This is a genomic window from Providencia sp. PROV189 (genome assembly GCF_028480065.1).
Classification (GTDB): domain Bacteria; phylum Pseudomonadota; class Gammaproteobacteria; order Enterobacterales; family Enterobacteriaceae; genus Providencia; species Providencia stuartii.
Genome location: NZ_JAMPOG010000011.1, coordinates 57,672 through 115,342, shown reverse-complemented (window position 1 = coordinate 115,342; position 57,671 = coordinate 57,672). Strand labels below are relative to the sequence as shown.

General features: G+C 41.0%; 49 protein-coding genes (1 of these 49 only partly in view). 34 read left to right on the top strand and 15 right to left on the bottom strand.

The window, feature by feature from the left end:
- The first annotated feature begins 29 nt into the window (after nucleotides 1–29).
- From PR833_RS09475 to arnT, 3 genes are all read left to right on the top strand, one after another.
- A complete protein-coding gene (locus PR833_RS09475) occupies nucleotides 30–1,277 on the top strand; it encodes an aromatic amino acid transport family protein (protein ID WP_004925994.1) in 1,248 nt (415 codons plus the stop codon).
- 609 nt (nucleotides 1,278–1,886) lie between these two features.
- A complete protein-coding gene (locus tag PR833_RS09470; RefSeq protein WP_004925996.1) occupies nucleotides 1,887–3,161 on the top strand; it encodes a bifunctional O-acetylhomoserine aminocarboxypropyltransferase/cysteine synthase in 1,275 nt (424 codons plus the stop codon).
- A 480-nt stretch (nucleotides 3,162–3,641) separates the two neighbouring features.
- Nucleotides 3,642–5,291, top strand: a complete 1,650-nt coding sequence (gene arnT, locus PR833_RS09465; RefSeq protein WP_004925999.1) for a lipid IV(A) 4-amino-4-deoxy-L-arabinosyltransferase — start codon at nucleotides 3,642–3,644, stop codon at nucleotides 5,289–5,291.
- Nucleotides 5,292–5,347: 56 nt separating this feature from the next.
- Here the strand turns inward: arnT and PR833_RS09460 are convergent, their stop codons facing one another.
- From PR833_RS09460 to PR833_RS09445, 4 genes are read right to left on the bottom strand one after another with little or no spacing between them, the layout of a single operon-like run.
- Nucleotides 5,348–5,524 (bottom strand): hypothetical protein, encoded by a 177-nt coding sequence (locus PR833_RS09460; RefSeq protein ID WP_004926002.1) that lies wholly within the window; start codon nucleotides 5,522–5,524, stop codon nucleotides 5,348–5,350.
- Nucleotides 5,521–8,625: a MexW/MexI family multidrug efflux RND transporter permease subunit gene (locus PR833_RS09455; RefSeq protein WP_004926005.1), complete on the bottom strand. Its 3,105-nt coding sequence runs from the start codon at nucleotides 8,623–8,625 to the stop codon at nucleotides 5,521–5,523. Before PR833_RS09455 ends, PR833_RS09460 begins: the two co-directional genes overlap by 4 nt.
- A 10-nt stretch (nucleotides 8,626–8,635) precedes the next feature.
- Nucleotides 8,636–9,745: an efflux RND transporter periplasmic adaptor subunit gene (locus PR833_RS09450; RefSeq protein WP_141173204.1), complete on the bottom strand. Its 1,110-nt coding sequence runs from the start codon at nucleotides 9,743–9,745 to the stop codon at nucleotides 8,636–8,638.
- A gap of 12 nt (nucleotides 9,746–9,757) precedes the next feature.
- Nucleotides 9,758–10,186 carry a DoxX family protein gene (locus tag PR833_RS09445; protein WP_061064654.1) on the bottom strand — a complete coding sequence of 143 codons (429 nt, stop codon included), beginning with the start codon at nucleotides 10,184–10,186 and terminating at the stop codon, nucleotides 9,758–9,760.
- Between the two features lie 159 nt (nucleotides 10,187–10,345).
- On the opposite strand from PR833_RS09445, the gene soxR reads away from it, so the two are divergent.
- The 12 genes from soxR to PR833_RS09385 all read left to right on the top strand — a co-directional run bounded on the left by soxR (nucleotide 10,346) and on the right by PR833_RS09385 (nucleotide 22,452).
- Complete coding sequence (gene soxR / locus PR833_RS09440; RefSeq protein ID WP_004926014.1) at nucleotides 10,346–10,843, top strand: redox-sensitive transcriptional activator SoxR; 498 nt, start codon at nucleotides 10,346–10,348, stop codon at nucleotides 10,841–10,843.
- 555 nt (nucleotides 10,844–11,398) lie between these two features.
- Nucleotides 11,399–13,045: a Na+/H+ antiporter gene (locus tag PR833_RS09435; protein WP_004926020.1), complete on the top strand. Its 1,647-nt coding sequence runs from the start codon at nucleotides 11,399–11,401 to the stop codon at nucleotides 13,043–13,045.
- A gap of 65 nt (nucleotides 13,046–13,110) precedes the next feature.
- Nucleotides 13,111–13,785 carry a hypothetical protein gene (locus PR833_RS09430; RefSeq protein ID WP_088498925.1) on the top strand — a complete coding sequence of 225 codons (675 nt, stop codon included), beginning with the start codon at nucleotides 13,111–13,113 and terminating at the stop codon, nucleotides 13,783–13,785.
- A gap of 1,034 nt (nucleotides 13,786–14,819) precedes the next feature.
- Nucleotides 14,820–15,089: a helix-turn-helix domain-containing protein gene (locus tag PR833_RS09425; RefSeq protein ID WP_004926025.1), complete on the top strand. Its 270-nt coding sequence runs from the start codon at nucleotides 14,820–14,822 to the stop codon at nucleotides 15,087–15,089.
- A 197-nt stretch (nucleotides 15,090–15,286) separates the two neighbouring features.
- A complete protein-coding gene (locus tag PR833_RS09420; protein WP_014656906.1) occupies nucleotides 15,287–15,838 on the top strand; it encodes a fimbrial protein in 552 nt (183 codons plus the stop codon).
- Nucleotides 15,839–15,898: 60 nt separating this feature from the next.
- Complete coding sequence (locus tag PR833_RS09415; protein ID WP_223854619.1) at nucleotides 15,899–16,480, top strand: fimbrial protein; 582 nt, start codon at nucleotides 15,899–15,901, stop codon at nucleotides 16,478–16,480.
- Between the two features lie 58 nt (nucleotides 16,481–16,538).
- A complete protein-coding gene (locus PR833_RS09410; RefSeq protein WP_272526052.1) occupies nucleotides 16,539–19,055 on the top strand; it encodes a fimbria/pilus outer membrane usher protein in 2,517 nt (838 codons plus the stop codon).
- Between the two features lie 53 nt (nucleotides 19,056–19,108).
- A complete protein-coding gene (locus tag PR833_RS09405; protein WP_036942049.1) occupies nucleotides 19,109–19,846 on the top strand; it encodes a fimbrial biogenesis chaperone in 738 nt (245 codons plus the stop codon).
- 39 nt (nucleotides 19,847–19,885) lie between these two features.
- A complete protein-coding gene (locus PR833_RS09400; RefSeq protein WP_004926032.1) occupies nucleotides 19,886–20,293 on the top strand; it encodes a hypothetical protein in 408 nt (135 codons plus the stop codon).
- A complete protein-coding gene (locus PR833_RS09395; RefSeq protein WP_053110144.1) occupies nucleotides 20,286–20,813 on the top strand; it encodes a fimbrial protein in 528 nt (175 codons plus the stop codon). The genes PR833_RS09400 and PR833_RS09395 overlap by 8 nt, the downstream gene beginning before the upstream one ends.
- Nucleotides 20,813–21,334 (top strand): fimbrial protein, encoded by a 522-nt coding sequence (locus PR833_RS09390; RefSeq protein WP_004926037.1) that lies wholly within the window; start codon nucleotides 20,813–20,815, stop codon nucleotides 21,332–21,334. The genes PR833_RS09395 and PR833_RS09390 overlap by 1 nt, the downstream gene beginning before the upstream one ends.
- Before the next feature lie 14 nt (nucleotides 21,335–21,348).
- The gene (locus PR833_RS09385) at nucleotides 21,349–22,452 is read left to right on the top strand and encodes a hypothetical protein (protein ID WP_004926039.1); all 1,104 of its coding nucleotides are present in this window, start codon (nucleotides 21,349–21,351) and stop codon (nucleotides 22,450–22,452) included.
- Nucleotides 22,453–22,963: 511 nt separating this feature from the next.
- Here the strand turns inward: PR833_RS09385 and chiP are convergent.
- The gene (chiP, locus tag PR833_RS09380) at nucleotides 22,964–24,349 is read right to left on the bottom strand and encodes a chitoporin ChiP (protein WP_169342291.1); all 1,386 of its coding nucleotides are present in this window, start codon (nucleotides 24,347–24,349) and stop codon (nucleotides 22,964–22,966) included.
- A 435-nt stretch (nucleotides 24,350–24,784) separates the two neighbouring features.
- Here chiP and PR833_RS09375 point away from each other — a divergent pair, with 435 nt between their 5' ends.
- The 6 genes from PR833_RS09375 (at nucleotide 24,785) to PR833_RS09350 (ending at nucleotide 32,562) form a co-directional block, all read left to right on the top strand.
- The gene (locus PR833_RS09375) at nucleotides 24,785–25,981 is read left to right on the top strand and encodes an MFS transporter (protein ID WP_014656899.1); all 1,197 of its coding nucleotides are present in this window, start codon (nucleotides 24,785–24,787) and stop codon (nucleotides 25,979–25,981) included.
- Nucleotides 25,982–25,983: 2 nt separating this feature from the next.
- Nucleotides 25,984–27,756, top strand: a complete 1,773-nt coding sequence (locus PR833_RS09370; protein WP_272526051.1) for an SDR family NAD(P)-dependent oxidoreductase — start codon at nucleotides 25,984–25,986, stop codon at nucleotides 27,754–27,756.
- A 10-nt stretch (nucleotides 27,757–27,766) separates the two neighbouring features.
- Entirely contained in the window at nucleotides 27,767–29,437 is a 1,671-nt protein-coding gene (locus PR833_RS09365) for an amidohydrolase (RefSeq protein WP_151207882.1), read from the top strand.
- Nucleotides 29,438–29,500: 63 nt separating this feature from the next.
- Nucleotides 29,501–30,640: a class II histone deacetylase gene (locus PR833_RS09360; RefSeq protein WP_014656896.1), complete on the top strand. Its 1,140-nt coding sequence runs from the start codon at nucleotides 29,501–29,503 to the stop codon at nucleotides 30,638–30,640.
- Between the two features lie 60 nt (nucleotides 30,641–30,700).
- Nucleotides 30,701–31,753, top strand: a complete 1,053-nt coding sequence (locus PR833_RS09355; protein ID WP_036942031.1) for a RidA family protein — start codon at nucleotides 30,701–30,703, stop codon at nucleotides 31,751–31,753.
- A 20-nt stretch (nucleotides 31,754–31,773) separates the two neighbouring features.
- A complete protein-coding gene (locus tag PR833_RS09350; protein ID WP_004926053.1) occupies nucleotides 31,774–32,562 on the top strand; it encodes a MoaF C-terminal domain-containing protein in 789 nt (262 codons plus the stop codon).
- On the opposite strand, the gene PR833_RS09345 is transcribed toward PR833_RS09350, so the two are convergent.
- Nucleotides 32,550–33,605: an AraC family transcriptional regulator gene (locus PR833_RS09345; RefSeq protein ID WP_004926055.1), complete on the bottom strand. Its 1,056-nt coding sequence runs from the start codon at nucleotides 33,603–33,605 to the stop codon at nucleotides 32,550–32,552. The two genes, PR833_RS09350 and PR833_RS09345, sit on opposite strands and share 13 nt — an antisense overlap.
- A gap of 472 nt (nucleotides 33,606–34,077) precedes the next feature.
- Between PR833_RS09345 and PR833_RS09340 the strand changes: the two genes are divergently transcribed.
- Nucleotides 34,078–34,500, top strand: a complete 423-nt coding sequence (locus tag PR833_RS09340) for a DoxX family protein (protein ID WP_014656892.1) — start codon at nucleotides 34,078–34,080, stop codon at nucleotides 34,498–34,500.
- A gap of 56 nt (nucleotides 34,501–34,556) precedes the next feature.
- On the opposite strand, the gene PR833_RS09335 is transcribed toward PR833_RS09340, so the two are convergent.
- The 5 genes from PR833_RS09335 to PR833_RS09315 form a co-directional block, all read right to left on the bottom strand.
- Nucleotides 34,557–35,156, bottom strand: a complete 600-nt coding sequence (locus tag PR833_RS09335; RefSeq protein WP_014656891.1) for a glutathione S-transferase family protein — start codon at nucleotides 35,154–35,156, stop codon at nucleotides 34,557–34,559.
- 50 nt (nucleotides 35,157–35,206) lie between these two features.
- A complete protein-coding gene (locus PR833_RS09330) occupies nucleotides 35,207–35,905 on the bottom strand; it encodes a helix-turn-helix transcriptional regulator (RefSeq protein WP_004926059.1) in 699 nt (232 codons plus the stop codon).
- Between the two features lie 117 nt (nucleotides 35,906–36,022).
- Complete coding sequence (locus PR833_RS09325) at nucleotides 36,023–36,814, bottom strand: nucleotidyltransferase domain-containing protein (protein WP_036942019.1); 792 nt, start codon at nucleotides 36,812–36,814, stop codon at nucleotides 36,023–36,025.
- Between the two features lie 9 nt (nucleotides 36,815–36,823).
- Nucleotides 36,824–38,050 carry an RtcB family protein gene (locus PR833_RS09320; protein ID WP_004926062.1) on the bottom strand — a complete coding sequence of 409 codons (1,227 nt, stop codon included), beginning with the start codon at nucleotides 38,048–38,050 and terminating at the stop codon, nucleotides 36,824–36,826.
- A gap of 3 nt (nucleotides 38,051–38,053) precedes the next feature.
- Nucleotides 38,054–39,175, bottom strand: coding sequence for a slipin family protein (locus PR833_RS09315; RefSeq protein WP_169342296.1), 1,122 nt, complete (start codon nucleotides 39,173–39,175; stop codon nucleotides 38,054–38,056).
- A 476-nt stretch (nucleotides 39,176–39,651) separates the two neighbouring features.
- Between PR833_RS09315 and rtcR the strand changes: the two genes are divergently transcribed.
- Nucleotides 39,652–41,232, top strand: a complete 1,581-nt coding sequence (gene rtcR / locus PR833_RS09310) for an RNA repair transcriptional activator RtcR (RefSeq protein ID WP_272526050.1) — start codon at nucleotides 39,652–39,654, stop codon at nucleotides 41,230–41,232.
- Nucleotides 41,233–41,331: 99 nt separating this feature from the next.
- A complete protein-coding gene (rnz, locus tag PR833_RS09305) occupies nucleotides 41,332–42,246 on the top strand; it encodes a ribonuclease Z (protein ID WP_272526049.1) in 915 nt (304 codons plus the stop codon).
- Nucleotides 42,247–42,339: 93 nt separating this feature from the next.
- Here rnz and deoR read toward each other — a convergent pair whose 3' ends face one another.
- A complete protein-coding gene (gene deoR / locus PR833_RS09300; RefSeq protein WP_014656887.1) occupies nucleotides 42,340–43,119 on the bottom strand; it encodes a DNA-binding transcriptional repressor DeoR in 780 nt (259 codons plus the stop codon).
- Between the two features lie 46 nt (nucleotides 43,120–43,165).
- Complete coding sequence (gene deoC, locus PR833_RS09295) at nucleotides 43,166–43,834, bottom strand: deoxyribose-phosphate aldolase (RefSeq protein ID WP_272526048.1); 669 nt, start codon at nucleotides 43,832–43,834, stop codon at nucleotides 43,166–43,168.
- Between the two features lie 171 nt (nucleotides 43,835–44,005).
- Here deoC and rbsK point away from each other — a divergent pair, with 171 nt between their 5' ends.
- On the top strand, nucleotides 44,006–44,926 hold the full coding sequence (gene rbsK / locus PR833_RS09290) for a ribokinase (RefSeq protein WP_036942016.1): 921 nt from the start codon (nucleotides 44,006–44,008) through the stop codon (nucleotides 44,924–44,926).
- A 90-nt stretch (nucleotides 44,927–45,016) separates the two neighbouring features.
- Here the strand turns inward: rbsK and PR833_RS09285 are convergent, their stop codons facing one another.
- On the bottom strand, nucleotides 45,017–45,421 hold the full coding sequence (locus PR833_RS09285; RefSeq protein WP_272526047.1) for a DUF2750 domain-containing protein: 405 nt from the start codon (nucleotides 45,419–45,421) through the stop codon (nucleotides 45,017–45,019).
- A 190-nt stretch (nucleotides 45,422–45,611) separates the two neighbouring features.
- Here PR833_RS09285 and PR833_RS09280 point away from each other — a divergent pair, with 190 nt between their 5' ends.
- The 6 genes from PR833_RS09280 to dusA all read left to right on the top strand — a co-directional run bounded on the left by PR833_RS09280 (nucleotide 45,612) and on the right by dusA (nucleotide 52,712).
- Nucleotides 45,612–46,631, top strand: coding sequence for a mechanosensitive ion channel family protein (locus PR833_RS09280; protein ID WP_004926073.1), 1,020 nt, complete (start codon nucleotides 45,612–45,614; stop codon nucleotides 46,629–46,631).
- Between the two features lie 271 nt (nucleotides 46,632–46,902).
- Nucleotides 46,903–49,062, top strand: coding sequence for an ornithine decarboxylase (locus PR833_RS09275; protein WP_014656883.1), 2,160 nt, complete (start codon nucleotides 46,903–46,905; stop codon nucleotides 49,060–49,062).
- 102 nt (nucleotides 49,063–49,164) lie between these two features.
- On the top strand, nucleotides 49,165–50,100 hold the full coding sequence (gene uriH / locus PR833_RS09270) for a uridine-preferring nucleoside hydrolase UriH (protein WP_004926079.1): 936 nt from the start codon (nucleotides 49,165–49,167) through the stop codon (nucleotides 50,098–50,100).
- Between the two features lie 78 nt (nucleotides 50,101–50,178).
- Complete coding sequence (locus tag PR833_RS09265) at nucleotides 50,179–50,658, top strand: DUF6882 domain-containing protein (RefSeq protein ID WP_272526046.1); 480 nt, start codon at nucleotides 50,179–50,181, stop codon at nucleotides 50,656–50,658.
- 50 nt (nucleotides 50,659–50,708) lie between these two features.
- Complete coding sequence (locus PR833_RS09260) at nucleotides 50,709–51,503, top strand: inositol monophosphatase family protein (protein WP_014656881.1); 795 nt, start codon at nucleotides 50,709–50,711, stop codon at nucleotides 51,501–51,503.
- Nucleotides 51,504–51,701: 198 nt separating this feature from the next.
- A complete protein-coding gene (gene dusA, locus PR833_RS09255) occupies nucleotides 51,702–52,712 on the top strand; it encodes a tRNA dihydrouridine(20/20a) synthase DusA (RefSeq protein ID WP_004924554.1) in 1,011 nt (336 codons plus the stop codon).
- Nucleotides 52,713–52,754: 42 nt separating this feature from the next.
- Here the strand turns inward: dusA and PR833_RS09250 are convergent, their stop codons facing one another.
- A complete protein-coding gene (locus PR833_RS09250; RefSeq protein ID WP_036942008.1) occupies nucleotides 52,755–53,738 on the bottom strand; it encodes an NADPH:quinone reductase in 984 nt (327 codons plus the stop codon).
- A gap of 331 nt (nucleotides 53,739–54,069) precedes the next feature.
- Here PR833_RS09250 and dnaB point away from each other — a divergent pair, with 331 nt between their 5' ends.
- The 3 genes from dnaB to PR833_RS09235 form a co-directional block, all read left to right on the top strand.
- Nucleotides 54,070–55,479 (top strand): replicative DNA helicase, encoded by a 1,410-nt coding sequence (dnaB, locus tag PR833_RS09245; protein WP_004924545.1) that lies wholly within the window; start codon nucleotides 54,070–54,072, stop codon nucleotides 55,477–55,479.
- A gap of 141 nt (nucleotides 55,480–55,620) precedes the next feature.
- Nucleotides 55,621–56,703 (top strand): alanine racemase, encoded by a 1,083-nt coding sequence (gene alr, locus PR833_RS09240; RefSeq protein WP_014656878.1) that lies wholly within the window; start codon nucleotides 55,621–55,623, stop codon nucleotides 56,701–56,703.
- Between the two features lie 69 nt (nucleotides 56,704–56,772).
- Nucleotides 56,773–57,671 carry the 5' portion of an amino acid aminotransferase gene (locus PR833_RS09235; protein ID WP_014656877.1) on the top strand. 298 nt of this gene lie beyond the right edge of the window, so only the first 899 of its 1,197 coding nucleotides appear in the window; it begins with the start codon at nucleotides 56,773–56,775; its stop codon lies off the right edge, out of view.

Below are 57,671 nucleotides of genomic sequence, written 5' to 3'. Positions count from 1 at the left end.
TTTTTATATGAACAATTAATGATAATGCTATGAAGACGACAGACAAACCAGTTAACAAATGGACTTATAAAGATTTTACATGGGTCTTATCTTTATTCGGCACCGCGGTTGGTGCGGGGGTGTTATTTCTACCGATTAAAGCAGGAAGTGGCGGTTTTTGGCCGCTGGTAATACTTGCATTGATTGCGACGCCAATGATTTGGTTAGCACATAAAGGATTGGCTCGTTTTGTTTTATCCGCGAAAAATCCCAATTCAGATATTACGGATACGGTAGAAGAGCATTTTGGTAAAACGGGGGCGAACATTATCACGTTTGCCTACTTTTTCGCTATTTACCCAATCGTTCTGATTTACGGTGTGGGTATCACTAACACGGTTGACTCCTTTTTAGTTCACCAGTTACACATGGAGCAGATGCCACGTTGGCTACTGTCTGGGATATTAATTGGTGCGATGACGGCGGGTGTGTTGTTTGGGCGTGACTTGATGTTACGCCTGACTTCCGTGATGGTTTATCCTTTAGTTTTCATTTTGTTAGCTTTGTCCATCTACTTTATCCCTAGATGGAATACCTCTATGCTAGAAGTGAGCCCCGATTGGGCCGCAATGCCAGTCGTTATCTGGATGGCGATCCCGCTTATCGTGTTCTCATTCAACCATAGCCCGATTATCAGCCAGTTTACAAAAGATCAGCGTCAGCAATTCGGTGATAATGCGGTCATTAAAACGGATATGATCACAGGCGGCGCAGCATTGATGCTCACTGGATTTGTGATGTTTTTTGTTTTTTCGGTGGTCTTGTCATTAAGTCCTGCTGAGCTTAAAACCGCAAATGACAAAAACATTAGTGTGTTATCTCATATGGCGAATATTGACTCATCGTCGATTATCTCTTACCTCGGGCCGATTGTTTCTTTTACCGCTATCGTATCAAGTTACTTTGGACACTTCTTAGGGGCACATGAAGGCTTAGTTGGGTTAATTAAATCTCGTACTTCTTTCTCAGTGAGAAAAATTCAAACGGTATCCATGCTGTTTATTGTTCTCACAACATGGATTGTCGCTATCAAAAACCCAAATATTATCTATATGATTGAGACGCTGGGTGCGCCAATGATAGCTGCTATTTTGTTTATTCTGCCAGTCGTTGCGATGCGTATTGTGCCGGCGATGAAAAAATTCAGCACATCAATTGTTGCGCAGATCTTCACCATTATTTGTGGTTTAGCGGCTATCACTTCCGTCCTTTATGGTCTATTGCAACAATTACTCTAACAACTCCCCTCCTGTATGAGGGGGCTCACCCTAATAGGTACATAACGCTCTGATATTTAGGCCCGTAAACGGGCCTTCAGATAGAGGAGCGTTCACTACGCAAAGATGCGTCTCGTATTCTTACTCACCATATCGACAGCGATCCCTCTACATCAAAATGCGCTATAGCGATATTTAAATTGCCAAAGCGTTCACTTTTCTTTCAGATATTCTGTCGAATGTGTGCCTTCTGCATTTCGGTGAAAAATAATAGGATATTCACACTTCCATCTAGTAAACGCTAAGCTTTTCGCGTTCTCCATTAGGGGGCCTTTTTGATTTCTTTTTTAATCTTTGTGATCGCTAGGTCGCGGCTGTTTTAACAAATTAAAAGAGGCTTTTTATATTTTAAAGTTATGATTAAGCACTTAATAAATCACGAATGACACGGCGTTACTCCTTCGCCCTTGTTAATCAATAGGATATTCAGCTATGTGAAATAATTTCACATTGAGATGGGTTGTCTGCTTAATACAATTAGATAATATCTATTGATATAACAGATACGTAGTAAATACAGATATGCTATATCAGGTCATATTGTTTACTGCGGCATAATAAGGATAACAAATGAAATTAGAAACATTATCGATTCATGCCGGCTACTCACCCGATCCAACCACCAAAGCGGTTGCTGTTCCTATCTATCAAACAACGTCTTACGCTTTTGATGATACACAACATGGCGCAGATCTGTTTGACTTGAAAGTCGCAGGAAATATTTATACCCGTATTATGAACCCTACCAATGATGTTTTAGAGCAACGCGTTGCCGCCTTAGAAGGCGGGATTGCTGGGCTGGCTGTAGCATCTGGGATGGCGGCAATTACGTATGCTATCCAAACTATCGCACAAGCGGGCGATAATATTGTTTCGGTTGCCAAATTGTACGGTGGTACTTATAACTTAATGGCGCATGCACTACCTCGTTTTGGTATCGAAACGCGTTTTGCAGAACATGATGATTTAGCCGCTTTGGAAGCTCTGATTGATGATAAAACCAAAGCCGTATTTTGCGAATCTATCACTAACCCTGCTGGGTTTATTGTCGATATTGCGGCATTAGCGGAAGTGGCTCATCGCCATGGTGTGCCTCTAATTGTGGATAACACGGTGGCAACGCCTTATTTATGCCGTCCATTTGAACATGGTGCTGATATTGTCGTGCATTCCTTGACTAAATATATTGGCGGTCATGGCACTTCTATTGGCGGAATGGTCGTAGACTCAGGTAAGTTCCCTTGGACTGAGCATGCAGATCGTTTTTCGTTATTGATTGAGCCAGATATTGCATACCATGGAGTTAGCTATACTGAGCATTTTGGTGCGGCAGCTTTTATTGCTCGCTGCCGCGTAGCACCATTACGCGGAACGGGTGCCGCGCTTTCTCCATTTAATGCCTTTTTGATTTTACAAGGGCTAGAAACGTTGGCTTTACGTATGGAGCGCCATACAGAGAATGCGTTGAAAGTCGCACAGTTTTTGGAAAAACACCCTCAAGTGGCTTGGGTGAAATACGCGGGGCTGCCTAGCCACCCTGAGCATGCGTTGGCGCAAAAATATATGAATGGCAAGCCTGCCAGTATTATGTCGTTCGGTATTAAAGGTGGGCAGGACGCTGGGGCGCGTTTTATTGATGCTTTAAAATTAATCGTCAGGCTGGTCAATATTGGTGATGCTAAATCATTGGCGTGCCATCCGGCTTCAACGACCCACCGCCAGCTTAACGATGCTGAATTAGCGAAAGCGGGTGTTTCACGTGACATGATCCGCCTTTCTATTGGTATTGAACATATTGATGATATTTTGGCGGATCTTGAACAAGCGCTGCATGCTGCGCAATAAAGCCATCTACTGAATCAAGCTACTTAATATGTGCGATTATTGATAATACAATATTTATCGATAATCGCTTTTTTGTATCGCTTTATTTTATTTAAGTCTATTACTCCATTGATGGGTATTTGTCATCGTTAATTGATGTTATCGAATTAAGAGAGTAATTAAACGAATGATTATGTCTTAAATATTTTATGGAATAATGTTTTAACGTTGAACTATTTTAAACCACTCCAGTCTTACATTACCGAAAAGCTTGAAATGTGCGTTAACACTTTATTTTATATTCATTTATTGATTGTTTAAGAACGGCAAATTAATTTTTTATTTGTTTATATGAGGTTTACTCACACTGATGATAATAGTGTGATTAACCTGATTAAAGCTAAATAATAGCCCGATGTTATGTCACTTTAAGGTGAACAATAATATTCAGGTTTATATCTAATTATTATTAAACATTTATCGAAAGAATGGTTGAGAAACATGATTATGGCAAATAATAAGGTTGCCTACCTTAAGTGGTGCCTGCTATTTGGGTTTGTATTACTCACTTATTTTATTCCTCTTCCGGGGCGGCTTCTTTGGCAACCTGATGAGTTACGTTATGCTGAAATAAGTCGAGAATTGATTCTAAGTTATAACTGGAGCGTACCTGAACTTCTCAATATTCGTTATTTTGAAAAGCCCATTTTTGGGTATTGGGTAAACGCATTTTTTCAAATGCTGTTTGGTGAGAACAACGTTTCCGTTAGGCTTGGTGTTGTTTTTAGTACCTTAATCAGTGCATTGTTTGTTTATCTCAGTGCAAAAAGGGCATGGCAAAAAGCCGATCTTGCATTTAATGCCACACTGATTTACCTCTCAATGCTCATGATACTCGCGATGGGAACATACAATATCCTTGACCCGATATTGACCGCGTTTATCACAATGGCGATTTTCTTTTATCAGTGGGGGCTAACAACACAGGTTTTTTCACAAAAGCTAACCGCCTTTATCTTATTAGGTATCGCAGGTGGATTAGGGCTGATGACAAAAGGCTTTTTGGTTTTAGTCATCCCAGGCTTAGTGATTTTTTTAACGTCAATTTACTATAAACAGTTTAAGGAAGTTTTCTGCTTTGCCTTTGTGGCTTTGTGCAGCATGTTTATTGTCTGCTTGCCTTGGGCCATCATGATTGCTAGTCGCGAGCCAGATTATTGGCGTTATTTCTTTTGGGTGGAACATGTGCAGCGCTTTATGTCAGAGAACGCCCAAAACCGTTCACCTTTCTGGTTTTATATTCCAATAATGCTTGCAGCAGTATTACCTTGGCTGGGCTATTTTTTTGCTTCACTGATAAACAGTGTTCGCCAAAAAGGGCTACATCTCTATTTCTTGCTGTGGTTCTTAGTTCCTTTCATCTTTTTTAGTATTACGAAAGGGAAGCTACTGACCTATATTTTGCCTTGTATTGCCCCCGTTGCGATCTTAATGGCCGCGTATATTGATAAGATACAGCAACAACAACAGACTGGCGCTATCCGCCTGAATGCCATTATCAATATTTGTATTGGCTTATTTACGGCAGCGGCAATCTTCTTTTTACCTTACTTTGGGCAACTCGATATTTATGCGGCAGATGAAGATAATAAGCGGTTACTTGCAGCAAGCGCATTTTTATTTTGGGGTGTGATTGGCATCATTTCATATCGCAGACGTTTTTGGGCGTGGGCAGCGGCATGTACTTTGGTATTGAGCCTCAGTGTGGGGTATGTGATCCCAAATCATATCGCCAGCAATAATACGCCACAAAAGCTCATCGAAAAATATCGCCCTCAGCTATCGAATAAAACCTATTTATTGACGAATAATGTGGGGTTAGGTACGGCACTCGCATGGGTTTTAAAGCGTAGTGATATTACGATGCTCCACCAAAGTGGTGAACTGAGTTATGGGTTGAAATACCCAGATGCAGCAAACCGCTTCTATCGGTTAGATCAGTTACCTACCTTGTTAGAGCAACATAATTATCAGGATGTTGCGGTCGTTGTTGAAGGCACGCAAGATAGGATATTAAATTCGTTACCGGGGAAACCGATTATTATTCGAGAGGGGAATTTAGTTTTAGTCCTCTATGAGGGCCGAAAATAATCGCATGCTCAACAAAAAAGCCGCATAGTGACTATGCGGCTGATTATGTATTTAGGCTATCTCGTGGCCTTATAGAAGGTTGGTACCTCTTTTTCATGCGAGGATTTAGCTTCGCTACTTGTTAGCCCATGATAAATCATTAGCATAGCAAAGCTATTGTTCATCGTACTCATTTCGTTGCCACTGATACCTCGACTATTTTTCGAATGACGATTCGTTATGCTGTGGTTCATGACGCTTTCTCCTCATCTTCTTTTAGCAGGCGGTTCGCTTCGGCAAGCTCATAACGCCTTGGTGTTAATGCGGTTGCACTGTGATTACGTGCAAGCAATGAGTAAATGGTTGGTAAAACGAACAGTGTGAACAGGGTTCCAACTAACATACCTGTGACAATCACTAAGCCCAGACCGAAACGGCTGTTTGCGCCCGCACCTGTCGCAAATAACAGGGGAACTAAGCCAATCACCATCGCGGCAGTTGTCATCAAAATGGGGCGTAAACGAATTTGAGCGGCTTTCAAAATAGCTTGGCGCTTGTCGAGGCCCTCGTGAGCTTGTAATTCGTTAGCAAACTCCACCATCAAAATACCGTGTTTACTGATGAGGCCAATGAGCGTCACCAAGCCAATCTGGGTATAAATATTGAGGGTGGCATATCCCAAGGCGAGAGGAATTAATGCCCCACAAATTGACAACGGTACGGTGATTAAAATAATCAGTGGGTCGACTAAGCTTTCATACTGTGCAGCAAGAACCAGATAAATGATGATGAGCGCCGCCATAAACGCAAAGGCGAGGGTATTGCCTTCTTGCTTATATTGGCGCGAATCAGATTGCCAGTCATGGCTGAAACCTGCGGGTAGTGCACTAGCAATACTCTCTAAGTAAGAAACGGCTTGTCCTAATGTGACGCCCGGTGCAGGGATAGCTTGGAAAATCGCCGCATTTTGCTGATTGAACTGAGTTAACTTGTTCGGTTCAATTTGCGTATTGATCTCAACAACTGTTGATAGCGGGATCATTGTGCCATCTTGTGCTTTGACATAGTGACGAGCAAGCGCATCGGGTGTTAATCGTTGGCTGCGTACACTTTGAGGGATCACATCATATGAACGTCCGTCCATACCAAAGCGGTTAATATAGTTTTCACCAACCAATAATGTGAGTGATTCACCGATATCTTGCATGCTGATACCAAGACTATTGGCTTTGGAGCGGTTAATTTTGACTTCAACCACAGGGTTGTTGTAGTCAAGATCACTGTCTACGACCATAAACAATCCACTTTCGCGAGCTTGTTGCTTGATCTCTTCCATGGTTTTATACAAAACGGGGTAACCTTGTGGGCTACGCAGCACCATTTGTACTGGCAAACCGCCTGTAGAGCCAGGTAGAGCCGGTAACTGGAAGACAAAGATACTGTTACCTTCAACGTCACCTACTTTAGCTTGTAAGTCTGATTGAATGGCAGAAGCAGGGCGATCTCGTTTCTCCCATGAGGTGAGGTTAGTTCCCCCAAAGCTTGATGAGATACCGTCTGTGCCATTGATGATCCAAGTACTTTCCGTCTCAGGCAATTCCATCATCACATCATGCAGTTTATGAGAAAAGCGCTCTACATACTCTAAGTTAGCGTGTTGGGGTGACTTAATTGCTGTCAATACGGCAGACTGGTCCTCAACCGGCGCGAGTTCACGGGGGGCTGATTGGTACAGGAGAGGTAAGCTGATGAAGACAAATACCGCGATAATGCCGGTGATCCAACGATGCCTCAGTGAGAAATTCAGCCCTTTGGTATAGTAATGAGCGAGGAAAGCGAAGAACTTTTCCGCCATATGTGCCATGCGGCCTTCATTCTGTTTTGAGTTCAACATAAACGAACTCATCACAGGTGATAAAGTTAAGGCCACAATACCTGAAACAATCACGGAGCCTGCGAGCGTCAAGGCAAACTCTTTAAACAACGCCCCTGTTAGACCAGACATCAAGCCAATTGGTGCATACACCGCTGCTAATGTGATGGTCATGGCAATCACAGGCCCTGCCACTTCACGAGCGCCTATCAGTGCAGCGAGAACTGGCGATTTACCTTCCTCAATATGACGATGGACGTTTTCCACGACAACAATGGCATCATCCACCACCAATCCGATGGCAAGCACCATGGCAAGTAACGTTAATAGGTTGATACTAAAGCCAAACGCCATCATTAGTGCGGCGGCCCCTAACATTGACAATGGGATCGCCAATATAGGAATAATAACGCTGCGAATAGAGCCTAAGCATAAATAAATAACAGCAATAACAATCAATAATGCTTCCACCAACGTATGGAATACCTGATCGATTGAGGCTTTGATAAAGCGAGAAGTTTCAAATGCCATCTCTACTTTAACGTTCGGTGGTAACGTTTTAATGATATCAGGCATCAATTTATTCATACCATCGACAATCACCAACGGGTTCCCGGTTGGGGTTGCAAATAGGCCTAAATAAATTGCAGGCTCTCCATTCATCAAACCACTGGTTTCAGTGGCTGCGGCACCTAGCTCTATAGTACCAACATCACGTAAACGAACTAACCCATTACCATCGTTGCGTATGACTAAGTCTTGGAATTCAGAGACGTTAGTCAGATCTGTATTCACATAGACGTTAGAAATCACATACTCGCCTTTCACTTTACCGGGCGCCGCTTGGTAGTTATTTTGGCGAACCGCTTGCGCAACATCAGCGGCAGATAATCCTCGACCCGCAAGTTTATCGGCATCTAACCATAAACGCATGGCTAACTGTTGACCACCAAACACTTGTACTTTTGCTACACCTTCGATGGAGGAGTACATCGGCTCAACAACCCGAGATAAATAGTCCGTCAGTGCCGGAATAGAAAGGGTTGTACTGGAAAAACCGATATATGCAACAGCGGTAGATTCACCGGAAGACAGCTCTATAACTGGGTCATAAGCTTCTTTTGGAAGCTTGTAGCGAACCTGATTAACTTTCGCCATGACTTGTGCAAGTGCTTGCGTTGAATCACGGTTAAGCTCCATTCGTACGGTCACTAAGCTACTGCCCTGTACAGAGGAAGAGGACAAGTAATCGACCCCTTCGACAGAAGAGACAGCTTGCGCAATAGGCTGAGTCACAAAGCCCTGCATCAACTTAGCGGATGCGCCGGGGTATTGTGTAGTGATAGTAATGGTAGAACTTTCCAATTGTGGATACTGGCGAATAGGCAATTTACTTAATGCAAACAACCCTATCAATACAATCAATGAACTCACAACCAGCGCCAAAACGGGTCGGCGCACAAAAACATCAGTAAATTTCATTGCGCCTTCCTTATGAATCCTGAGCGGTCTTAACCGGTGATTCTGCTAATGTATCTTGTGCGACAGGGGTGATGGCGGAGCCATTGTTAAGACGTAATTGCCCTGAGGTGATCACTTTGTCACCCAATTTTAGCCCTTGCTCAATTTCGATTTTGCCATCCCAGCGTTGGCCTGTTTTCACAGAGACTTGTTTTGCCGTCATTTTTTCGCCGCTGCCTTCAGCGATGAAAACTGTGTCACCATAGGCCGTATAAGTCACTGCCGTTTCAGGTATTGTTAGTACCTCACTGTTTGCTTGGCGTACGACATTCACATTGGCATACATACCCGCCTTTAACTCACCGTCACTATTTTCAAGCGTGGCTTGTAATTGGATGGTACGCGATTTACCCACTAATGGGTCGATGGCACTGATACGTGCAGGGAAGGTTTTATCTGGATAAGCATCGACATGAATATCAACAATTTGGCCAACATGTAACTCTGGCGCAGCTTGCTCATCAAGGGAAAAATTAAGTTTTAATGTTTTGGTATCGACGAGGCTTGCAATGGCTTCGCCGGGGCTGAGGTATTGACCCTCGTGAACCTGACGAATACCGATAGTGCCGTCAAATGGAGCACGGATCGCCTTTTGTGCAATCAACGCTTGTGTTTGCCGGATCAAACCTTGCGCGATATCACGTTCCGCACGAGTGCTATCGACCTGTGCTTCTGCAACGAGATGTTTAGCAGCCAAGGTACGGGTTCTGTCGTACAAACGTGCCGCATTGCGCAACTGAGCCTGATAGCGAGCTAAGTCAGCTTGTTCAACTGCATCGTTGAGTTGAACCAGAAGCTGGCCTTTTTTCACTTGTTGACCCGATTCAAAATTGATTTTGGTAATGCGGCCACTGGTTTCCGCCGCAACAAAGACTTGGCTGCCAGCCTCTAATTCACCGACACCATAAAAAGTGCGTGGTGCATTGTCTTGAGTCACTGGTGCTAATGCGACTTTCACCGGTGGATATTGGTAAGCCGCCTGTTCGTCTTTTCCGTCTTGGGCGTAGGAGGTGTAAATCGCTGCGCCACCACCAGCAACAATCAGCAGTGAGCACAGCGTGACAATTGTTTTTTTATTCATTATAAATACCTACTATTTCTGTGCCTTAACAGCGAAATAAAGATCACGGAAATGACCTGCGATGGCGACAGCCATTAATCCCCCAATGACAGAGGTGTGCTCAATAGCCCAAAACATCGCGAGTTTGGCTTCTTCACCGGTATAGCTCCAAAAAGTATGAATAATCACGATGGTCAGGAATAAAAATACGGCGAGTGCGCCAGTTCCAAGCCAAAGTAGGCGGTTAAAGAGTACTAATAGCGAGCCTACTAGCAGCACAAATGCAGAGGCGATGTTGAAGAACCAGTCTGGATGTAAACCTGCTGCGCGCATTTCTGCTAGGCTATTTTCATAGTCAAAAACCTTTGCTAAGCCAGATGAAATAAACAGAATTAATATCAGCAAGCGAGCGATAATCCATAATGTGTTACTTTCTAAAATTTTGGCAATTACCGATGGCATAGCCTATCCCCTTTAAAATCAAGTTAGCCTGCATGTCACAAAATAAGCGCTGTCACCACCTCATGCAGAAAATAGAATGGAATAATCTGAATTGACAAATTCAGTGACTAGAACTATAAAACCTTAAGTTAAGTTGAGGTCAAGAGCAGGTAGTCAAAAATGGCTGAGAAAAACACGAAAACGACAAAAAGGCGTGGAGACGGTGAGCATAAGATTGATTTCACAAGGGCATTGACTGTCGGAGAGGTTGCTAAACGCTCTGGCGTTCCCGTTTCTACCGTGCATTTTTACGAGTCAAAAGGATTGATCCAAAGTACGAGAACACAAGGTAACCAACGACGTTTTCCGTCGGTGGTATTACGTTATATTGCGATTATCAAAGTGGCACAGAGCACAGGGATACCTTTAAAAGAGATCCAAGATGCGTTAGGTAAGTTTCCGGCCAACAGTAAACTGACTTCAGAGCAGTGGAAAGAGATGTCGACGGAGTGGAAAACCTCGTTGGATAGGCGGATCCGGCAACTGACTCGCTTACGTAATGAGTTAGACCATTGTATTGGTTGTGGCTGTTTATCTCTGAGTGAATGTCCACTGCGTAACCCTGATGATATTTTAGGGCGTAAAGGGCCGGGGGCTCGAATTTTAGAACGTCCATAACAAGTGGCGTGATGACTGGTGAAGTGAAATGTTATCGACTTGACCAGTCAACCCGCTTTGCGGGTCAGGGAAAGAGTCACTGAAAAATAGCACATTGAAAGATGAAAGCAGTAATAGGCAATTTAAATGATTTTAACTTTTTATGTGTTTGTTGATTTTTGAACAATAAAGTAATAGTGAGTATGGCAATGATGATTGTGACAACTTTTATTGTCAGTACCCTTTTATATGACTTAAATATAGCCTTAGGCGATTACGACAGATGTATGTGAACACAAGATGGTATAAGAAAAATAGCAAAACAGATAAAACCAACGAGTTATTGATAATTTATCACGAATAATCGTTATAACTATTTAATTATCATCATAATAGGATTTTATTAAGCTCGGCTCGATAAAGTTTGTAATATTCTGTAACAGAATGATTGTACTGATAGTTTTCTGAAAATTCTGTTTTTTTATTTTCTAGTAAATAGATACTTTACATTGATTCAATTTATCTATTTACTTCACTACTGATAACTTCTGCTTAGCTTAATACTGGAGCAAATCCATGTCAGTTGTGACCCTTGTGTTAGTTTTTTTATTGGCCGTTATTGTGAGCGTATTTGTCTCTCGGCTACTTAAGGATATTATTCCTTTACCTATTATTCAGATAGCGCTAGGTGCAGCGTTGTCAGCTTTTGGTTTTGTGGTTGAATTTGAACCGCATCTCTTCTTGTTTTTGTTTATTCCTCCATTACTGTTCTTGGATGGCTGGCGTATTCCTAAGGAAGCGTTATTCCAAGAGATTAAGCCAATTATGTCATTGGCGATAGGTCTTGTGGTGGTGACAGTGGTTGGGATGGGCTTCTTTATTCATTGGTTGATCCCTGCAATTTCATTAGCCGTTGCTTTTGCGCTGGCGGCAATTTTGTCACCAACCGACCCCGTGTCTGTTTCTGCAATGACAGTCAATTCGCCACTCCCTTCACGTATGGCACATATTCTTGAAGGTGAATCTCTGCTCAATGATGCGACAGGCTTGGTGTGTTTTAAATTCGCTGTAGCGGCAGCATTAACAGGTACCTTCTCTTTAACATCCGCAACAGGAGAATTTGCCCTTGTCGCGTTTGGCGGGATCTTAATTGGTTTATTAGTGGCTTGGGTTATTGGCTGGTTAAACCAATTTTTGGTGAAACGTACCGGTGAAGAGCCGGCAATCCAAATCATGATCAGCTTATTGATGCCATTTAGTGCTTACTTATTGGCTGAACATCTTCATGTCTCTGGGATCCTAGCCGCAGTGGTTGCGGGTATCGCTATGCACTATGAAAAAATTGCAGGGCGCATGCAGGCGGCAACTCGTATGCAAAGTAAAGCGGTATGGGATACGGTGCAAACGGCACTTAATGGGATGATCTTTATCTTATTAGGGGAACAATTACCAGGTATGTGGAATAACATGCCGCAAGTCGCGGAAGCGGCGGGAGCAAGCCACCCTTGGATGCTATTTGTGTATGTGATTGTTATCACCGTCGCATTAGCGATTTTACGCTTTGCTTGGGTTTGGATCTCAATGACCTTAACCGTATTTAACAACCGTCGTCGTGGTAAAGAAGCGGATGTTTTACACATTCGCATGATGGCGGTAATGGCAACGGCGGGGGTTCGTGGTGCGATTACTTTGGCGGGTATCCTAACATTACCACTGCTGATGCCGGATAATAGCCTATTCCCAAATCGTGATGTGGCTATCTTCTTGGCAATGGGGGTGATTTTGTGTTCATTGTTAATCGCTAGCGTTGCATTGCCTATTTTGACGAAAGGGTTGGTACAGGATTTACCGTATGATAATGATGAGATCCGTGCTCGTATGGCTCTCAATGAGGCTGCAATGGCACATTTACGTGAATTGATGAACCATCCTTCAGAAGATGTTGATGAAATTGCAATGCGCACCGAAGTAGGCTCTCAATTATTGGAAATCTATGGCAGACGCTTAGATAATACTGATGAAACTGAGTCTGATGTCTATGACCTACACAAAATGATTGATATGGAACGAGAAATGTCTCGCTCAGCTTTACAAGCGAAACGCGATGCCTTGTATCTCATGCGTAAAGGTAAGAATATCAGTGAGCGCGTATATCATCGCTTACGTGATGAATTAGATCTTAAAGAAGAAACGCTCAATCATCATAAAAGCAAAAAACACTAATTAAAATAGCGGCTAGAGTTTCGATTCTAGCCGTTTTTTTAATGTCCAATAGGAGGAAATAAGGCATGGAAAATAAGCAATTTTCAGATCAAGAATTAGATGAGCTATGGAAAAAAGCGTTATTTATTTCCCGTGATAATGAAGGAAAAGGCTTCCGCAAGGATGAACAGGGAAACTGGATCTGTCGTCATGAATATGGCAATCGGAAAAGTGAATATGGTTGGTTTCCAATGAAAATAGAACACAGCCAAGGTACCAATCAGCTTAATGATTATACCCCCGTGCATTGGAAGGTCGTTGACAAGTTAGGTCAGCCTTCTGAGCCGAAATATCGTTTAAAAATGCTACCAATAGAAAGTATCAGTGCTGAGCGGATTAACCAATTATGGCAAATGGCAGTAAAACACTCCGCGGATAATGAGCAAAAAGGGTTTCGAGTAGATATTTTTGGTCAGTGGGTTGGTCATAAGAACTATGGTGAGCAAAATAGCCCATATGGTTGGGTCGCGGTGTTAGTTGATGACATTTCCAATAAAGGCGCAGATAAAAAACTCGGCGTACTCCCCATTAACTTACAACTTCTGTTGACGTTGCAAAATGAGATGAATAAAGATGAAGAAGGGTGGACCGTGTGGGATACAGCTTGCTTAAGCGTTAATGCTTTACAGTTTGGTTTTGATTTTATTGGCGCTTCTTTTAGTGCCGCTTTCTCGGCTCCATTTTCTTTTTTTGACATATAGCACTCGTCGTTTCATAGACTCTATTTAAGCGGTTAGTTGGTATCGGCTAGATATGCTAAACGTTGCAGCTTGTACCATCTCTGAGTGGTAGGAATAAGTTGCACTCATCGCCCGCCAGATAAAGCGGGTTTTTTGTTGTATTAAAGAGGGAAGTCCATGAATGGTCATACGGAGTGAAGTGAACATGGTGGAATAACATTATGGAATTTCTTCGATAAATAGGGCGTGCTTAAATTGAAATTCATGTTATATGCTTAAAATAGAAAAGCGCAACAGTTAATATCAGTCAGATTATGATTGGTTTTGGTTTTCAGTAGTAAAATAAAAGTTTAAATAGAGCATAGTCATACTATGGTTCTTTATTAAAAATTATTTGATATAAAATGGATAATGCCATGGTTAAAATATAATTAAATAATTAGTTTCTATATAAAAATATATCTTAATAATAATGGTGTATTTTAAATCAAAGATAGTTTTATTTTAATTATTCTATTTTTATTTAATATTTTTCCACCCTGACTTTACTCTATAATGGTGTAATTTCAATTTCTTATGTTGTAAGTGTTTTTTATTTAGTTTTCTTGAGTGGGATTATTACTTTTCTTAGCTTTAATATACTGTTTTATATCCTATAGTTTTGATTTAAATAATTACTTTAGATAAGTGTATTTTTATCTGTTTATTTTCGCTATTTTTATTGAAATAGCAAGAAAATTAATTGCAAAAAACATTATTCAATATTGAAGTATATTTTTTAACTATTTGATAATAATGATTTTATATTATTATTCCATCGTGATAAACGATCGATTTGCTTATTTTTGATAGGATTTAGCTATTGATAATTGGGTGTTTGATCGATATAAACGTATTTACACATTTAATTGATAAATCTATATTTTAATAAAATTATATTTTTATTTATTATCAGTGAATCCATTTGCTAATTTAATTATTAGTAATAAGAGAAGGCTATTTAAAAATAGTGACTTTATTATGAAACTTAAATATCTGACGATTGGTTTTTTAATATGAGCAAAAATAGAATTTTATTAAGACAAGATATTGGTGATTTTTTAAGAGCAGCGAGAAGAGGTAAATCTTTAACTGGTCTTCAACTTGGAAAAATGTTGCATATTAGCCAACAACAAATTTCCCGTTACGAACGAGGAGAAACAAGTATCAGCATTGAAACATTAGATGTTTTATTAAAAGGATTAGATATGGATTGGTCAGACTTTTTTTTCAAAGTGATGGCAAATTATTCGGCTGAAATAGCGGAATTAAAACTCTACAGATAGCCTCCAGTAGCAGAATTTAACGACGGTAATTTATACGCGAAGCGCCATTGCGTATGCAAGGAGACGAAAGCGGTTTGATCAGGGATGATTTTTTTATTGTTACCTATTAAGAATCAATTAGTAAATTCCATAATATCAATGCCTTATGATGAATTTATAGCAATTTAAGTCTTATTTTATATTGAAAGGAAAAACACATGAAACTAGTAAAATTCACGCAAGTGGTTGTTGTTGCTACATCTGTTGCCTCTTTCAACACGACTGCGGATAACTTAGGTACAGTGGATTTTATCGGTACAGTCGTCAGTACCCCCTGTAATATCGCCCAATCATCATTAAAACAAACTATTGATTTCGGACAGCTTTCTCGTCGTGCACTTGAGAATGGTAGGGTTGCCGAGGTGGATTTTAATATTGAATTCACGGGGTGTGATTTTACAGACTTCGATAAAGATGCAGAAGGAAAGCCAATGGCAGTGAAAACCATGGAATTGGTGTTTACAGGTAAAAGCTATGCTGACGCTGCAAGCACATTACTCTCAACATCGGTGGACAACACGAATAATGTCGGTGTTGGTATTGAGGGTTTCGAGTTCGGTAAAGCGAAGGATGTTTTATCGCGGATAGCGAACAAAAAAGGAGATAATACATTAAAATTCAAAGCATTTGCGAAAGCCGTAGACACAACAAAAGATGTTGTTGAAGGGCAGTTCAATGCAACCTCCAACTTCCGAATTACTTACCAGTAAACAGGATAGCCGTCCGCCAGCCTTTTGCTGGCGGAATCATCAAGGCATGCGGAGGGTGCTGTGAGTGCTTACAAACATTTTAGTCGCCACATTATACAATTCATGATGCTGTGGGTACTTGGTCACGCTACCGTGTATGCTGCGATTGATACACAGCGCCATTCTTTCAATGGAATGACCCGAATAGTAGGAACAGTGATTGCCACTCCCTGTTCAATAGCTATGACTGATCGTTACCAAACAATCAATTTTTCCCCGTTGACCTTACCGCTATTATCCACAGCCAGCGGTCGTGAGCGCTATAGCCAACCCTTTATCATTGAGCTACATGGTTGCGGCAGCATGCACTCGACAATCGACAGTAAAACATGGTCAATACGTTTTTCCGGACATACAACTCAAAATATAAATGCCTTTGTATTACAGGGGCCTTCACACGGCTTAGGCATTTCCGTATTGGATGAACAACGAAAAAGATTGGTTCCTGAGCAGCGCTATTTTTTGTCTAACCACGTGTTACGACAAGACAAATCTGGGGAGACTCTTTTTTTACGTTACTTCTTACAACTCGAGCTGACAGGGCAACCGATTCAAGCAGGTAGCTATCAAGGTTTGGTTCGTTTTTTCATCGACTATCAATAAGAAACAGAAATAAGGGCCTCATCACTTATTTTTGAGGTGTTTCTTTGTCGTATTAGGGATGGAACAGAGCATGGTGTTTAAACATAGCAAACTACGGCGGGTTATTTTATTGGCGTTTGGCCTGACGACATGGGGCGCGAGTGCTGCTGAATTCAATACTGATGTGCTGGATGCAGAAGATCTGCAAAATATCGATATAAGCCGATTCTCTGTCGCCGGATATGTACCGCCGGGAGATTATGTTTTAACTGTGTGGGTTAATGGGCTGCGCTTAGGCGCCCCACGTGATATTTCCGTATATGAGAAAAGCCCTTCTGCCGAGCAACGCTCTCCATTTGTTTGTATACCAACAGATATGCTGCAATTAATAGGATTGACGCATTCTGCAAAGCGCAAATTAACCACGTTAAACGAAGGGCGATGCCTAGATTTATCATTGTTATCCGGGGCACAAACTCAAGTTGAGCTATCAACATTATCATTAAAAATAACTATCCCTCAAATGTGGATGGAGTACAGAGATCCCTACTGGATACCGCCAGCATTATGGGAGGAAGGTGTAAACGGGGGATTTATTGATTTCAATGCGAACGCGTCAGCAACAAAAGAAAAAGGCGGCACTAAACGAGTTTATTTATCAACCAATGGAACGATGGGGATAAATACCGGCGCTTGGCGCTTTCGCGGGGATTATAATGGAAGCTACCAAAAACAGCGTGGAGGATACTCGCCACAAGAAACACATCAGTTTGATTTCAGCCGGTTATATGCATTCACTTCATTAACAGAGTCAGCCGCTATTTTGACGTTAGGCGAGAATTATTTTTATTCTGATATTTTTGACGCTTGGCAATATAGCGGGGTGTCATTAGAAAGTGACGATAGAATGCTCCCTCCCAAGCTGGTTGGTTATGCACCTGAAATTATCGGCGTAGCCAATACCAATGCGACGGTGATCGTCCGTAGCCAAGATAGGGTTATCTCTGAAACGCTTGTTCCACCAGGGCCTTTTCGTATTCAAACATTAGAGAGTGGGATTCGAGGTATATTGGATGTCACCGTGAGAGAAGAAAATGGCGAAGAGAAGACATTTACGGCTAGCACAGCGTCACTGCCTTATTTAACGCGACCGGGACGCCTTATTTATAAGTTAGTCGGTGGAAAAACGCGTTATGATAGCCATCATCTTACAGGTAAGCCCGTTATTGGTGGCGAGTTTTCCTATGGCGTCTCTAATGCTTGGTCATTGTACGGAGGCTCTCAGTTAAATGGTTATTATCAGGCGCTAGCGGTAGGTTTAGGGCGTGATCTTTTTTCCATTGGCGCTATTTCCGTTGATATCACTCAGTCCTTTGCTGATCTTGAAGATAAGAAGCGACGAGGGCGCTCTTATCGAGTCAACTATGCTAAATCCTTTGATGATTTGCGTACGGATATTACATTTGCAGGCTACCGTTTTGCCGATAAAGACTACCGGACGTTGACACAATTTTCTGATGAGGCGCGTACAGGTATTACCCCCTATGCGCCGAAAACGAATTATCAAATTTACCTGAATAAGTACTTTGAAAACTTTAATATTTCCTTAAATTATCAATACAGTACTTATTGGCAAAACGATCCTCAAACACAATATGGGATGTATGCAAGTACCCATCTCAACTTGCCAGCCTTATCTCAACATGGGGCGAGTTTATCGCTGTCTGCTACGCGAACAGAGCGGGATAATGGTTTTGAAGATGATGCAATTAATCTATACCTAACGGTTCCTCTTTATACAGGGCATAGCTTAACGTTTTCAGAGCTTTACTCTCGCTCATCCGGTCATAATCAATTCAATCACAACGTGGGTTATAGCGGCTACAACACGACCGATAATTACAGCTTAAATATGGGTTATCACCATGGCCAAAACATGGATAACCAAACCAGCCTTAGTGGTTTCTATTCTCGAGACTTATCGCAAGCGAATATCTCAGCAAATGCCAGCTATGTACCGCATGAATATCGTAGTGTGGGAGCCTCCATAAACAGTGGAATAACCGCGACCGCTAAAGGTGTTGCATTACATCGTTCAGCAAATGGTGACACGCGATTAATGATAGATACGTCGGGGATCAGCGGCGTGCCTTTAGATAATGGCGTGATCAAAACCAACGCTTTTGGGGTAGCGGTAATCCCAAATGTGAATAGCTATCGTAAGTCTACTGCATCCATTAATACCAGCAAATTACCCGATAATTTAGAGACGTTAACGTCGACAACCGATATTACGCTCACTAAAGGAGCGATTGGTTATCGCCATTTAACGGTGATGAAGGGAGAAAAACTCTTTGCCATTTTGTTATTAGAGAACGGCAAGAAACCGCCTTTTGGTGCCAGTGTACGCAATGCTGATAATCGTGAATTAGGTATTGTCGGGGAAGATGGAGTGACTTGGTTAGTGGGCGTTTCGGCACAAGAGTCGTTATTTGTTTATTGGGATAACCAAAAGCAATGCGGGATCAAATTGCCAGAGACGTTTGTTGTGTCGTCGGACATGTTGTTACTGCCATGCCTACGGGGGAAGTTGTAGTTTCATTCATCATCTAGGTAAAAAATAATTAAATTAGGTTTATGAGGTTAGGTATGTTGAATTTATATTTACGTCATGGGCTGTTTGTCGGTTGTTGTTTATTTCTGTTGCTAACCACGCTATATGCGCATAGTGCCGTCACATTAGATAGAACTCGGATCGTTTTTCCCGGAGATGAACGCGCGATCAATATCAGGATCACGAATGATAATCCTGAAGAAGCTTATTTGGCACAAAGCTGGATAGAAGATTTACAAGGAAATAAATTAACCAAAGGTGCGATTTTAGCGACACCACCTTTGCAGCGAATTGAACCCAATAGCGATAGTTTAGTGCGATTAAGTGTGACACCGCTGCTGGAACAATTACCGCAAGATAGAGAATCGGTATTTTATTTTAATTTACGGGAAGTACCTCCTAAATCGACAGAAGGAAATACATTACAAATTGCTTTGCAGTCTCGCGTTAAGTTGTTTTATCGCCCTAAGAATATTTTGTCAGAGTCGCAGACGCAATGGGCACATAAGATCACACTGGCGAGAACGGCAAAAGGTTATCAACTGAATAATCATACGCCTTTTCATTTAACTGTTATTGGCTTAGGTAACAGCAAATCTCAATCTGAACAAAGTCGCTTTGATGTTGTTATGGTTCCACCTAAATCAACACACGACATTATATCACCTTCATTATCAACTCCTTATCTTACTTACATTAACGACTACGGTGGCAAGCCAACTCTGGCATTTCGTTGTATTGATGCGATTTGCACCGTGAGAGAGGAGCTGTGATAGCCATCTTGGCAGCAAACAATAAAAAGGAAGGAAATAATGAATTCAAAAATTGTATTGCTATGTCTACTTGCTCTGATTGGCGCTATAGGTAATTGGGCAAAAGCGGCGCCATTGATTTCCAATACATTGATAACGGGAGACGATGATGGGCAGCTATTACAAGGATGGGTAAGGGTTAATGCTGTTTTATTTCATGCTCCTTGTAATTTAATCAGCCACACTGAGGCTATTTTGACAGGATGTGGAAGTGGTGGGCTATTTCGTGGCAGTGCCCTTTTGAAAGGGGCTGCGAAAACGCCTGTCAAAGTACAATTTATTGATATGCGGCAAGGCGTTGTATTGGAATATTTTGAGATGAGCTTAGGTAATGGCAATAACCCAATACCGCTTCCTGAACTCAATAAAAATCAAAATAGAGTGGGGCTAGAGGTGAGTTATGAATAAAGCATTTATCTTAATTGCCATATGCTCTTTCAGCCCATTAAATGCGTTGGGTAAAAATCATTTAAATGTTGAATTTAAAGGTGAACTTATTCATCACGATTGCCAAATTGCAGCGGGATCTATTAATAAACAAATTCAATTAGGTTATTTGCGTAAACAATATCTTAATGAACATAGCGTCAGCGACGTGTTTCCCTTTTTTATTGAAATTAATAAATGTAGCCCATCTGATCTGAATAAAATAATCCGTCTAACATGGCAAAGCCATCAATTAATCGACATTGATGGTAACCATTATCTAACGACGCAAGGCGCAAGCGGGGCGTTACTTGGATTGATAGAAATGGATAAAGACAAGCAGCCTGTTATTTGGAATCAACCCATTAAGGTTGGTGTCGTGTCAGTCGTAGATAATCGCCAACAATTAAACTTTGGGGTATTTGTTCGTAAACCTGCAAGCGGTGAAATTAAAACGGGGGATTTTAAAGGCACGGCGACATTTGTGGTGGAGTACGAATAATGAAACAACACAAGACACTGATCACCGTGTTAATGCTATTTGGCTCGTTAGTTCATGCAGATGTTTTAGTGGAGGTCAGTGCAACTATGGTGGCGCCTAGCTGCAATATTCACAGTGAACATCATGGCTCTACGTTAAAAATAGATTTCGGTACGGTAAAGTTTGATGAATTAAATAGCGCTTCGCACCATAGAGCGTTTGCGATTCAACTTTCAGGGTGTGACTTTAATAAAGATTTAGCGATTATGCTGGCGCCGAAAGGGAACAATACATTCATTCATAATGGGCAAACAGTATTAGCGACCTCAATTTCTGGATTAGGGATCTCTTTCAATGAAGTCATCGACGGGGGCATCCGTCCTTTGGCGATGAACAAGCTGCAACGAATTAACCCACAACGGCTTAGCGCTACCGAATACCAAACTGATTTACAGGCGCGCCTTGTTAATCGCATTCCTGCTGAACAATTAGCGGCAGGTAAGTTCACTTCTGCTATGACAATTTTAGTCGCGTATGACTAATAAGGGCTAAAGCGATGTGTGATTTTAAAGATGATGGTCGTAGGTATATGACAGCTAAAAATTATGCGTGGATGATAGGTTTATCTTTAATGATAAATAGCTTAGATGCAACGGCTGATTACGCAGCTCAAATTGTCGACCCCAACACAGGGTATGTGATCAAATTAGAGCGTAACAGTGAATTAGTGGCGACGCCACTTGTTGGCTCTAATGGAAAAAATTATTACCGCATTGGCAATACGATGCTAATTGATAGTGCCAGTAAAGATGTGAGTGTATCCGGTTATGTTAAATGCTTAGGTCGGCAATGGGGAGAGAGCAGTGTAGGCATCCCATCGGAAAACGCATTTCATCGCTTATTTATGTATGCGCCAATGGCTGGTGTCTATATTGAAGGGAGACCAGCCTATCAAATCAACAGTAATTTAGTCATGACGGTTGAAACAAACTTGATGAGTTGGGTCAATATTGACGCTGCGGTTTGTTCTAATGGCTTTGATGGAGACATTTTTCCTTCGGGGCAGTTCTATAGCCAATTTCCAATCAAATTAACCTTCTATATTAATGAGCGAATTATTGATGGGCAATTAGTGATAAATGCTATGGATTTAGGTGGCTATGTTCGCGCTTATACCGCCAAGAAAACGGTACCGCCTTACGACAGCTGGCCTATCAATGAGACAACGGTTCCATTACGGCTGGCTGCTTCACAAATTCATATTGGCTCTCTGTGCACGACCATGACTAGCACAGGGCAAGCAGAAACCGTCAGCCTACGTCATGGCAAACTCAGTAGTGTGAATTACGATAGTACAGTGGTAGAAAAAGTCACTTACAGTTGTAAGTTTAAATCATCGACTAACATCCGATTACGTTTGGATTACACCAAAGATGATGACCCTCAAAAGCGCTTGCCATTAAAAAGCCAGTTAAACCATCACGATGTCATTTATAGTGAATTAACAATGACCGATGAAGCGACAGGGCAAACGGGGCAAAGTTTAAACCTTGAGATCCATCAACTCGATACCATCAGCATTACCAGTCGCATTCAAGGGCAAAATGCAGCTGCGGGGGATTATCGAGGATCTGCGTGGTTGATTGCGACTTATGATTAACTTGTCTTGCTGACAATAAGCTATTCGGTTGAGCCGTAAGAGCCAGTTATCTTGAAACAGGTTTGGGAAGCGTGCCTTGGTCTGTTTTTGTTAGATAATCATCTCGCTGGTTTCATTTATTGCATTAGGAGGAAAATGGCGGCTCAACCCATCCTCTGTTATTGATGAATACGCTGAATAAAATTTGAAGGTGTTTTGCTCAACCATTTTTTAAACATGGTCGAGAATGCACCCACACATCGCGTTTTATGCTATCGACGCGATTTAGAGGGATATTTCGCATAATGGCTCGCATTAACTCAGATGGAAATATCATTTCTATTTTTGGCAGCTTGGCTAGCCTTGTTTGTTTGCTATTGCCATTTTTAGCGATAATGGATAGGGGCTATCCGTAGTTATGAGTGAAATACCGGTCATAATTATGACCGGCATAAATGAAAAGATAACGATCATTTGCTATTAAAAAACCTAAGCATCCAAGAAAAATAAATTTAATAAATTATTGTGTTAATTAAAAAATCGTAAATGGGGCAGTCACAATAAATTTGATATCTTTTTCATCTTGGAAAATGTTATTAAATCCTCCACCCCAGCTTGGGATATCGCTATGGTTATCAAAACGAGTGTAATGTAATTTAAAGGTAGTATCCTTAGCTTTACCAGTTTGAATGGTGTAGAGAATATCAAAATTCCATGCACTTTCTCTGACGCGTTGGCTTTGGTCATAAATTGGATTATTACTCGGTTTTGCATCCCAAGCATAAACATAAGAGGTGCCGATTTTCCAACCTGCGAGATCCCAACTGGATAAATCATAGGTCACACCAGCAAATAGCGCTTTTTCATTGTCGGAGTTGAAATCTGAACGGGCATCCCACCAAACATCTATACGACCATTTGAAGTGCCGTAAGCCGAGGTCATGCGCTGTAAGAAGTAACCTTGTTGACCAGGAGAGTGCACCATCGTTCCTTCAACTTGGAAGTCTAAAGCATCGTAGGTATAGCCTAAAGTGAACGCCTGTAACCAAGCTAATCCATCATAGACATCATTAACACCACCACTATTGTCTTTATCTTGTGCGCCGTAGAATTGATACGATACTCTTAAATCACGTCCAGCAAGCGGGAATGCGTAAGAGATCTTGGCAAGATATTGATCCATATAACCTTCAGCTTGACCAACTGCACCCTCTAGCACCAGCTTGTTTTTGGCATCATATTTCACACCCAGTGAGTGTAAATAATCAATCGTGGTTGTTGAGTCGGCTTCGCGGAATTCATACATTTCACGATACCATGGCGCTTTATATTGATCCGTCCACATATAGGAAATATTAAATTTCCCACTGTCCTCGGTATCAAATTCAGCCCCCACTTCGGCACCACGGTAAGTACCGGGTAAAAAGCTCCAGTTGGTGGCTAACAAAGTTTGACCACTTGGTTGTATATAGCCTGCTTTACCCCAAAATGGCCCTAATTTTAATTTTGTTGCAGCGGTCGTGAAGGTAAACCCATTACGGTCGCCTGTGCCTTTCTCATCCCAAACATTTTTGGCATCACTAAAGCCAATTTCATTCGGTGCGGCAGGGCCGCCGTTTGATAATTCGACAGCAGTATACCCGGCAAAATCAAAGCCAATAAAATCTTGAATATAACCAGAAGAAAAGTCGAGAGCTATATTTAATGATGAGTGTTTAAGATTATCTGTATATTGACCATATTTATCACTGCCGGGTGTTAATTCTTTTCTTGATCTATCCCTTTGCCAATAATAGATGCCACCTTTTAATGTTGCATCATCAAAAAATGGTTGAGCATTGATTTTAGGAATATAACAACTTGCGGTTAATATAGAAAATATCTCTAATGCTAATAGTTTTTTAGTATGCTTAATCATGGAATTAGCCATTCTTTATTCCTCAATATTGATTGAATTAATTAATTGATTTTTATTTTTTATAAATAATGAAGGGCAAAGTGATAAATAAAACACTAAGCCAATAACATTTATATTTTGTGATTAATATTAAGCAATCTGAAAAGTAGGGTTTTATGAATTTAAGAGAATGTCATTTGCCAATAGGGACCATGGTAGCTGTTGATATCGAGATATTATATAAGGTTGGGTTTTTATACTGAGTGATCTTGTTTTTTTTGGATTAAATTGCGGCGCTGGATTTCTAAATGCTGTTTTTAAAAGTGAAAACCTTTAATGCATTATCCAGTATTTTATTATGTGACGTATAAAAACAAAAAAATGTCACCTTTAGCTATTAAAAGTTTTTTAAATTTATATTTATATTATGAAAAATGGAAAATAAGAGGGTTTGATATGAGTGAATCAGTCGGATCTATGAAGTCTCAAAAAATGCAGTTATCAACATGGCGAGTTTATCTTTCACCTATTATAGGTGGAATATTTATTCCGATGATGTTCTTGTGGGCACCATTAATTACTATTCAAATGGATAAGGAACTTGGTTTTTCGCCAGAAAAAGTAGGTTTTATCTATATGATAGAAATTTTAACCGGGATGTTAGCAAACGTTATTGCCTTCTTTTGGTTAAAAACAAAGATAAACTGGTATCATATTTATGTGGCTATGATCCTACTTACCGCGGTATTAAACATTATCTCAGGTTTTTTAATTAAAGATCATTTTAATCTTTATATTGCTATCAGAATCCTCTCTGCAATATCAGGATCGACTATTTTTATCATAACCAATTCGTGTATGGCGTTATTGCCAAACTCGTATCGAGCGTTCAGTATCTCCCTATTTAGCCAAATTATATTAGGGAGTTTAGGGCTGTTTATTTTACCGCTATTCCTTGAAAGTTATGGCATATTTTCAGTTTATGTTTTCGTGTCCATACTGTTAGTTTGTGTTTTACCGCTAACTAAAGGTATAGATGCTATTTGGCGAATGAAAGAGGAAAATATTTTTAAAGAACAAGCCCAAGGAGCGGTAAAAAATCGTACAGTAAAAAATGAGATGTATCTATGCTTAGCCGGTATCTTCTTATTTAATGTCGTGGTTGCTGGTGTTTGGACATTTATTGGAGGTTATCTTAGCGCGTTACAAGTCGATCTTTCAGTCGTGTATAACATTTTAGGTTCGGCAAGTATGGTCGGTATATTGGGCGCGGGAACTTCAATTTTATTTAGTAAAAAAGTAAATTTAGTTTTTGTTACTTGCTTTATATTTTTAATCGCATCTGTGCTAGCAATGTACTTAAATACTAGCATCATGCTTGTGATTATCAGTTGTTACGCTTTTAAATATATATGGACACTAATATTACCATTTACGATGAGTATTGCTGCTGAATATGAAGTCGATGGAAATGTTATGAACCTTACATCACTTACATTGGGGCTGGGTATCGCGTTAGGGCCGATGTTTAGCGGAATGTTAATTGAGCGTGTTAGTTTTTCTGCAATGTTTTTATTCAATTTATTATTACTTGTTGCCTCCATGGTAATCATTATGAAAATAATTTTTAAAAATAATAAAGATAAGGCTTAATAATGACAAAAAATTTAAATCATTATCATGTGCATACTACGTGGAATGAAGTACTAGACGGAATATCGTTAAAGAATAAAAAGTATCTAATCACAGGCGCTAATATTGGATTAGGCAAAGAGTCTGCTAAGGCAATATTAAGCCATGAAGGATATGTTGTTCTTACCGTCAGGACAGAGGAAAAAAAACAACAACTTTATACGGAGCTTTCTTCACAATTTGATGATGCTTTATTTGAAATTAAATTGCTTGATTTGTCATCGTTAAATGATATTCGGCGTTTCGTAAAGCAAATTATTCTAGAAGATGTGAAACTTGATGGGATATTAGCTAATGCCGGGGTAATGGCCACTGATTTTAAATTAACCGTCGATGGATTTGAACAACAGTTTGGCATTAATCATTTAGGGCATTTTCTATTAATTAACAAACTGACACCTTGCTTATTAAAAGGTGCAAGGGTTGTTATGATGACATCGGGGGCGCATCGCTTAAGTAATGTCGATTTAGATGATCCAAATTTCAATCATCGACCATACAGCCGTTGGACTGCATACGGGCAATCTAAATCAGCAAATGTATTATTTGCATTTGAGTTTGATAGGCGCTGGAAAGATTATAATATTCGAGCTTTTGCGGTAGCCCCCGGCATTGTTCTTGATACAAACCTACATCTGCATTTGCAGCACGATGATTTTAAAGAGTTAGCAGAGAAACAGGACACCAATAAAGTACCTGTAAAATCATTATCAGCCGGTGTTGCAACACAGATTATGGCATTGTGTCACCCTGAATTTGCGGATAAAGGGGGGATTTTTTTAGAACATTGCAGTTATTCTCAAATTAATGAGGATACACGGCAGGGAACGGGGGTTATTCCATGGGTACTGGATGTCGCTTTCGGTCAAAAATTATGGCACCTCTCGGAAGAAATGGTGAATGAAACATTCACAGAATACGCCAAACTGAAATCTGAAGTGAGTTATGGGGAGTTGGGCCATAATCGTTTACCTCAAAGCAAAAAAATTAGCCTGACAGGGATAGAATTTAAAACAGAAAACGCAGTGATTGAGATCTTTTTCGATCAAAAGAGCTGCACGATAGAAGGTTATCACCAACAAGGTATTTTTATCCCGAAAGAGGCAAATTATGAAGCGGTTGAGGTGAGAAATAATCTGTTTTTTGTGGATCTTTTATTTCCAGAGCATACGGAAATTACGCTATCTATTGCACTCGATTTTACCACAAATAAAGCGCTATTTATTCTTACACAATATCAGCCTAAAAGTTTGCCTGATCACAGCAAGCCAATACCATTAAAGTTAGCGTCTAATTATCAGCAATATTTTACACCAGCAATAATACTGACTGGAAACCATAAAGTTAATGAATGCCGGTATCCTTTTATTACGAGTGATTTGATTGGCAGTCGGGCGTTATATTGTTATTCGAATTTACCACCGACAGTGTATGAGCATATTTATATCAATTCACATTGGTATTGCTATAACGTCATTAATGGTATCAGAAAAGGTGATGGGGGATGCGATCAAGTGAGTTATTATAAGTTTGACGATTCTACTTATGTGGTGACTTGGCGAGAGCTATTAATCGACCTATCCTTTGTTTTTGTTTATGACTTGGAGAATAAGACGACAACAGGGAAAGGCTGGGGAAATCTGTCAGAAGTGAATAAAATGATTAATATTCCAGCCGGTGCAAATATTATTTCTCTTAACTCATTAAATTACCCATTAAATTATATTCCAACATAAGGTGTTTATAATGAGTCAAGATGCTGATTTAGTCATTATTAATGCCAAGGTTGCAACGGTAGATAAAAACTTCTCTTTCTATGAGGCGATAGCGATTGCAAAAGAGAGAATTATTGCTGTTGGTGATAATGATGATATTTTTAAAAAAATAGGTTTTCATACTCAGATAATTGATGCAAAAAATAAGCTTGTGTTACCTGCTGCACATGATGCGCATATCCATGCGACACACACGGGCATGCTGATTTCTGGTGATTTCCTAAATTTGTTTGAGAGTAAATTAAAAAATGAGTTTGAAAGTCAGTTGGAGACTCATTTAACCGCTAAAAAAAACAGGGACTGGATCTACGGCATTGGATGCCCCTTTGAACTCCTTGATGATAACGACGAAAAAATCGCGGTTAACCAAGCTTACTTATCCCAAAAAACGAATGGGAAATTAGCAAGCTTTAGCGATTTTAGTTTACATAACCTAATTGTTAATCAGGAGGTTATAGAATTATCAGGATTAAATTCTAAATCCATAGAGCTACCGAAAGAGGTCGGACGGATAGGTATTGATCAGCAAGGTGAGCCTAACGGTATTATTTCTGAATGGGGAGCCATGAACCTTGTCGGGAAATATTTACCTCAGCTATCTGATGAAGAACTTAAAAACTATATTTTACTTATCCAATATCATTTACTGCAAAATGGCATCACAAGTTACACCGATATTTTAGGGCCAGGAGGCGATAATCTATTTCATGGTGCTTGGAGTAGCAGAGTCATAAAGCTCTATAAGGCGCTTTATGATGAAAATAAGTTATTAACTCGGGTTAGTGTTAATTTATTTGCGGCAAAAGAAGGTGTGCACAGTTTTAAAAATATTATTTCTGGTGCCGAAGCGTTTTCATATCCACTTCATACCGATAAATCATGGTTAAAAGTCGATACGATAAAGTTATTTGGTGATAGTTCACCTTGTATTCGAAGATCATGCAATGGTTATCAAGGAGAGCTAACCTTTGCTGGTCATAGTGTTGAAGAACAAATTGCCGAACTTAATAAAACCATTGTTGAATTACACCGCTTAGGTTGGCAGGTTGGTATTCATGCAATTGGTGGAAAAACGATTGATGCAGCAATAGATGCCTTTTCTTATGCAGAAAAGATCATGCCAAATAAAGATTTACGCCATTTTATTATTCATGGTGATGATCTCACGATTGAGAATGCGAAAACAATGGCAAAAAATAATATTTTGCTATCCTGCCAACCAATCGCAGGCTATAGCATGATCAATGATATTAAGCAGATTATACCCGATGAGTACAACGCTAAGTTATTTGACTGGCAGTCTTATATTAATGAAGGCGTTGTGGTTGCTGCTGGCTCTGATGCCTGTTGCTTCCCATTTAATTGGTTAAAAGGACTTGAATTTACGCTGACTAGAAAAGCTAAAAACAATCAAATTTATCAATCTGACCTAGGTTGTAAGATTGAGGATGCCATTCGCATGTACACCATTAATGGTGCCATTCAGGAACATCTTGAACATGAAAGAGGTTCGATAGAAGTAGGGAAATTGGCTGACTTACAAATATTAAGTCATGACCTATTTACTATTCCGGCTGAGCAAATAGGGAAAACCAATGTCATTATGACCATTTGTAATGGAAAAGTTGTGTATCAACGGTAATGGAATACCAGATGTGCTCGCGATTATTGAAGCTACACCAGATTATCTACTTAGGGGAATAATATGTTTTGCAGCATGAAAGACTCCACGATTAAAACTGGTCTTTTTTATCATGAATATTGTTTATGGGGGCGGAGTTATAAATCATCACCGCTAGCTTATAATCAAATGAATTGGATGCAACCTTTCGCGAATAATGAATTTGGGGCTAGCTCTGCAAGTTGCGTACGTCGTTTTAAATCCTTAATTGATGTGAGTGGCATGAATGAATTTTTATTTTCATACAGTGCACCCCCCATTACTTATAATGATGCGGCGCGTGTTCATACCCAAGAGTATTTGAATGATTTTATTGAACTGAGTAAAAATGAAGGGGGGGAATTAGGTTTACAGGCACCATTTGGACCGGGGGGGTATCAAATAGCGCTATTATCCGCAGGCCAAGCAAAAGCCGCTGTTCATCAAGTGATGGACGGTTCTTTAAATAGGGCTTATGCCGTATGTGTGCCAGCAGGCCATCATGCTTTGCCAGATAAAGCGATGGGGGCGACCTATTTAGCGAACAGCAGTATTGCCGCTAAATATGCCCTTGAGAATTTAGGGGCAAAAAAAGTCGCTATATTGGATTGGGATGTTCATCATGGAAATGGAACTCAAGCTATTTTTTATAACGATAATAAAGTGCTTACCATCTCTATGCATCAAGATAACTGCTTCCCAATTAACTCAGGAGGTATCGAAGAACAAGGTAACCGAGAAGGTTTAGGATTCAATATTAATATTCCGTTATTACCGGGATGTGGCCATGATGAATATTTATATGCATTAAGAACAATAGCAATCCCTGCTCTTAGGACCTACAAACCGGATCTCATTATTATTGGCAGTGGTTATGATGCAAGTACCTTTGACCCTCTAGGACATATGCAACTCCATAGCCAGAGTTATCGAGAAATGATAGAAAGTATTGTCGCGGTCGCTCAGGACGTTTGCCATGGAAAAGTGGTTGTCATACATGAAGGAGGCTATTCTGAGCATTATGTTCCCTTTTGTGCATTAGCACTACTAGAAGGGTTAAGTGGCATAAATACTCAGGTTGTCGACCCTTTTATTTCTTTTATCCAACAACAAACGATTCCTCAAGCACTCAAAGAGTTACAAGAAAATTTAATAAATCACCAAGCGATTAAATTGGGTTTGTAACAATATTCTATTAGAGCAAGCGTTACACATTAAATTGATCTATTAATTGGGTGAGACATAATGAATATACTAAAAACCAATGATAATGTCATTATTGGGTGGCACTCTTCTTTTTCGGGAGGCGATTTTGATACTCAATTAGCAATAATTATCTCTGAAGTAAATAATGCATTAATAAAAATGGGTATTAGTTATGCGGATATGCTAAAACATACAATAGCGATTAAAAGTGATAAAGTTGATCCCATCTATGCGATTAATCAATTTCATAAAGTTAGCCACGAAATAGCACAAGGCTACGGTAATAAAAAGCCTGTTGGAACAATTATTCGGCTTCCGAATTTTAGCAATGATAATGCTCTGGTAGCCATTGAGTTTATTTTTCCTCGTCATAACAAGGCGGTTCAATGCTTACCTTTCTATAATATGGAAATGGACGTTAGCCGCTCTTTAATTTATGAGGAGCTACTTTATATTACAGGCACGGAAGCTTTGATTGTTTCCGATGATAATAGCCATGCTTATTACATCAATGATACCCTTGAAGAGCAAGTTGCGGTGATTTTTGATAAAATTAATCGTTCAATAATTGAGTTAGATTACTCAATGGATGATCTTATTTTATTAAATGTTTATCTTCGTAGTGATGTCGCATATCAGCCAGTAATAGATCTGATAAAAGACGAGATTGCTAAATATACTGGAAATATTCAAGCTATTAATTGTGAACTCAATGTCACCTATTGTGATGGGATGGCCGTTGATGAATTTTTAATAGAAATAGACGGTTTTGTAAAAAGCCCATTATCACAGTTGGCTGCACCTATTCACTATGCTTGCTTTCAACTTAACCTAGATTTATATGATAGCTTTATACATGCAAAAAAACATATAGATAATATATTGGAAAATAATTTTTCATCCAGTATTAGAGTCACAATAAAATATGTTAAGAGTAAAAATAGTAGTGAGGCTTATATTGATATTATACATGATGAGCTAATGACGAAGTTAACAAGCGCCCATGTGGAAAATTATATTGTAGAGACATTGCCAGTTAAAAAACTCATGAATAACAAGTCATTTTTAGAAATAAGCATTCATTCATTTTAATTTATATCACAGGTGATAACATGACAGAGCAAATAATTTCTGATACATCATTTGATATGTTTACGAATGAGTTAAAAAAGAATCGAATAAAGAGAAGTTATGACATTATTAATATTGAATTCAATCTTTATTTAAACAATGAAAGTTTTTATTTTCGTATTGATGAACATGACCATATTATAACGAATAGTGTTTTTTTAAGCTCTTATTTTGATAAGAAAAAAAGAAAAATCAGCGATATGACCGAAGTTGCGGATAAAGTATTTTTAATTGAATTATCAAAAGGGAGCATTGATTTTGCTCACTCAATTTTAGTACTAGATCTCAATAATAGTCATGTTGTCCTGTTTAGCTCTCAATACCAGCCAAGTAAGAAAACGACGCCGAGATTCGAACAGCATTATCATGTTGGAAAGATTATTGGCGATAACGATAATACGCTTCTCCCCGCAGAAACACGAGATCTTATTGGCTTACATATTCTGAATGAATACAGTGAAAGTACCGCCGTTGAACATATTTATATTAATAGCCAATGGTATGCGTATCATATTTATGGAGGGGTAAGACATGGTGAATGTGATTGTGACCAAGCAACTTACCTAAAAATTAAAGATGATGTGTATTTACTTGGTTTTAGAGAGTTAGCGGTCGATGTCGCGATTATTTTGCTCTTAGACTTAAAGTCAATGCGCAACACCGGGTTTGCCGTTGGCTATACGGATGAGCAATGGTTTAGCATCCCTATTGGAGCCTATATGAAGCGGATTAATAAACGGCTTGAAGAGCACAATTTTCACGCTTTATGATAGCCCTGTTTTTTGATGTATTGAAGTGGCGGTGAGCCAGTCCAGCGTTTAAATGCTTTTGAAAAAGCGGCGCTGTCCGTATAGCCTAGTAGTTCAGCTAGGCTATCTATTCTAATCTTCTCTTCAACGAGTTTATCGATAGAAATATCACAGCGAATTTTATCCAGAATATCTGAATAATTAATATTTTCTTTTGCTAATTTACGTTGTAATGTCCTTGGTGAGATATACAGTTTTGCCGCTACCCAAGATAATGAAATGTCTTTTTGTGATAAAATATGTTGGTACATAATATCTTGCACTTTCATACTCATGGATTCGGGCATACAACTTGAGTGTTTAAGTTTATTTAGATGATTTTTTAAGAAAAAAATGAACGTTTCATCATGCTCTTTTTTATTAATACCAGCATTTAGCCACTCTTCATCAAATGAAATACCATTGAATTTAGCATTGTCTTCATAGTGAGTTGGAATGATTTTTTTCAAATTATCTTTATCTTTTCGACTTAATGCATATTGGAAATAAAATGTATCAGGTATCCAATCTTTACCAAGTCGCTCTCTTATTTGACTCACTAACCTAAATAAACTGTACTCAATGTCAAACTTATAGTATTCAGGCTTAAATATACTCACTTCATAATTGATTAAAACCTTTTTGTTTTCTATGACAATATTAGTGTGTGTTTTGCCTTGAAATAGATCGGTATATTGGTTGAGTTCGATTAAAGCGGCATGTAATGTTTTTGCCGACATAAAAATTTCACTGATCGGTGAGTAACTATGATAGGGGGCTGCGATACCCGCTTTCGCACACCAATGCTGATCTTTTGTTTCATGAGCAATTAAACGTAGAAACTCGTTATAAGCTTGTATGGGGGCAACTTCTGTTAATTTTAGTAATTTAAATTTATTATATAAAATTTTTGATCTATATGAAAAAGGAATATCCAGTGACTGTAAATAACTCATGATCTCGGATATTTTTAGCTGATGTATATAAGAGTTATATGAATGATGGGCGTTAGTTTCAGGTTTCATTTTTATGCCTCGTATTAATGAGATGCTATTTTGCTTGAATTCATTAACCGCACATTCTTTGATATGACAAAATTACATGTTAGTAACAAAATAGCAATGAATTTATATCATTATTATTTTATATTGATGATATAAATATATCGTTATATTCTTTATTTTTGATTGAAATCTTAAATAAATAACAATTATTTTGAACATCAATTATCTTAATTCATTAACACTCTTTTTAGAATGCTCTTATTTAGTATTTTTTGTTTTTTTTAAATTTGACTTAATTGTTGTTGATTGACCTTTTATTTTTTAGTTCATACCTTAGTTTTATGAATAAATGCTATTGGTGTCACCAAAGTAAGAGTAAAAGCTATTAAATAACTACAATGCTGCTATAACAATAATAAATAAAAGTCACTCTTATTGTATTGGTCGTAAACGCGTCATAGGTTGCAGTATATTTTTCTTGGAGAAGCACACAATGATAGGCACAGTAAATCGGTTATTGGCACATGACGATGCTGGAAAATTGTTATTACGTATTACTATTGGCGGATTAATGTTATTCCATGGCATGAGTAAATTGTTAACAGGCGCTAGTGGCATTAAAGCTATGCTTGCTGCATATGGTTTACCCGAATTTATTGCTTATGGAACTATTTTGGGGGAAGTTGTCGCACCGATTTTCATTATATTAGGGATACTCACTCGCCCAGCCGCGCTGCTTGTCGCTTTTACCATGTTTATTGCTTGGTTAATGGTAGGGCTTGATAAAACGTTTTTATTGGATAAAACGGGGGCATGGGCAATTGAAAGTATTGTTTATTTCTTTGTGGGATCAATTGCACTTGCGTTAATGGGAGCAGGGCGCTTTTCTGTTATGAAGAGTGCAACGTGGCGTTAAGGCTCAATACGATGAATATCAGGCCATCATAAATGGTGGCCTGTATCCTTAAAAGCTTATGATGCAATGCTTTTGGCGAACTTTGGATGAGATTTTAATGTGTCGAGATAATGATTAATGACCGCGGAGTTTTCGATAAAATTTATCTTTTCCATAAATAGAAGAAAAGCCCCGACATACACATCGATTGCGGTTAGTTGTTGGCCGCAAATATAAGGTGCAGCGTTACTAAGTCCTGTTTCTAGGCAATCCATAACGCGTTTAAATGAGCCAAAACCTGACATTTTTTGCTGTGCTTCATCTAACTGTAAGCCCATTGCATGCGTTGTAAATGCCGCTTCAATAGGGCCTGCGGTAAAAAAGAACCAGCGATAATAGGCTGCTCGTTGTGGGGAATTAAACGCCGGCGCTAACCCTTTTTCTATAAATTTATCGGCTAAATAGACACAGATAGCCGCAGTTTCAGTGATAATATGTTCACCATCGACTAAAGCGGGAACTTTTCCCATCGGATTAATAGCAAGATATTCGGCAGTATGCATTTGCTCGCCATATTCAAGCTCAATTCGCTGATAAGGTACATCTAACAGTTTAAATAGCAGGTCGACCGTATTGCCGCGTGACATCGAATTTGTATATAGGGTAAGTGAGCTCATCGCCTTTTCCTTATGATTAAGTTGAGTCGCTATCATAAGGTAGCGGTGTGTCAGATTCTGTCAGTAGTCACACATAAAGTCTCTTTTCGCCATTGCTCAAATAAATAATGTTTGGGATAGGGTAATTTATCCTCCAGAGCAATATAGGATTGGATCCGATCTAAGCGAAAATGGCGATAACTTTCTCTGAGTTCGCACCAAGCGGCTAAGACTTGGGTATCTTTCATATAGCCAATTGCGATTGGCCAGATAACTCTACTGCTAAATTTCCCACTTTCATCTTGATAGTCAATTTTAGCTTTTATTTCTTTTCGTAAACTCAGTCTTAGGTTTTTCGCAATCACATTATTAATCGGTGCAATTTGTGTGCTAGGTGCAAATAATGTCGTTTGATTGATAAGGTTTTGTGACCCCTGTTTGACAACCGCATTGATTTTATTGATTGCGCGCATGGCGGATAATTTCAGCTCTTCATCGGCATTACTTTGTACCCAGCGTAAACCTAAGATCAGCGCTTCGAGTTCGTTGTCATCGAACATTAAAGGGGGAAGTAACAAACCGGATTTTAGCTGATAGCCGATACCTGCTTCACCTGTAATTTCGGCACCTTGGCAGCGTAGTTCATCAATATCACGGTAAACAGACCGAATACTGATGTGCAATTGTGACGCGAGAGACTCTGCCGTAATGGGATAGCGACTTTCTTTTAATATCTGTAATAAAGTCAATAAACGTTGAGTGCGGGTCATTGGTTACTCTGTGCGTTGGCTGGAAATCGTATTATAACATTGGTGCTTAAGGCGAGAATAAAAAATAGCGGCGAGAATGGCCTCACCGCTAATTAAAAATGACTGGATTGATGGTGGCTATCTATCGTTTGCTAAGATAGCTTTTTGCAAAAACTTATCTAATAAAGCGCTATCACGGCAATAAGGCTCTGGAAGATTGAGTTTTTCTGATTTTTCAATCGTCTCAATAATCAACCTGTCGATAGCAGGGCGCCGTGAACCATATTCGCTTTCATCTACATTTTGTTTGATCACTAACAGTTCATTGATTTCCGCCAAAACGGCGTGATCGGTGACTGTTGCACTGACCAATTGTGAAAAAGCCATTGGTGGCATGATTTTTGAGTGTTCAATCCAACGCAACGCCAGTATTGCCCTTAAGATATAAAAATATTTTTTTAGGCGTACTGTTTCCCCTTTAAAATCTTCCCGCAAGTTACGTTTTGCTATGGATAAATAGTGATAACGTGCCTTTAGCGGTGAATAGAATTTTGACGCTAATAATTCAAATTGTTGAATAAATGACGCATCCTTGTGGTAAACAATTGGCGAATGCAGCCATTCAATTAACGCGGGGTTAGAATTACGCATCAATTTTAAAGCTTTTGATAATTCCCAACCGGAAACATCCAGTTCATTATCAATGGGTTTTTCAATCACATCGCGTTTTCTATCGAGTGTTAAATACCAATCTAATTGATGAACATAAATAAACCTCACATCATAATCGCTATCACAAGAAGCAAAACCCCAACCGCGGCTTCCAGACTCGCACGCAAACAGGATTTTTACCCGATGGGTTGTTTCTATTTCAGCTAATGTTTTTTGTATGCGCTCTCGCATTAATGGCGTTATGCTTTCACTCTCCATGCCATTCTCCTATCCTTTCACACACACGACCTGACGCAGTGTATGTACGATTTCTACTAATGACGATTGTGCGGCCATCACGGCATCAATATCTTTGTATGCCATTGGGATCTCATCAATGACGTCACTATCTTTTCGACACTCTACATGGGCTGTTGCTAGTTTTTGATCTGCCACAGAATAGCGCTTTTTCGCTTCTGTTCGACTCATCACACGGCCTGCACCATGGCTGCAAGAGCAGAAACTTTCTTCATTCCCTAAACCGCGTACGATAAAGCTTTTAGCCCCCATAGAGCCGGGAATGATCCCCATTTGCCCTTTTCTCGCGGATACGGCTCCTTTACGGGTTACCAGTATCTCTTCACCAAAATGGTGCTCTTTTTGTACATAATTATGGTGGCAATTCACCGCTTCTTGTTGTGTGGTGAATGGCTTCGTGATCGTTTTTGATAGTGCTTCTAGTACTCGGTGCATCATGACTTCACGGTTATGGCGAGCGAAATCTTGTGCCCAACCTACGGCTTCCATGTAATCATTAAAGTGTTGGCTCCCTTCTTCAAAGTACGCCAAATCGCGATCAGGCAGATTGGCAATATGCTGTTGCATATCTTTATGTGCTAATGAAATAAATAAGTTACCAATCGCGTTACCGACACCGCGAGAACCACTATGTAGCATCACCCATACACGATCTTGTTCATCTAAACACAGTTCAATAAAGTGGTTACCTGTTCCTAATGTTCCTAAATGGTTGTAGTGGTTTGTTCCACGTAGTTTTGGGTATTTATCACAAATACGTTTAAATTCTTCATCTAAATGCGCCCAATGCTGATCAACAATTTCGGGTGCTCGATGCCAGGCTCCTTTATCACGACCATGGCGTTGAGTTGTACGTCCATGTGGAACAGCCGCTTCAATTGCAAAACGGATATTTTGCAGGCTATCCGGTAAATCAGAGGCGGTTAGTGAAGTTCGCACTGCTATCATCCCACAACCGATATCAACGCCAACGGCAGCCGGAATAATGGCGCCTTTGGTTGGGATCACACTACCAATAGTGGAACCTTTACCGACATGTACATCAGGCATTACTGCTAAATGTTTAAAAATAAAAGGCATTTTAGCGGTGTTTTGCAGTTGTACTACGGCTTTAGGATCAACCGGTACACCGTTAGTCCACATTTTTACAGGTGCGCTATTTTCCAAAATAAGTTCGTTAACAGCGTTATTGTTCATTCTTTATTCCTTAATTTTTACCAGTCCGTTTAATACTTGATCCAATCCACCATAAACGGATATTTGGTCGATTCGATGCGCAATGCTTTCTAGTGTTTCCAGCTCTTTTAAACGTAAAGCAATGGGGTTGTTTTCCATGACTTTTGCCGTGTTTAATAATGAGCGTGTTGCCGCGGTTTCTTCTCGACGGCGGATCACGTTTGCTTGGGCGGCCTTTTCCGCTTCTACCACTTGCGATAAAATAGTTCGCATATCACCCGGCAAAATAATGTCTTTTACGCCAATGCTATCGACATCCAAGCCAAATTCAGCGACACATTGGGTAATTTGTTCTAGCATCAATTCATCAATGAGTTGCTTGTTTTCCAGTAACTCATCTAATGAGCGTGTGCCGATAATTTCTCGTAAGGCAAACTGTAGCTCACGGTAGAGATAATCGACGGGTTGGCTCAACTTTGAGAAGGCCAACAAAATATCACGGTAGCGCCAGTTGGCTGACAAATTGATACGCAATGTCACTTTGTCTTTGGTTAGGATCTCTTGACCACTGACCTCAATCGCCAGTAAACGGGTATCAATAACGTCTACCTGAGGCTGGTGTTCAATACACCAGTAACCATAATTTCCGGGTTGCAATAATGTTTTGACTTCACCATCAACCTTTAATACCCCAACATGCCACGCTGGAACTTGGACCACTAAGCTGATATCTCGACCCTTAATCCATTTTTTGCTATTTAGGCGGTTGACTAATGTTTGTGGGATAGCAATATCACCAGTTTGTTGAATATCTACACGTAATGTTTCTGCAATTTTCCAATACAGGCGTCGCGTTGCCGGCGCTAAAATTTCAGTCAAATTATTATGAAGATATAAAAAAGCGATCTCGTTATCCGATAAATTAATATCTATACAATGCGCTTCCACCCAATCAGGGTGATATTGGCGCAAATGATCAGCCAACTTTGCATCAATAGGTTCATGATTAAGTGTGAACAAGCTAACGGTGAGTTTATTAAACCAATCATTGATACGGTGTTCACCTGCTAGCAAAAGATGCTGAAAATTACCGTTTTTCTCGGTCAGCGCAATTTGTCCTTGTGCCACAATTATTTTTTTCATTATTTATTCCTTTATTATTATGAGCCACCATCGAAGAAAAGTATGGAGTGATGGGGGGAAAGTTAGAGTGCCGTCAAACTGGCTGTCTAAGGTTCTGCCCATGACCCGATAAAGATCTCGGAGGGTGGTGTGTTGCCTAATTTTTATAACCCATTGTTATATCAAGCTTTTTGTTCTGGAAGGAACAGATTAACTATCATTAAGTTATTATCTTACTGACGGCGGAATACAGACCATGTAGTGACATCATTTCGCCACCATGTCTGCACCGGTAGAACCGAAGTTCTGACAATATCCGGCAGTGGATGATTTTAATATTGCGATAAGCGTGCCAACTTTGTTTAAAATAACAAAAAAATATTTATCTTATTGATATGTAATAACTTAATTTTTTTGGAATTATTCTGGTATGATTCAGATAAAAAATAACCTATGCTATTTTTTATCTTTAATTATCGTGATTTATAAATTTATATAAAATGAATAAGAAGCGTAAGGTTGTTATTGGCGTATTAGGTACGGCACTGGATCGACGTGGAAAAAGAACGAATCGGTGGACGAAATGGCGCCCTTCAGTTGGGCTATGTCAGCAACCTGATCTGGATATTCATCGCTTTGAATTAATCCATCAGGTAAATAATTATAATATGGCTCATCATGTGAAAGAGGATATTGAGCAAGTCTCACCACAGACGGAGGTCATATTACGCGAGGTGGATATTGCTGATCCGTGGGATTTTGAAGAGGTTTATACCTCGTTACTGGATTTTTCTTCAAATTACCCTTTTGACACTGAGAATGAAGAGTATTTGGTTCATATCACGACGGGTACTCACGTGGTGCAAATCTGCTGGTTCTTGTTAACAGAAGCACACTATTTACCCGCTAAATTATTGCAAACCTCACCGACAGAAGCGGGAAGAGAAAAAGATCCCGCGGGTATCTATACGGTGATTGATCTCGACCTCAGTCGCTATACGCACATCACGAGCCGTTTTCAAAAAGAGCAACAGGCTCAAGTGTCTTTTTTGAAATCAGGTATCGCAACTCGTAACGCGAATTTTAACGCGATGATTGAGCGGATCGAGCGAGTCGCTTTACGTTCAAAAGCGCCTATCTTATTAAATGGCCCTACAGGGGCGGGTAAATCCTTTTTGGCGCGTAGAATTTATCAATTGCGAGAAAGTCGCCATCATATTAAAGGGCGCTTTGTTGAGGTTAACTGTGCCACGTTACGCGGTGATAATGCGATGTCAACGCTATTTGGGCATATTAAAGGCGCGTTTACAGGCGCGATTAACCCACGTCGTGGCCTGCTTAAAGAGGCTGACGGTGGTATCTTATTTTTAGATGAAATTGCTGAATTAGGGCTGGACGAACAAGCCATGCTACTAAAAGCCATTGAAGAAAAAAGTTTTTTTCCGTACGGTTCCGATGAGGAAGTGCAAAGTGACTTTCAATTGATAGCGGGTACACATCGTAATTTGGCGCAATGGGTTGAAGAGGGTAAATTTCGCGAAGATTTATTTGCGCGTATCAATATGTGGACTTTCACCTTACCTGGGCTGGCGGAAAGACGTGAGGATATTGAGCCTAATATCGATTATGAGTTGGCTAAATTTAGTCAGGATGCACAAATCCAAATCCGCTTTGATAGTGAAGCTCGCCAAGCTTACTTAACGTTTGCCTGTTCAGCGCAAGCGTTGTGGCGGGGTAACTTCCGTGAACTCGGAGCATCAATCAGCCGCATGGCAACCTTTGCTGAACGTGGTCGTGTGACAAAAGCGGTCGTTGATGAAGAGATCATGAGATTGCAATCGCAGTGGGTCACAAAAGCAAAAGACACGTTGCCGCCAGAAGTTGGCGAAATTGACCTATTTGAACAGCAACAATTAGCCACAGTATTAGATGTATGCCGTCGCTCATCAAGTCTCTCAGAAGCGGGTAGAGTACTGTTTGCTGTTTCAAGACAGCAGAAAAAGCAGCCGAATGATGCAGATAGGTTACGTAAGTATTTGGCGCGTTTTGGATTAGATTGGGATAAAGTGAAAAAGGCTTAGTGCTTGGCGAAATTGATAAGATACTCAGTAATCTATTAGAAACATTAAGTTTATTTATTATAAAAATAATAAAAACAGTTAAGTATGGAGTGTGAAAAGATGGAGTTAACCTTTTTAGGAACGAGTGCCGGTGTGCCGACCAAAGAGCGTAACGTCACCAGTATGCTATTAAACCTAACAGGCATACGTAAAACATACTGGATGTTTGATTGTGGTGAAGGAACTCAACATCGCATTTTAAATAGCGTATTTAAGGCGCCAAGAATTGAAAAAATTTTTATTACCCATCTACATGGAGATCATATTTTTGGATTACCGGGGCTGTTATGTAGCCGCTCAATGAGGGGATCAACTGATCCATTAACGTTATATGGTCCAAAAGGTTTAAAACAGTATGTCGAAACAGTACTGACCCTGAGCAGCTCTTATATGACTTATCCTCTTGAAATGATCGAAATAGAGCCAGGGCAGTTGTTTGATGATGGTGAGTTAATCGTGACAGCCTACCCGCTTGACCATCGCGTTGAATGCTATGGTTACCGTATTGAAGAACATCCTAAACGAGGTTCATTAGATGTTGATAAATTAGCGCAAGATAACATTCCACGTGGCCCGTGGATGCAAGCGTTAAAGGCCGGTGAAACTATTATGTTAGCCGACGGTCGCCGTGTTAATGGTGCTGATTATTTAGGTGAGCCAAAGCCTGGCAAAGTCATTGCGATTTTTGGGGATACCAAACCAACGGAACAGGCTCTTTTCTTGGCAAAGAATGCGGATGTTATGGTGCATGAAACGACGCTGGAAAATGCGTATCATGAAAAAGCCAATGATCGGGGGCACAGTACCACAGGGCAAGCGGCGCAGTTAGCGCGAGACGCGGGTGTGAAACGTTTTATTGCGACGCATATCAGTGGTCGTTATAGCGCTGAAGATATGCCGATGCTGCTGGCGGAGTGCCAAGCCATTTTCCCTAATACCGAGATAGCGAGCGACTATTTAACCATTAAAATCTAGAGCGATGGCATGGCCTCTTGTTCGCTAATAGATGAACTCGGCACGTTATCATGCGTGTTGAAAAAATAGGCAGTAAATTGGGTATCACTGCTGTCAGTAAATGACTTTCACAAACCCATTGCGGCAATAGGTTTCATATTCATCAGCGAGTTGCCGATTGGTAATAATGACATCAAATTGCGAAAGTTCCCCCATATTGGCCGTGGCGACTTCATCAAACAGGTTGTATTTGGCGAGCAAAATTTTGCGGATTGATTTTTCCATCGCTTTTTTCTTCATTGCTAAATCGTCTAAGTTATAGCATGTGACGCCATAGTGACTATGAATACCGGCAGCCGAGATAAAGGCTTTTTTCGGGTTAATCGAATCAAGGAGAGAAGGTTGGGTCGGGTTATAAAATGAGTCGCTTTTAGGGCGATATTCCCCCCCACAGAGTAATGCGGTGGCATTTTTTTTCTGGCTTAGAGCCAAAAAAACGTTATGTGAATAACAAATCCCTGTAAAGCTTATCTCTTCTGGGATCAAGGCGATTAAGGTGGCCATTTCGATCCCATTATCGAAAAAGATCACATCGTCTTCTGACACCATACTCGCCGCTAAATTGGGGATATGTAGCTCTTCGGTTTGATCGGGGGTAAAAATGTCGGCTTGAGGATCATTTTGTGCCAGTGAGGAAGGTTGGGTGACAGAAACGATATAACCACCAAGCAGAGACATTGGAATAGGCCCTTCGGTCTCGGCATTCAGATCACGGCGGATCGTCATTTCAGAGACTTCAAGTATTCTTGCGGCATCTTTAAGGTGAATTCTTCCTGAGCGTTTAATACATTCACTCAAACGACGAAGGCGTTCTTTTTGTTTCGTTTCTATCACCGAGCAATCCTTTCTTTATTGGCGCGGGCTAACCGCGCCCCAACATTTAGTAGCCATTAGAGGTTACACTGTTTCCCGAAACAATCGCTACACTGGCACTTGCCCCAACGCGATTAGCTCCGGCTTTGAGCATTTTTTCTGCGGTTTCGCGATCACGCACACCACCTGATGCTTTAACGCCGATTTTATCACCAACGACTTTACGCATTAACGCGACATGGTGCTCTGTAGCGCCCATTGTACTGAAACCTGTTGAAGTTTTCACAAAACCAACGTTTAATGTGCGGCAAATTTCACAAACTTGGGTGATTTCATCATCGGTTAATAGGCAAGTTTCCAAAATAACTTTTAAAGTTGCCTCACCACAAGCCGCTAAAACGGCGGCAATATCTTGGCGAACGAACTCAAGGTCACCACTTTTTAGCATACCAACGTTAATCACCATATCAACTTCATTAGCACCACGGCGTACGGCTTCTGCGGCTTCAAATGCTTTGGCCTCAGTTAAGCATGCACCGAGCGGAAAGCCTACCACACAACAGACCATAACATCGCTGTTTTTCAGACATTCGCTGGCTAAAGGAACATAACCTGTGTTCACGCAGACAGAAGCAAAGTGGTGCTCTGCGGCTTCGGCACAAAGCTGTTTGATGTCATTGACGGTTGCATTGGCGGCCAACAGAGTATGATCGATATATTGTGCTATATTTTTCATGTAAATTTTTCCTATTGAGAATAGAGAGAGTCAATAATAAGGAATGAAAAAATGTGGCGGATATGACACTTGCTCATTCGTTATTCGCGATCTTAATCACGAATGATATTTATGCAACATGATAATGTTAATATAGTATCACAATGTGATTTATTTAACATGAGAGGCGTTATGGATATAGCAGTTATAGGTTCAAATATGGTCGATCTGATCACTTATACGGATCAGATGCCAAAAGAGGGTGAGACCTTGGAGGCGCCTGCATTTAAAATCGGCTGTGGTGGTAAAGGTGCCAATCAAGCGGTTGCTGCGGCAAAACTTAATTCAAAAGTGATTATGTTAACAAAAGTCGGTGATGATATTTTTGCTGATAACACCATTCGTAATCTTGAGTCTTATGGTATTAATACCCGTTATGTGGAAAAAGTGCCATGTACTTCTAGCGGTGTAGCACCGATTTTTGTTAATCCGAATTCTGCTAATCGCATTCTCATTGTGAAAGGAGCAAATAAATTTTTATCCCCTGAAGATATTGAGCGTGCGGCTGACGATTTGAAAAAATGCAAATTGATCGTATTGCAGCTTGAGGTTCAATTAGAAACGGTTTATCACGCGATTGCTTTTGGTAACAAACATAACATTCCTGTATTGCTGAATCCTGCACCAGCACAGCGTACGTTAGATCTTGATTTTGCTTGTCGTTGTGATTTCTTTGTGCCGAATGAAACTGAGCTTGAGATCCTCACTAATATGCCTGTTGATTCGATGGAAAACATCCGCCGTGCAGCCAAGTCTTTGCTCGATAAAGGGTTGAAAAATCTTATCGTCACGTTGGGTGATAAAGGTGCACTCTGGATGACTCGCGATAACGAGTTGTTGATCCCTGCCATTAAAGTGAATGCGGTGGATACCAGTGGTGCAGGAGATGCTTTTATTGGCTGTTTCTCTCATTATTATGTGCATACAGGCAATATCGCGGAAGCTTTGAAAAAGGCTGTCATGTTTTCTGCATTTAGTGTGACAGGTAAAGGAACGCAATCCTCTTATCCAAGTATTGAAGAATTTGCTGAATTCGTGCAGCTTAAATCGTGAATCGCTAAGAGCGAGAGTGGCAATTAGGCTGATAAGCTCATAAGGCTGACTCATGTGAGAAAGTTTTATTCCTTATGGTTAATTATCAGCCTAAATCGATGAGCTGCGGTGCTTACACGCTTCAATTAAATCTTGTAATAGCGACTTCGCTTCGGCAATCACATAAGTTTGGCATTGACTGTCCACCATCATGGCAACTGTCATATTTGCGCCATCCATATCTGGCAATATTTCTGTCATAAAGTGGGTCAGTGTTAGCTTGGTTACCGTACACTTGGTCCATTGACCATTAAGATTACGCTGTGCATAGGCTTGAGCAGGCCAAACAGGTAATAATAAGCGTCTGTTATTATCTCGCATGGTAACAAGCTCCTCTTGGCAGAAAATCACCCAAACTTCCTCCCAATCGGCAACTTTACTGACAAAATAGCGGTATTTTTGTTGTAGATTTAATCGAAGTACAGTATCAATTTCTTTGGGATCAGGGGTAAACATTATGCGTTATATCCATATTAGATAGTCTAAAAAAACAGTTGATAATTGTTGAGAAAATCACGTTTAAAGTTGCTATCTTAGTGAGGTTTTTTTATTGCTGCGTTTGATCCATCAAGAGTTTATCGAAAATAGCGTAGTAGACATATAAGTTTTATTAAAAAGTAAAATGGGCAGCTTGGAGCGGTGAGATATGATTGATTCATTACTCGAAAAATATGCCATTGGCGTTACTATCGTTGCGGTGTGTTTAGCCGTGGCTATTATTTTCGAGATGATAAGTAAAAAACGTAGGCATAAGCATAAGAATAAAAGTATTTTTATTCATGTTATTCAGACCGCTGTGCTGTGTAGTATGGTGATGGTTGCCGCTCAATATTTGGATATGGCGGCAACGGATTTTAATTTAACCTTTATTTCAACTCCGCTGATTAATTTCATCACAGTTGCCATCATTGCGATCATTCTCGTGCGTAAGCTGTTTCAGCTCGTCAATAGACTTGAAAAAACGCAAATAAAAAGAGGAAGTGATCCAACCTCTGCACGTATTATCGCTCGAGTCTTTAAAACCACCATTTTTGTCGTAATGGTTTTACTATTTGGCGAACATTTCGGCATGAGCCTATCGGGGTTGATGGCCTTCGGCGGGATTGGCGGCATTGCTATCGGTATGGCTGGTAAAGATATTCTGAGTAACTTCTTCTCAGGGATCATGCTTTACTTTGATAGGCCTTTTAATATCGGCGATTGGGTTAGCTCACCCGACAGAAACATTGAAGGTACGGTGGTTGAGATTGGTTGGCGAATTACTAAAATTATCACCTTTGACCATCGACCCTTGTATATCCCTAACTCACTCTTTTCATCGATAAGCGTTGAAAACCCTGGGCGTATGACTAACCGCCGAATCAAAACGTCATTAGGTCTGCGCTATGAAGATGCCGATAAAATCGGCGCTATTGTGAGTGATATTCGGACTATGTTGCAACAAGAGCCAAGTATTGATACTGGGCAAACATTATTAGTCTATTTTGATGAGTTTGCGGATTCGTCACTGAATATTATGGTGTATTGTTTTACGAAAACTACCGTGTGGGCCGAATGGTTAGCCGCACAACAAGAAGTCTATTTAAAAATAATTGCCATCGTCAAACAGCATGGTGCGGACTTCGCTTATCCTACACAGACACTGTATATGGAAAAAAACAACTAAGCTCCCAGTTTAGAGAAATTGGCCGACTAATATTCTGCTAATAGGCTTAATGTTAGTCGGTTAATGAATTTCGCACCCATTTCTCCTTGTTTAATGCTGATAACTTAAAAATGGCATAGAAATTTTTTATGCTATTAAACAGTAGGTTATCAAATATTATCTCCTCCCGAAAAATTAGAATTATTCCCGCACTTTATGGCAATTCCAATCTGATTTCCTATCAAGTATATTGTCGGCCTCTTTTCCTCAGCTAACTAAGAGCCAGACTGTTATGAAAAAAATCAATGTGGCATGTAGCCAGGGGGTCGCTATCTACTTTACGGGAGAATTCCAATGGGTAGATATTCGCGATGCACAGTTAAACAATATTGCTGCTGTTGTGTTATCCGAGTTGGATGCCAATCAAGGGCTGTGGAAAAGGGTTGCAGAGAGTAAACTCAGTATTCCGCTGTTTATCATTAGTGATAAACAGCTTCCAGATGATATCCCTCATCCTCCTTATTTAACGGGAATTTTGCCGCCTGCACCGGCTGAGCGTAGTGAAAATAGTCGTCAATTATTTGCGGCGGCAAATCACTATCTTGAGCAGCTATTACCGCCATTTTTTGCGCGAATGATGGATTATGCTGCGGGGCATAATGTCACTTTTGCTTGTCCGGGTCATCAAGGTGGACAATTTTTTCGCCGCCATCCAACTGGCGAACAGTTTTACCAATTTTATGGCGAAAACCTATTTCGTACCGACTTGTGTAATGCTGATGTCGCGATGGGAGACCTGCTGATCCATGAAGGGGCTGCGAAAGAAGCACAGAAATTTGCAGCTCGCGTATTTAATGCAGATAAAACCTATTTTGTACTAAACGGCACCTCTTCTTCCAATAAAGTCGTGTTAAATGCCTTGCTAACACCGGGAGACTTGGTTTTATTCGATCGCAATAATCATAAATCAAACCACCATGGCGCCCTGATCCAAGCGGGCGCAACACCGGTTTACCTTGAAACGGCACGTAACCCATTTGGTTTTATCGGGGGAATCGATGCGCATTGTTTTGAAGAGGACTACTTGCGTTCATTGATTAATGACGTCATGCCTGAAAAAAATACGCGTGAACGTCCATTCCGCTTAGCGGTGATCCAGCTCGGTACTTATGACGGCACGGTTTACAATGCAAGGCAGGTTGTCGATAAAATTGGTCATTTATGTGAGTATATTTTGTTCGATTCTGCGTGGGTTGGCTACGAACAATTTATCCCTATGATGCGCCAATGTTCGCCACTATTACTTGAATTAAATGAAAATGATCCTGGTATTATGGTGACTCAATCGGTGCATAAACAATTGGCAGGGTTCTCGCAAGCGTCGCAAATCCATAAAAAAGATAACCATATTAAAGGGCAAGAGCGCTTTGTCTCGCATAAAAAGCTGAATAACGCTTTTATGATGCACGCGTCTACCAGTCCATTTTATCCGCTGTTTGCCTCGTTAGATGTCAATGCGCGTATGCATCAAGGGGATGCAGGGGAAATGATGTGGATGGAGTGCGTAAGACTTGGCATTGAGGTTAGAAAAGCCATTATCAACCACTGCCATTATTTTAGACCCTTTGTGCCTGAATTTGTCGACGGAAAACCATGGCAAGAGTACCCAACGGCGCAAATTGCTTCTGAACAGCGCTTCTTTAATTTTATTCCTAATGAACGTTGGCATGCGTTTGAAGGGTATGCGGAAAATCAATATTTTGTTGACCCTTGTAAGTTGATGCTAACAACGCCGGGTATCGATGCTCAAAGTGGTGAATACGAATCCTTTGGCGTTCCGGCGACTATATTGGCGCATTTCTTACGTGAACATGGTGTGATCCCCGAGAAATGTGACTTAAATTCCATCTTATTTTTACTCACTCCCGCAGAGAGTAAAGAGAAGTTAGAGCTACTAGTTACCCATTTGGTTCGTTTTGAACAATTACTGGATGAAGATGCTTCACTGGAAGAAGTGTTACCGTCCGTTTATCAACGCTACCAAGAGCATTATCAAGGCTACACATTACGTCGTTTGTGCCAAGAAATGCACCAGTTGAGTGTTCAGTACAATATTAAGCAATTGCAAAAAGAGATGTTCCGTAAGCAGCATTTTCCGACAGTGAAAATGAACCCACAACAAGCGCACCTTGAGTTTATTCGCGGCAACGTGGAGCTGCTTCCTCTATGTGAGCTAGAAGGGCGTATTGCCGCTGAGGGGGCGCTGCCTTATCCTCCGGGCGTACTGTGTGTGGTGCCCGGTGAAGTTTGGGAAGGGCCTGTCTTGCGTTACTTCCAAGCTTTGGAGGCGGGGATCAACTTGCTTCCGGGATTTGCGCCTGAGCTACAAGGGGTATATATCCCGAAAACAGAAGATGGACAAAAACGTGTCTATGCGCATGTTTTGAAGTAAACATTTTTTAAATCGGCGAAAGCTCATAGATTTTACTTTGTTAGCTGGTTACATTGGGAGCTTTAATAAAAGGCTCCCTTTTAATTCAATAAGGTAAGGTGTATGGCAAAGAAAATCATCCTTGATTGCGACCCCGGACATGACGATGCAATTGCGATGCTATTAGCTTATGGCAACCCTGAAATTGACTTACTGGCAGTGACGACCGTTGCTGGTAACCAAACGCTTGAAAAAGTGACTCGCAATGCCTTAGCCGTTGCTGAAATGGCAAAAATTCGTGGTATTCCTTTTGCAGCCGGTTCCTCACGACCACTGGTACGTGAAGTTGAAATTGCCCCCGATATTCATGGTGACTCTGGGTTAGATGGTCCTCAACTACCTGAGCCATCGTTGACTTTGGAAAACTGCCATGCGGTAGAATTGATCATTAAATTGATCATGTCGCATCCACCCAAAACAATCACTTTAGTGCCTACTGGGGCGCTAACCAATATCGCATTAGCCGCAAGGTTGGAGCCACGTATCGTCGAACGCGTCAAAGAAGTCGTGTTGATGGGCGGAGGCTACCATGTAGGAAATTGGAGTCCTGTGGCTGAGTTTAATATCAAAATTGATCCAGAAGCGGCACATATTGTTTTTAATGAAAAATGGCCACTAACGATGGTTGGTTTAGATCTCACCCATCAAGCGCTTGCCACCACAGATATCGTTGCTAACATTGCTGACGTGGGAACACCCTGCGCGAAATTTGTCGTCGAATTACTCGATTTCTTTGGCAAAATGTATAAACAAGCACAAGGATTTGATGCTCCACCAGTGCATGATCCCTGTGCCGTTGCCTATGTTATCGACCCTTCCGTCATGACGACACAGCGCGTACCTGTAGATATTGAACTGACAGGAACTCTCACCCTTGGAATGACTGTGGCCGATTTCCGCCATCCGGCTCCTGAAGATTGCCATACTCAGGTTGCCGTCAAACTCGATCATGCTAAGTTTTGGCAATTGGTCGTCGATGCATTAAAAAATATTGGTTAGTGAATAAGACAGTTTATAGGATAAATAAGATAAAAAACTGACGTTCGATAATCACGCTGTAGTTTAAGGAATATATGAATGAATCAAGAACTTGAAGATTTACCTTACGATACGTTAATCGAGCGAAGTATGAATGCTCTACAGCATAAAAGCCAATTCCACTGTGATACTTGGCATCTTGATCAGGCAAGTTGGTCAGTCGATCAAGAAGAGGGCACAATTGTTTTTCATGCTCCAGACGGTCTCGTTGCTGTTGCTCCCGTGCAAATCATTGGTACTTATGATCAAAACCAAGGGAGTTGGATGTGGGGATGGGCAAATAGCTCGATTGAGGAGCCATTGTTACAAGACGCATTGGCTGTACAAGAATTTGCTGAACGCAAAGGTTATGAGCAGCTTACCGATGCGATGTGTGACATCTCGGAAAATGAAGCATGGCTATTTACGGCACTCGCTTGCGAATTGAATCAGCAACAAGGGGCTTATCGTGGGGGCGCAGGAAGCACATTGATTTTTATGACCTTTGGTGAGGTCAAACTGCATAAAACCCAAGCATAATCATGGGTTATGATTGCCATAATGTTATATTTTAAATAGGAGCCCACAGTATGCTGGCGATTGCGCTTGAAGCGGCAAAATCAGTCAGAGCGATGACCGTAGAAGCATTTCAAGGTGCGGGCAGTTTTGACTATAAGCCCGACCGTTCAGTGGTCACGGAAACAGATTTACGTGTTGAGTCGGCATTGCGTGAGCACTTTGCCCAACACACACCGGATGTGCCGATCCTTGGTGAAGAATTTGGCCTTGAAGGCGATACTGTTTTCGAATCTGGATGGGTGATTGACCCGATTGATGGCACGCGCGCCTTTATTTATGGCATTCCACTCTTTAGCACTTTGATTGCTTATGTTGAAAAGGGGGAGCCTATCGTTGGGGTGATCAGCTTCCCTGCCATTTCAACGGTAGTTTACGCAGCAAAAGGGCAAGGTTGCTACTTGGAAACACATAACGGTTTATCTCGGCGGCTAACATTAGGTACTGATGCGCCTAAAGAGGTCGCTAATGCCGTCATTTCCGCATCGGGGATCCACAGTAGCACTTACAATCAACGAGAAGGTACAACGATTTACCATCTTGACCGTGTCGTCAGTTGCGCTCGCGACTTTATTTTTGCCAACGATGCTTACCAGCATGCCATGGTGGCAACAGGGCGTCTACATGGGGCCATTGATACAATTATGAAACCGTGGGATAGCGCAGCATTGATACCATGTATTCGTGAAGCGGGGGGTGATGTGTGTTCGTTAAGTGGTGAGCGCGATAACGTCATGTTTAGTGGCAGCCTATTGAGTGCCTCAACGCCTGAACTTGCCGATCAACTGGTTAAGTTAATGAATCCGTAAATAGGGTAAACTCGACCGTAGGTAATGAAAGTTTCTACTCTAAAAAAATCGGCGTGCTTTATGGCAGCAAATCAGTTTTACGGCGGGGAGCCGTCATTTGTTGAGGACACCAAAGCCATGGTGTCCTTAGTCGTGTTTCCAATACAGCAAAAACAGATTAAATAGGTTAAGATACACCGAAACACGTCAAATATAAAAATGACTGAAAACAAGGTTTTTCAAGGTATGACAGGCTATAAAAACATAAATCGATTTTCCGTTGCGCCGATGCTCGACTGGACTGACCGCCATTGCCGATATTTTCATCGCTTATTGAGTAAAAATACGTTGCTCTATACTGAAATGGTTACAACAGGTGCCATTATTCATGGTAAGGGCGATTATCTGGCATTTAGTGAAGAAGAGCAGCCAGTAGCATTACAGCTGGGGGGGAGCGACCCTGAGGCATTAGCGCAATGTGCAAAGTTGGCGCAAGAGCGTGGTTATGATGAAATCAACCTCAATGTTGGTTGCCCTTCAGACCGCGTACAAAATGGTCGTTTTGGCGCTTGCCTAATGGCGGATGCTCAGCTTGTGGCTGATTGCGTGAAAGCGATGCAGGATGTTGTGTCGATACCTGTCACAGTGAAAACACGCATTGGCATTGATGAGCAAGATAGCTACGAATTCCTGTGTGATTTTATTGATACCGTCTCAACTAAAGGCGGTTGTGAAATGTTTATCATCCATGCGCGTAAAGCGTGGTTATCCGGCCTAAGTCCGAAAGAAAACCGTGAAATTCCTCCATTGGACTATCCGCGCGTTTATCAGCTAAAACGGGATTTTCCCCACTTAACCATGGCGATTAACGGGGGAATAAAAACACTGGAAGAGGCAAAAGAGCATTTACGTCACCTTGATGGCGTGATGGTAGGGCGTGAAGCCTATCAAAATCCCTCTATTTTGACTGCGGTAGATAACCAATTATTCGATAGCCAATTACCTGTGGTGAATGCGGTGGATGCTGTTCGCCAAATGTTCCCGTATATCGAAAAAGAGTTATCACAAGGCACTTATCTTGGTCATATCACTCGTCATATGTTAGGGATATTTCAAGGAATACCCGGTGCTCGCCAATGGCGGCGCTATCTGAGCGAAAATGCCCATAAGAAAGGGGCTGACCTGGCGGTGGTCGAGCAGGCTCTTGCATTCGTCACCCGCGACCAATAATGTAGTGTGAGGTGCCAACCGTCGTTGGCATCTCACTCAAAATTATGGGATTAGCAGGCTAGAGCCTTGGGTTTTTCTCGACTCTAATGTGCGGTGGGCCGTTTGCACATCTTTCAAGGCAAAGATCTGTTTTTCAGGGACATCCACATTCAATTTGCCACTTAAGATCATATCAAACAGCGCATGGCTTGCCTGATCTAACTCCGCCCGATTAGTGACATAGACCCCTAATGATGGGCGAGTGACGTATAAGCCGCCTTTTTGGTTTAAAATCCCTAAGTTCACGCCAGTCACAGGGCCGGATGCGTTACCAAAGCTCACCATTAAACCTCGGCGTTTTAGTGAATCTAATGAGGCAATCCAAGTTGATTGGCCCACTGAGTCGTACACGACATTCACCTTTTCACCTTGAGTGATCTCTTTGACTCGTGCCGCGATATCTTCTGTTTGATAATTGATGACTTCCCATGCCCCCGCAGCTTTAGCGCGCTCTGCTTTTTCAGCGCTGCCAACGGTACCAATCATTTTAGCGCCAAGCGCTTTTGCCCATTGGCAAGCAATCAGGCCTACACCACCCGCAGCCGCATGGAATAAAAAGATTTCATCTCGTTTGATTTGATAGGTTTGATTCAGCAGATAATAGACAGTCATACCTTTCAGGCCACAGGCGGCAGCCTGTTGAAATGAAATTCCATCAGGAAGATGGGCAACAGCATGCTCAGGAACATTATGAACTTCACTATAAGCACCTAGCGGGCCTTGAGCATACATCACTCGGTCACCTGGGCGAAAACCTGTCACTTGGGAGCCGGTTTTTACCACAATGCCCGCAGCTTCAGTACCAAGCCCCGATGGTAAACTCGCGACGGGGTATAACCCACTACGGACATAAGTATCAATATAGTTGATGCCGATTGCATGATTTTCTATCTGAATTTCGTTATCGGCAGGCTCTTTTAGGTCGAAATCGGAATAGCTGAGAACTTCTGGGCCACCATGTTGTGCAAATTCAATACGTTTTACCATGATCATCTCCGATAGGAACAGTCTGCTTGTACTTGTCGTATAATCAAATTACCGGCTGGATGATGGGCAGACAACGCCCATTTTCTCATCGCTGGCTCAATAGGGATAATTTCACTTGCCTTCAACAAACAACACAAATGATTTCACGTTTGATTTGCCTACCATATCAATCACGCAATAATAACGCTATGGTTTGATGATAGAATTATTGGTTAGTGCCACAACGACGAAAGGCACAATACCCGTTAGAAAAACACAAAGAAAGCCAACGTCAGTAACAAGTTTGGCGTATACTAATGTGCTAGTTAATTATGGATGTGGATAAGAAAGTATGGCTAAGAAATACCCTTCAGAAAACAAGTACAGTGCGCCGCGCGATCAGCAAATGGAAGGCTTAAAACTTCCACCACACTCTATCGAAGCCGAGCAGTCTGTATTGGGAGGGTTGATGCTGGATAATGACCGTTGGGATACTGTTTCCGAGCGTGTCACCCATGCAGACTTTTACAGTCATCCGCATCGTACCATTTTTGCTCAAATGCAAACTCTGCTTGAGCAGGGTAAACCCATCGATTTGATCACATTATCCGAATCCCTTGAACAGGAAGGTAAATTGGATGATGTCGGGGGGTTTGCTTACCTTGCCGAGTTATCAAAAAATACCCCAAGTGCCGCGAATATCAATGCTTACGCCGACATCGTCCGCGAACGTGCTGTTGTGCGTGACATGATCAAAGTCGCGAATGATATCGCCGATGCGGGTTACGACCCACAGGGGCGTAGCAGTGAAGATTTACTCGACTTTGCCGAAACGAAGGTGTTCCAAATTGCAGAGTCGAGAGCGAATAAGGACGAAGGGCCAAAAGATATTGAAGCAATTTTGGCTGAAACCATTGAAAAAATAGAAAAACTGTATCAGCAACCTCACGATGGTGTGACAGGGGTGTCGACAGGTTACCAAGATCTCGATAAGAAAACGGCGGGTCTACAAGGCTCTGACCTTATTATTGTTGCAGCTCGTCCATCAATGGGGAAAACCACTTTTGCGATGAACTTGTGTGAAAATGCAGCGATGACGGAAGAAAAACCCGTGTTGATCTTCAGTTTGGAGATGCCCGGTAGCCAGATCATGATGCGTATGTTGGCCTCCTTATCGCGTGTTGATCAAACACGTATTCGTACAGGCCAGCTTGACGACGAGGACTGGGCGCGTATTTCTAGCACCATGGGGATTCTGTCAGAAAAGCGCAACATGTACATCGATGACTCCTCTGGCTTAACACCAACAGAAGTACGTTCCCGTGCGCGTCGTATCTATCGAGAGCATGGTGGTTTAAGTCTGATTATGATTGACTATTTACAGTTAATGAGAGTCCCTGCATTATCGGATAACCGTACACTTGAAATTGCTGAAATTTCTCGGTCACTGAAGGCATTAGCTAAAGAACTTAATGTGCCTGTTGTGGCGCTATCACAGCTTAACCGGAGCTTGGAACAACGCGCGGATAAACGTCCAGTCAACTCAGACTTACGTGAATCAGGCTCTATTGAGCAGGATGCTGACCTTATTATGTTTATCTATCGTGATGAGGTTTATCACGATAACAGTGACTTGAAAGGGGTGGCGGAAATCATTATCGGTAAACAGCGTAACGGTCCGATTGGTACGGTTCGATTAACGTTCAATGGTCAATGGTCTCGCTTTGATAACTATGCGGGGCCTGCCTATGACGATGAGTGATCTGTCATACTAAAAGCGGCAGTGTTGTTGACTAGGCTCATGTGGGCTAGTCAGATGCGTATGTATGCAGCAAGCGGCTTATCTATCTTTGGCGCTGAGCTGCATCTTGGATGATTTATAAGAAAGTAAAAAGAGGACATAATGAAAGCGGCAACCGCTTTAATTAACCGCCGCGCTCTGCGACATAATCTGCAACGAGTTAGAGAACTCGCACCACACAGCCGTTTAATTGCCATTGTTAAAGCAAATGCTTATGGCCATGGATTAACCGAAGTCAGCACCACCCTTGAAGATCTCGTTGATGGTTTTGGTGTCGCCCGACTTAAAGAAGCTCTGGCACTGAGGGAACGAGGGATAACGGCTCCTATTGTATTACTTGAAGGTTTTTTCGAACATTCTGATCTCCCCTTGTTAGTGGAACATCAAATCGATACGGTTATCCACTGTGTTGAACAGCTTGTAATGCTGGAAGCAACCGAATTGGCGAACCCGATTAAAGTTTGGATGAAACTCGACACAGGCATGCACCGCTTAGGCGTGTTGCCTCAAGATGCGGAAGCATTCTATCAGCGCTTGCAAGCGTGTAAAAACGTCAAACACCCCATCAATATTATCAGCCATTTCTGTCAGGCTGATGAGCCTGAATTACCGACAACAGCAAATCAAATTCACTGCTTTAAACAGTTTGTTGCCAATAAGGCCGGAGAAAAATCGATTGCGGCATCGGCAGGGATCTTATTATGGCCAGATGCCCATTATGACTGGGTTAGGCCGGGGATCATCATGTATGGTGCCTCCCCTCAAGAAGGTACATCCGCCGAGCATTTTGGTTTACAAAGTGTGATGACACTAAAATCAACATTGATTGCTGTTAGGGAGCATGCTGCTGGGCAATGTGTGGGTTATGGTGCAACATGGTGTAGCCAGCGTGACACTCGGTTGGGCGTTGTTGCGATAGGTTATGGTGATGGTTATCCCCGAAGCGCGCCTTCAGGTACGCCAGTTTTGGTAAATGGGCGAAAAGTGCCTATTGTAGGACGAGTTTCAATGGATATGATCACCGTTGATCTTGGGCCAAATGCCAATGATAAAGTGGGTGATGAGGTGATTTTATGGGGGAAATCTCTGCCAGTTGAAGAAATCGCCGCACAAACAGGCATTATCAATTATGAGTTACTGACTAAATTAACCTCAAGAGTTGTCATGGAATATGTAGACGAATAGCAAACAAAGGGTTATTTTCAAAAGACGAAACAAAAAAATATTATTTTTATCTGATTATGGAGATGTACTGTGTACCAACATGTTGATTCTTACCCGGGCGATCCGATCTTATCGCTGATGGATGAATTTAATAAAGATACTCGTGAAAACAAGATCAACCTGAGTATCGGCTTATACTATGATGGGGAAGGTAAAACACCTGAGCTGAAAACTGTTGGTCATGCGAAAGCGGAATTAAACAAGTTACCAGCAAGCGCGTCACTGTATTTACCGATGGAAGGTCTCAAAGATTATCGCCTAGAGATCCAAAAATTACTCTTCGGTGCTGATTGTCCTCTTATTGCGCAAGAACGTATCGCGACAGTACAAACTATCGGTGGTTCAGGGGCACTAAAATTGGGTGCGGATTTCCTCAACCATTACTTCCCTAAATCAGAGGTGTGGTGCAGTGACCCTACATGGGAAAACCATGCATCAATTTTCTCTGGAGCAGGCACTAAAGTTCACTATTACCCTTACTTTGATGAAAAGAGTAAAGGGGTAAAATTTGCTGAAATGCTGGCAACATTTAAGACATTGCCGGAAAATAGCATCATTTTAATGCACCCTTGCTGCCATAACCCAACCGGTTCAGATCTCACGCCAGAGCAGTGGGATGAAGTGACTAAAGTGGCTAAGGCACAAAAACTGATCCCATTCTTGGATATTGCATATCAAGGATTTGCGGAAGGTATTGAAGAAGATGCTTATGCTATCCGTGCGATGGTAAAAGCAGGCTTGCCTGTGTTTGTGAGTAATTCATTCTCTAAAATTTTTGGTATCTATGGTGAACGTGCTGGTGGTTTGTCAGTTATTTGTGAAAGCCAAGAAGAACGTGACCGCGTATTAGGCCAATTAAAAGCAGGGGTACGTCGCCTATACTCAAGCCCACCGTCAAATGGGGCTAAAATTGTGGCGCAAGTTCTCAC

Coding starts and splice junctions, on each gene's coding strand:
- PR833_RS09475 (WP_004925994.1), top strand. CDS start 30: ATGAAGACGACAGACAAACCAGTTAACAAATGGACTTATAAAGATTTT.
- PR833_RS09470 (WP_004925996.1), top strand. CDS start 1,887: ATGAAATTAGAAACATTATCGATTCATGCCGGCTACTCACCCGATCCA.
- arnT (WP_004925999.1), top strand. CDS start 3,642: ATGATTATGGCAAATAATAAGGTTGCCTACCTTAAGTGGTGCCTGCTA.
- PR833_RS09460 (WP_004926002.1), bottom strand. CDS start 5,524: ATGAACCACAGCATAACGAATCGTCATTCGAAAAATAGTCGAGGTATC.
- PR833_RS09455 (WP_004926005.1), bottom strand. CDS start 8,625: ATGAAATTTACTGATGTTTTTGTGCGCCGACCCGTTTTGGCGCTGGTT.
- PR833_RS09450 (WP_141173204.1), bottom strand. CDS start 9,745: ATGAATAAAAAAACAATTGTCACGCTGTGCTCACTGCTGATTGTTGCT.
- PR833_RS09445 (WP_061064654.1), bottom strand. CDS start 10,186: ATGCCATCGGTAATTGCCAAAATTTTAGAAAGTAACACATTATGGATT.
- soxR (WP_004926014.1), top strand. CDS start 10,346: ATGGCTGAGAAAAACACGAAAACGACAAAAAGGCGTGGAGACGGTGAG.
- PR833_RS09435 (WP_004926020.1), top strand. CDS start 11,399: ATGTCAGTTGTGACCCTTGTGTTAGTTTTTTTATTGGCCGTTATTGTG.
- PR833_RS09430 (WP_088498925.1), top strand. CDS start 13,111: ATGGAAAATAAGCAATTTTCAGATCAAGAATTAGATGAGCTATGGAAA.
- PR833_RS09425 (WP_004926025.1), top strand. CDS start 14,820: ATGAGCAAAAATAGAATTTTATTAAGACAAGATATTGGTGATTTTTTA.
- PR833_RS09420 (WP_014656906.1), top strand. CDS start 15,287: ATGAAACTAGTAAAATTCACGCAAGTGGTTGTTGTTGCTACATCTGTT.
- PR833_RS09410 (WP_272526052.1), top strand. CDS start 16,539: ATGGAACAGAGCATGGTGTTTAAACATAGCAAACTACGGCGGGTTATT.
- PR833_RS09405 (WP_036942049.1), top strand. CDS start 19,109: ATGTTGAATTTATATTTACGTCATGGGCTGTTTGTCGGTTGTTGTTTA.
- PR833_RS09400 (WP_004926032.1), top strand. CDS start 19,886: ATGAATTCAAAAATTGTATTGCTATGTCTACTTGCTCTGATTGGCGCT.
- PR833_RS09395 (WP_053110144.1), top strand. CDS start 20,286: ATGAATAAAGCATTTATCTTAATTGCCATATGCTCTTTCAGCCCATTA.
- PR833_RS09390 (WP_004926037.1), top strand. CDS start 20,813: ATGAAACAACACAAGACACTGATCACCGTGTTAATGCTATTTGGCTCG.
- PR833_RS09385 (WP_004926039.1), top strand. CDS start 21,349: ATGTGTGATTTTAAAGATGATGGTCGTAGGTATATGACAGCTAAAAAT.
- chiP (WP_169342291.1), bottom strand. CDS start 24,349: ATGATTAAGCATACTAAAAAACTATTAGCATTAGAGATATTTTCTATA.
- PR833_RS09375 (WP_014656899.1), top strand. CDS start 24,785: ATGAGTGAATCAGTCGGATCTATGAAGTCTCAAAAAATGCAGTTATCA.
- PR833_RS09370 (WP_272526051.1), top strand. CDS start 25,984: ATGACAAAAAATTTAAATCATTATCATGTGCATACTACGTGGAATGAA.
- PR833_RS09365 (WP_151207882.1), top strand. CDS start 27,767: ATGAGTCAAGATGCTGATTTAGTCATTATTAATGCCAAGGTTGCAACG.
- PR833_RS09360 (WP_014656896.1), top strand. CDS start 29,501: ATGTTTTGCAGCATGAAAGACTCCACGATTAAAACTGGTCTTTTTTAT.
- PR833_RS09355 (WP_036942031.1), top strand. CDS start 30,701: ATGAATATACTAAAAACCAATGATAATGTCATTATTGGGTGGCACTCT.
- PR833_RS09350 (WP_004926053.1), top strand. CDS start 31,774: ATGACAGAGCAAATAATTTCTGATACATCATTTGATATGTTTACGAAT.
- PR833_RS09345 (WP_004926055.1), bottom strand. CDS start 33,605: ATGAAACCTGAAACTAACGCCCATCATTCATATAACTCTTATATACAT.
- PR833_RS09340 (WP_014656892.1), top strand. CDS start 34,078: ATGATAGGCACAGTAAATCGGTTATTGGCACATGACGATGCTGGAAAA.
- PR833_RS09335 (WP_014656891.1), bottom strand. CDS start 35,156: ATGAGCTCACTTACCCTATATACAAATTCGATGTCACGCGGCAATACG.
- PR833_RS09330 (WP_004926059.1), bottom strand. CDS start 35,905: ATGACCCGCACTCAACGTTTATTGACTTTATTACAGATATTAAAAGAA.
- PR833_RS09325 (WP_036942019.1), bottom strand. CDS start 36,814: ATGGAGAGTGAAAGCATAACGCCATTAATGCGAGAGCGCATACAAAAA.
- PR833_RS09320 (WP_004926062.1), bottom strand. CDS start 38,050: ATGAACAATAACGCTGTTAACGAACTTATTTTGGAAAATAGCGCACCT.
- rtcR (WP_272526050.1), top strand. CDS start 39,652: ATGAATAAGAAGCGTAAGGTTGTTATTGGCGTATTAGGTACGGCACTG.
- rnz (WP_272526049.1), top strand. CDS start 41,332: ATGGAGTTAACCTTTTTAGGAACGAGTGCCGGTGTGCCGACCAAAGAG.
- deoC (WP_272526048.1), bottom strand. CDS start 43,834: ATGAAAAATATAGCACAATATATCGATCATACTCTGTTGGCCGCCAAT.
- rbsK (WP_036942016.1), top strand. CDS start 44,006: ATGGATATAGCAGTTATAGGTTCAAATATGGTCGATCTGATCACTTAT.
- PR833_RS09285 (WP_272526047.1), bottom strand. CDS start 45,421: ATGTTTACCCCTGATCCCAAAGAAATTGATACTGTACTTCGATTAAAT.
- PR833_RS09280 (WP_004926073.1), top strand. CDS start 45,612: ATGATTGATTCATTACTCGAAAAATATGCCATTGGCGTTACTATCGTT.
- PR833_RS09275 (WP_014656883.1), top strand. CDS start 46,903: ATGAAAAAAATCAATGTGGCATGTAGCCAGGGGGTCGCTATCTACTTT.
- uriH (WP_004926079.1), top strand. CDS start 49,165: ATGGCAAAGAAAATCATCCTTGATTGCGACCCCGGACATGACGATGCA.
- PR833_RS09265 (WP_272526046.1), top strand. CDS start 50,179: ATGAATCAAGAACTTGAAGATTTACCTTACGATACGTTAATCGAGCGA.
- PR833_RS09260 (WP_014656881.1), top strand. CDS start 50,709: ATGCTGGCGATTGCGCTTGAAGCGGCAAAATCAGTCAGAGCGATGACC.
- dusA (WP_004924554.1), top strand. CDS start 51,702: ATGACTGAAAACAAGGTTTTTCAAGGTATGACAGGCTATAAAAACATA.
- PR833_RS09250 (WP_036942008.1), bottom strand. CDS start 53,738: ATGGTAAAACGTATTGAATTTGCACAACATGGTGGCCCAGAAGTTCTC.
- dnaB (WP_004924545.1), top strand. CDS start 54,070: ATGGCTAAGAAATACCCTTCAGAAAACAAGTACAGTGCGCCGCGCGAT.
- alr (WP_014656878.1), top strand. CDS start 55,621: ATGAAAGCGGCAACCGCTTTAATTAACCGCCGCGCTCTGCGACATAAT.